The sequence below is a fragment of the Rhodococcus sp. OAS809 genome, from assembly GCF_040546695.1.
GTDB classification, from domain to species: domain Bacteria; phylum Actinomycetota; class Actinomycetes; order Mycobacteriales; family Mycobacteriaceae; genus Rhodococcus_F; species Rhodococcus_F qingshengii.
The window spans coordinates 2,243,264-2,299,378 of record NZ_JBEPOI010000002.1; the positions used below are offsets into that span (position 1 = coordinate 2,243,264).

A 56,115-nucleotide genomic window follows, 5' to 3' on the forward strand; every position below is an offset into this window, starting at 1 on the left:
GCGTCATCCTGGAAGCATTCGTCGCCGGCATCGACTCGTGTGAGGACGAGACCGCAAAGGAACTCTTCGGCGAGGTGTGCGATCTCTACGCACTGTCCGTGATCGAAGAGGACAAGGCCTGGTTCATGGAGCACCGGCATCTGTCGGTGGAGCGTTCGAAGGCCGTGACGCGCGGAATCAACGAGCGTTGCCGCACCCTGCGCCCCCACGTCGAGACACTGATCGACGGGTTCGGCATTCCGGACATCCTGCTGGGGTCCGCGATGCTCGACGGACCGGGCACCGACGCGGTACGGCTGAAGTAAAGGGTTCGGGTGGGGTCGGCAATCGCCGGCCCCACCACACTCAGTGCGCTGCTGCCTTTTTCGACTGGCGAGAGGCGAGCAGTCCGGTCAGGCCGAGTGCCGCGACCAGCCAGATCCCCAGAACGAGCAGGTGCGGTCCGGCGCCGTTGCCACTGAAGTAGATGACGGAGCGGATGGGCTCCATGGCTGCCGATCCGAGCCAGAACGAATGGATGTGCTGCCAAAATCCCGGCAGGAACGACACCGGAATGGCACCACCCGAACTCGGGAAGTTGATGAAAACGAGCACCGTCAGCACCGCGAAGATCGCGGCTTGGCCGAGCAGTCGATTGAGCAGAATGCTCACCGCACCGACGGTGAACGTGTAAACCATCGAGATTCCCAGCAGTTGCAGGATCTGGCCGAATGACGCCCCGAAGGCGTGCATGAAGATGCTGGTGATGCCGAAGGCTATGAGCGGGGTGAGTATCGCCGCACCGGCCAGGATCGAATACTGCTCTCGCAACCGCATTCTCGGCGCAACCTGACTGAGCACCGTGATGGTCAGGTAGCCACCGAGGGTGCAGACGATCAGGAAGTAGAAGAGTCCGACGGTCGAGGAGTCTCGCGCCGTGACAGGCGCCGAGTCGATCACCGTGACCTGCTGCCCCGTCTGCTCCGCAACCGAATGCGCCAAGCTGCTCACCACGGAAACCGTCGAGGCGCCCGCGCCGGTGGCGATATGTGCGGTCACGGTGTCACCGATCTCGATGGCGCCGATCGCATCGCGGTTGTCGATCCGAGAGAGTGCGTCGGCGGCGTTGGCTGTGGCAACGATGTCGAACTTGTCACCCGACGAAGCCTGGATTCCGTCGATCAGCGGGGCCGTGACGGACGGCGACCCGACCACCACGATCGGTGCCTGATTCGGCGTCGGCGAATGGAAGGCGCTGACGTAGCACAGGCAGAACATGATGACGAAGAACAACGGAAATGCGAGTCCACTGCCCACCATCTTCCAATTGGTCGGCGGATCGACAACTTCTTCGCTGGGTACTCGGACGTCGGTATCTGTCATATTCCACGCTCTCTTCACTAACCGCATCTAGCTGTCAACACCGTTGACAGACTCAACAGTCAACACCGTTGACACGTTATAGTCAACGCCGTTGACAACGCGGTCGGCGAGCGAGCACAGAGGTCGATGTCGTGACACCCACGAGGCACACGCCAGAGCAGGAGCAACCCTCGACATCCGAGGCGATTCGCGCGGCGGCGTTCCAACTGTTCGGCGAGCACGGGTTCGGCGGCACGTCAGTTCGCGCCATCGCCAAAGTTGCCGGAATCGATCCGGCCCTGGTCATCCGGCATTTCGGGTCCAAAGAAGCACTGTTCCTGGAAACCACGCCGGTTGCGGACTACTTCGAAGGCCAGTTCGACGGCCCACTCGACACCCTCGGTGAGCGAATCGCCGCCTTCGTCCTGGGCAAGGCCGACGCCCGGATGCTGTCGGTGTACACAGCGCTCATGCGAGCGTCGGACAGTCCACGCATCCGGGAGCGACTCCGAGACATGACCGGAGTATTCGCCACCAATCTCGCCGCTCGTCTAGACGGCGAAGACGCGTACACCCGCGCACTCCTGGTCTCCGCCCAGGTGTCCGGGCTGTTGAGCGTCCTCAGCGACGAGAGTATCCCCCAGTCCGCAGATCGCGACGAGTTGGCAAAACTCTACGGCCGGGCGATGCAGACGCTGATCGATCAGTACTGAGCGATGACCTCCTCGGCAAACCGCCGAACGGAGTCGAGTCGTCCCTGACGATCACCGGAGTCAACTCCGTAGTGATACCAGGGCAAAACTCTGATTTCCGTGACTCCGAGAGTCTCGAGTTCGCGATATCCGTCCAGATCACGAACATCCGTCGGCGAGACGTTGACGCCGAAAGGAACATCGGCACGACCGTACTCGACCCGCAATTCCGTGAGACGATCGATGGCGCAGGCTAATTCGGCTTTGGTCGTGTTCACCGACATCCAACCGTCAGCCAGCCTGGCTGCACGACGCAACCCCGGTTCGCTGTGCCCACCGATGTAGATCGGAACCGGAATCTCCGGAGCAGGACTGATCATCAGAGCGTCGAAATCGTAGTGCTTGCCGTGGTATTCGACCCATTCCGGCCCACGTCCCGCACACACCGCCTTGATGATCTCGATGGCTTCGTCGGTACGCGCGCCGCGGGTGCGCATCTCGGTACCGGTGAAGGTGAATTCCTCGGGAATCCAGGACAAACCGACGCCGAGAGCGACGCGGTTCCTCGACATCACGGCCATGGTCGCGACCTGCTTGGCCGTCAACAGCGGATCGCGCAGTGGAAGTTTGAACACGTTGGTGTAGAACTGAATTCGCGATGTGACGGCCGCCATCGCCGCCATGGCAATGAACGGATCAGGCATCGGCGTCTCGGGCGCCCACATCCGCTTCCCGTCAGCAGTGTACGGGTACGGCGCCGACACCTGCTCCGGATAGAACACGGAATCCGGCATCGCGATTCCGTCGAACCCCACCTCTTCGGCGACCTGCGCCAACTCGCACAGTTCCAGGGCGTCGATCATCGCACCCGCCAAGGACCACTTCATCGTTCCACCGTTTCGCCGTTGGGCGAGATCCAAGCGCCGCCCAAGAACATGATGTCGGTGATGTTGCGTACGACGCCGTGGACGTTGCCGTCCCATGCGGTCAACACCGACGCCGGCCCCCAGATCACGTAAGGCACAGTCGCGTTGGCGTACTCCTGCACCTTGCTGATCGCCTCACGGACAGCATTGTCCGTCGATGCCGTCTGCACAGCTGTGATCATCGCGTCCATCTCCGGGTCCGCGAAGCCGGACGGGTTGTTCTTCGAATCACTGGCCATACTGTTGTACAAATTGAGGTACGGCGCTTCTTCTCCGACCGGAGCGCCACCTCTGGTCATGTCGAAATCGTGGTCCTTGTATACCCGTCGAACCAGATCGGTCACATCGGTCGCGTAGTCGATGGTGACGTCGAAACCGATCGCGTTCAGCGAAGCCTGAACCGTCAGTGCCGTCGCCTGTTGGCTCGGCTCCGAGGTGGTGAGGTAGCGGAGTTTCCCGTCGTACCCGTCGGACTTCGCTTGATCGAGCAGCGCCTTTGCCTTCACCTGATCGAACGGAATGCCTGCTGTGTTGTTGTACCAACGTGACGTCTGCGGGACCAGTTCGGAACTGGCGGTGCCCAATCCGTTGTTCGCCCGGGTATTGACCGCCGCCGGATCCACCCCGTAGGCGATCGCCTGACGGACGCGAACATCGGCCCCGGGCTTGCCCTCACGGTTGTTGATCGTGCCGATCCCGTTCTGTCCGGTCGGACTGAGGTAACCCGAGTATCCGTCGTCGAGAGCTTGTTCGATCACGGCCTCGTCGCGGAGGATGTACGTCATGTCGATCTGGCCGCTCTTCAACGATTCGTACTGAGACTGCGCACCCGACGTGGGAACAAACCGCACTGTGTCCAGTGGAGGTTTACCGCCCTGATAATCCGTGCGTGCGGCGAGTACCAGTTCTTCGTGCGGGGCGAACTTGGCCAAGGTGAACGGACCCGCCCCGATCGGTGTGAACGCTCTCTCCCCGGTTCCTGAAACCGACCCTGCCTCTCCCCCTGAACTTCGCGCAACGATCATTCCGGGCCCGAGCGACAACAGCGCCGGGAATTGACGCCAGGGCCGCGCGAGCACGAATTCGACTGTGGTGGCGTCGGGCGTCTCGATCCGATCCACGATGTTGAGCCACGTCTGCGATACATCACCCTTGCCTGCCACGAATCGATCGATACTCCACTTCACTGCTTCCGCGTCGAGCGGGCTTCCGTCGCTGAAGGTGAGGCCATCAGCCAAAGTGACGGTGTACGAGGTGAAGTCGCTGTTGTTCGACAGTGTCTTCGCGAGTTGTGGCACGAAGCTCCCGTTTGTGGAGTCGCTGCGTACCAGCGTGTCGTAAATCGCGGCCATTTCGGTTCCGCCGGTCGAACCGGCGGCTTGCGTTCTCGTGGGGTCCAACGAGGAAGGGAACGAATAGGACCCGAAGGTGAGAACACCGCCGTCGATCCGCTGCCCCACATCTGGGGCGCCCACAAAACCAGCTGCGCCACTACTGCTCGGTGAAGCCGATCCCGAGTTGTCCCCACTGCTCGACGCGCAGCCGGCCAACATCAATGCACCGGCAAGCCCGAGCGCGACAAAGCGAGGGCCGAACCTAATCTTCCTGGTGTACATACGTTCCCAATCTCCGTCAGCGTGTCAGATCTTGACTACCTTCGACGTCGGGATCGGGTGCGAGTCCGCCTTGATCCAGCGCAGCGCCCATGTCCCCTCGGCATGCGAATCGGTGTCGATCCAGTTGCCATAACCCGGATCCTTCGCCGCCACGACGATTGTCATGGTGCCGTCGTCGTTGAGCTTCGCGGTGTGATTGTTGATGTAGATGTTCGTGCGGTTGTAGTCGAGGGACTCGACCCAGAAGTTCTGCAGCACGAAGTTGAAGTACTCGCAGTTCGGAACCTCGGTCTCGATGACCCACGCCTCGTCCTCGGCGAGCTTCCAGTAACCGTGGAAGTAGAAGATCGTCGGATCGCCGCCGGCGTCCTGGAAGTAGTCCTGCCCCCAGTCGAAGATCTCGTTGGTGTGCGGCTGGAATTTGCGCGACCATTCCAGGAAGGTCTCCGCCATCCCCTTCACGATCCCGACGGACTTGGTGAGGCGCTCGCCGATCTCTTCCGGAGTCAACGGGACGAACTCCCCGTCCGGGTTCAGGCATTCGATGGTCAGATCACCGATGACCTCGTTGCGCCGATCCTGGTGAGTTTGCCGAACGGAGATGAGGTTGCTGTCGGGCGCCAAAGGCAGCCAAGCGCCCTCATCGGGCTTGTCGACGCTCGCGATGAACTCGAAACGGCCGTTCTCGTCGACCTCGAGGTCGTGGATATGCAGATCGCCGGTCTGCAGCATGGTGCCGTCGATGTGGTACCGATTTACGCGCGAGCCGAAGGTGATCAGCGGGACGGTGCCTCGGGTGCCGATGATCCGGTAGTTGTACTTACCGGAAATGTTGGCGCGCATGTAGACGTTGTCCGGGTTGTCGGCACCGATCTTCGTCATCATGTTCGGGTTCGGAGCCGACGAGAACTGCGGCCACCGCGGATCGGTGTACTCGACACAGTTGATCGTGCCGTACCGAAGCAACCGACTCAGGTAGCGGACGCCCTCGGCTTGAGTCAGCGGATCCTGAGGGACGATCTCGTCTTCCAGGACCTTTCCGACCTCGAGCAGATCTGCGCAGAACTTTTCCCAAACAGCATTCATGTGAATCTCCTTGTTTCGGTTGGGGCTTCGCCCTGTGCGCCTTTTTGGTAGTCGGCACTACCAAAAAGGCGCACAGGGCCGGAGGCCTTCAGGATGTGGTGGCGAACTTCGCTTCGACGTCGGCAGCGCTCACGCCGAAATCCTCGAGCGAATAGCGATGCGACGGACGACGGTGCTCGGCAAGGCTGGCCTGATGCGACGCCTCCACCGCGGCGCGGGCGTCGTCTGTGAAGGGCAGGGCGAACTGTGCATAGATCTTCTCGACGGTGCCGACCGCATCGGCGATGAAGTCCTTGTAGTCGACGTCGATGAACTGATCGGGGTTGTAACGGCTACGGGCATTGTTGAAGTTCGCATTCCCTCGCGCCCACAACTCCAGTTGCGTGCGCCCGATGGCCGGACGATCGAAGGCCCTCGACATGTCGTGTCCGCCCTGCTCGACGAGGCTGAAGGTGGACGCCATCGATGTCAACGGGTCCCGGAAGGTCCGAACGAACAGTGCATCCGGATAGACCGACATGATCTCGTCGATCGCGAAGACATGGCTCGGGCTTTTGAGCACCCACCGTCTGTCCTGGTCGTGCAGCCCGATCAACTGCAGGTTCTTCTTGTGCCGCGCATATGTTTCGGTCCAGTCCTGCTCCGCCAGCCACCGGGTGTAACTCGGCACGTACGCCACCGTCTCGAACGCGGTCGAGAGCATCGTCTGCTGCAGCAGCCGCCAGCATTCCTCGACCTCCTCCGCCCCCATGAAATGAACCTTCATCAGGTCTGCCTCGTTACGCTGGCGAGCACGGTAGAAGGCGTCGGAGCGAACGTAATCTTCGTTCTCCGACCACGTGTCGCGCTCGGGGCGCGGCTGCGGCGTCTCGGCGAGCCACATCTCGGCGCCCTGATGCGCTGGGTCGGCACCGAGCAAGCGGTGCAGCGCGGTGCTGCCGGTGCGGGTCAACCCGACCACGAAGATCGGGCGTTCGATCGGAACGTCTACGTGCTCTGGATATTTCGCGAATCCGGCCTCACTGGTCAGGCGACCCGCGAGCGCTCCGACGATCATCTTGCGAGCGATCACCTTGCCGTGAGGAGTGAGGTCGGCCTCGTTCTGGAACGACTCGAGGAGAACTCGAAGTCCTTCGAGATAGCCTTCGCTGCCGAAGTTTTCGTACCCGGCCGCCTCGCACGCAGCCTGGTGCAGGTGATCGATGGAACCGATGCCGTCGTAATCCTGTGTCATGGCTAGTCCTTGTATGAGTTGATCAGTGGTGCGTGTGACCGCAGTTGACGTCGAGACATTGCCCTGTGATGGCCCTGGCTGAATCGGACAGGAGGAAGACGACAGCGTTTGCGATGTCATCTGGCTCCGGCAATCGGCGCAGATCGGCGCCCGCTGCGATCTCGTCGTAGATCACCTTGGGGTCGACTCCTGCCTCCGCCGCCTTCTTCTCGAACATGTTCTTGACCGAGTCCGCCCAGATATAGCCGGGAGCAACCGAATTGACTCGAACGCCCTTGGGACCGAGATCGATCGACAAACTGCGTGCCATTGCCAGGAGCCCGGATTTCATGATGCGGTAGGCCCCGAACCCGGGAAGCTGGTTGCGCAACACCATGGACGTGACCATCACGACGGACCCGTGCGACTCGATCAATGCCGGAGCAAATTCTCTGGTGACGTTCAACGCCGCGAGCAAGTTGATGTCGATGCCCGACTGGATGGACGCCACGTCGGCGTCCAGGAGCGGGACCTGCGCGGGTTGAACAAATGCGTTGTTCACCAAGCAATGCGCCGCACCGAACTCAGCGACAGTTGTCTCCGCCAACGAAGCGATCGAATCGACGTCGGTGAGGTTCGTCGGGACGGCCAACGCGATTCCGCCGCGGTCTCGAATCTCCCTTGCCACCGATTCCAAGCGCTCGGGTGTGCGGGCAGCCAGAACAACCTTCGCTCCGGCCGCCGCACTCTGCAGCGCAATCGAACGACCCAGCGCCGGGCCCACTCCCGAGACGACGACAACCTTGCCTGCCAGCAGGCCCTGATGGGTCAGCACAGCGCCTGCGGATCGAGAACAACACTCAGGGAGATGATCTTGCCGTTCTCGTCGAACTCGAACACGTCGGTGGCAGCGAAGTCAGGGATACCGGCGCGCTGCACCCGAAGCTGCATCGCTGCGTACTTTCCCGTCACCGAAATCGGACCGAGCAGGCTGACTGTGAAATCGACCTGCGCGTTCGCGGTATCGAATTCGCGAATCTCGTCGATGCCGCGGTAGGTCTGGACCCCCAGCGGTTCGTGTTGAACTGCGTCGGGCGCAAACAGCGCAACCAGTCCGTCGACGTCGTGACTTCCGAGATACTTGACGTAATCTTCTACGGCAGAAACTATTTCAGCCCTGTCAGGCATGGATGCTCCTCGTGTTCAGGCGGATCAAGAAATGGTTCCGCGGGCGCGGAGATGGTCGACGATCGCGATCGCAGCGTCCTCGGTCGTCGTGACACTGGTGTCGATGTGAATGTCAGGGTTCTGCGGCGGTTCGTACGGCGAATCGATGCCGGTGAAGTTCACCAGCTCGCCCCGTCGAGCCTTCTTGTACAGACCCTTGGGATCTCGCTCCTCTGCGACGGCAAGAGCGGTGTCGACGAAGATTTCGACGAACTGTTCGTCGCCGATCAATTCGCGGGCGGCATGACGCTCGGCCTCGAACGGTGAAATGAAGGACGCGAGCACGATCAGACCGGCGTCCGCCATCAGTCGGGTGACCTCGGTGACGCGACGGATGTTCTCGACGCGGTCGGCTTCGGTGAATCCGAGGTCTCGATTCAGCCCGTGACGGACGTTGTCTCCGTCGAGGAGGTAGGTGTGCGCGCCGAGTGCGTGTAGTTGACGCTCGACATCGTTCGCGATGGTCGACTTTCCCGAACCGGAGAGACCGGTGAACCACAGAACTGCGGGTTGGTGTCCCTTGAGCCTGGTGTGCGCGGCCTCGTCGACGTCGACGGATTGCCAGTGAATGTTGTCCGATCGACGCAACGAGTGGGTGATCATGCCCGCACCGACAGTGCCGTTGGTGAGGCGGTCGATGAGGATGAAACTACCGGTGTCACGGTTGCCGACGTACGGGTCGAACGGGACCGGTCGATCGAAACTGAGGTTGCACACACCGATTTCGTTGAGCGCGAGAGTAGTCGTTGCGGTCTTCTCGAGAGTGTTGACGTTGATCTTGTGTTTCGGTTTGGTGATGCGCGCAGTGACTGTGACGGTACCGATCTGGCACAGGAACGGCCGTTCGGGCAGCATGGGAGCCTCACCCATCCAGACGATGCAGGCCTCGAACTGATCGGCTACGGCCGGCGGATTGTCGCCGATGGACAGCACATCACCGCGACTGATGTCGATCTGGTCGGCGAGCGTGATGGTGACCGAGCGGCCCGCACCGGCAACGTCGAGGTCGCCACCCATGGTCACGATGCGCTCGACTGTGGACGTCTTTCCACTGGGGAGCACGCGGATGGGATCTCCGGGAGATACGGTGCCTGAAACGATCTGGCCGGAGAATCCGCGGAAGTCGAGGTCCGGCCGGTTGACCCACTGCACCGGCATCCGGAACGGAGCCGCGGCGGCAGCATCGTCGATGTCCACGGTTTCGAGATGCTCGATCAGGCTTGGTCCGGAGTACCACGGGGTATTCGCACTGCGCTCGGTGAGATTGTCACCCATGTATGCCGACATCGGGATGGCGACGAACCCGTCCAGACCGATCTCGTGAGCGAACTCTGCATAATCCGCGGTAATGGCATCGAAGACCTCTTGCGAGTAGTCGACGAGGTCGAGTTTGTTCACGGCAAGCACCACGTGCTTGATCCCCAGCAACGACACCAGATACGAGTGCCGGCGGGTCTGAGTCAGTATCCCCTTGCGGGAATCGACAAGGATCACAGCAAGATCGGCGGTCGACGCGCCCGTCACCATGTTTCGGGTGTACTGCTCGTGCCCCGGAGTATCGGCGACGACGAACTTGCGTCGCTCGGTCGTGAAGTAGCGGTAGGCGACGTCGATCGTGATGCCCTGCTCACGTTCGGCGGCGAGGCCGTCGACCAGGAGCGCGAAATCGAGCCCCTCCCCCTGGGTTCCGCTCTTGCGCGAATCGGCTTCGAGCGCCGTCAACTGGTCGTCGAAGACGAGTTTCGATTCGTAGAGCAGACGGCCGATCAAGGTGCTCTTGCCGTCGTCGACGCTGCCGCAGGTGATGAATCGCAGCATGCTCTTGTTCGCATGACGTTCGAGGTACGCCTCGATGTCGTCAGCGATCAGATCCGAGGAAACAGTCATCAGAAGTACCCCTCTTGCTTCTTCTTCTCCATCGACGCGCTGGAGTCGTGGTCGATGACCCGTCCCTGGCGTTCGGAAGTGGTGGTGAGCAACATTTCCGAGATGATCTCGGTCAGGCTCGTTGCGGTCGATTCGACGGCTCCGGTCAGCGGGTAGCAGCCGAGGGTGCGGAAACGAACGCTCTTGAGTTCCGGGGTCTCTCCCGGCAGTAACGGCATCCGGTCGTCGTCGACCATGATCAGCGCACCGTCCCGCTCTACGACGGGCCGCTTGTCGGAAAAATACAGCGGAACGATCGGAATCTCTTCCTGGCGTATGTATTCCCACACATCCAGCTCGGTCCAGTTCGAGAGAGGGAAGACGCGCAGACTCTCGCCCGGCGCTTTGCGGACGTTGTACATCCGCCACAGTTCCGGTCGCTGCTGCTTGGGATCCCACCGGTGCGCAGCTGATCGGATCGAGAAGATGCGTTCCTTGGCGCGGGATTTTTCTTCGTCACGGCGGGCGCCGCCGAATGCAGCGTCGAACTTGTAGTGATCGAGGGCTTGTTTGAGGCCTTCGGTTTTCCACATGTCGGTATGGACAGCGCTGCCGTGAGTGAACGGGTTGATCCCCTGCTTCACGCAGTCCGGGTTGGTGTGGACGATCAGATCGAGATCGCCTGCAGCAGCGGTACTGTCACGAAGTTTGTACATTTCACGGAACTTCCACGTGGTATCGACGTGCAGAAGCGGAAACGGCAGCTTCGACGGATAGAAGGCCTTGCGCGCCAGATGCAGCATCACGGCGGAGTCCTTGCCCACCGAGTACAACATCACCGGGTTCTCGCTCTGGGCAACAGCTTCACGCATGATGTGAATGCTCTCGGCTTCGAGTCGTTCGAGGTGCGTCAGTGTCGCGGTCATCGGCCCAGTTCCTCCAGTGCTTTCGGGGCGAGTTCTGGTCGGCAGATCAGCAGATCCGGCAACCACGGGTTTTCCTGGTTGTAGCGCAGTTCGCTGCCATCGATACGCGAAACATGCAGTCCCGCAGCACGTGCGACAGCAACGGGCGCCGCCGAATCCCATTCGTACTGTCCGCCCGCATGTGCGTAGATGTCTGCCTCACCCGAGACGACCGCCATTGCTTTGGCTCCGGCGGATCCCATTTCGATCAACTCCGCGCCCATCGAGTCGGCCATGCGCATGACCGGTTCCGGACGACGCGTCCGCGATACGACGACTCGAACCGGCGTCGCGGCATCCCGTTCGGTTCGATCATCGCTGCTCGAATAGGTGACGCCAAGGGCAGGCATTGCGACCGCACCTGTTGTGAGGACACCGTTTTCGGTCAGTGCAACATGAACGGCCCAGTCCGATCGTCCGGCCTCGCCGTACTCACGGGTGCCGTCGAGAGGGTCGACGATCCACACCCGATCCGCAGCCAGCCTCGCGAGGTCGTCAGCCCCTTCCTCCGACAGCACTGCATCCGCAGGAAAGCGTCGGGCGAGTTCGGCGACGATGAATTCGTGACTGAGCCGATCGGCCGCGTTCTTGAAAGTCGCGACATCACCGTCGTTTTCGCCGAGGGATTTCCGATGGTCGAGCAGAAGTTCTCCAGCCGCAGCGGCGATGTCGATCGCCGCGCGTTCATCGTTAGTGCGTGTCATAGGTACTCCACAACTGTGTAGACCTCCCGATCGATACGGGAAGAAAGGTCAGGCCGACCGCAGAGCGTCCAGCACTTTGCACTGGCCTCGATGTGGTCTGCGCCATACCGTAACACCAGAATGAACGATGTTCATTCTATTTCGAACAATGTTCATTCTATGATCTGAGTCACATTGGTTTCTGGGTGGCGTTCGACAACGAACAGTGTTCGATGTGAATTGAGGATGCCGACCACCGCGACTACGGTGATCAAATGAGCAGTACCAGCAGCAAGTCGATCTACGGCGACGCCGAAGTGCGTCGACGCCGAACTCTCGACGCGGCGATCTCGCTTCTGGACGAAGGAGGCTACTCCGCGCTCACGATCCGCGCTGTCGCCAAACGAGCCGGCACCAGCACTGGCCTGATCTACCAGTACTTCGTCGACAAGCAGGACATCTTCGCCGCCCTCCTCAGCGAAAGTCAGCTGGAAATGGCGGACTTCGTGAACTCGCTCCCCCGCGAGCAGGGACTGAGCGCCTTACTCGAGTCCATGATTTCCGAGTTTGCTCGGCACTGGGCACGGGTGGGTCGACTCACCACCACTTGGCGCGACATCGAAGGCATGGCCGGGTCCGACCGAGAAAGCATGCGGGAACTTCACGCATCCGTAGCGGTCTACAACTCGGCATTGATTCGAGCGCTCACCGAATCTGCTGCAGCCGAAGGGAGCCGGTTGATCGACGACCCCGCGTTGATCCATCTCGTGCTCTCCGGACTCAAAGGCCTGTCGGACACCATCGTCATCAACATCGCCAAAGAAGTCACACCCGAGTACTTCGTGAGCTTCTCCGCCCGGGCGCTCGCGCGGTCCATCACGGAGTGACGGACCGACACCTTACGAACGAACGAGGCGAGCGATGGCCGCCTGAGCTTCCTTGATCTTGACGTCCGCTTCCGGACCACCCTGCTTGGCAGCTTCGACGACGCAACCCGCAAGGTGGGCGTCGAGAAGCTTCAGGGACACGGACTGCAACGCGCTCGTCGCGGCGGATACCTGGGTGAGCACGTCGATGCAGTACCGGTCGTCTGCGACCATGCGTGAAATTCCGGCTACCTGACCTTCGATACGACGAAGGCGCTTGAGCAGATCGTCCTGCTCGGGGCTGTAACTACTCATACCGCAACTATACCCCCTACCCGTATGAGGGCTACTGCGATGCGACGAAGCCCACCCGGACGCGGCGCACGACATCGATGGCCATCAGCCCCGCAACCAGAATCGACAACCCGGCGCCCGAGATCCAGAGACCGTCGTAGTGCGTGCTCTCGAACGGTGGAGCGCCCTCCAGTATCGGTCCGAAGTCGGACGTCGTCGTACCCGCTCGCCAGCACACGACCGCCAGAATCGTTGCGGCGACGATACCGAGTACACCGATCCACGTCTTCACGTCGACACGCGGGGATGGCTGTGGCTCAGTCATCGGCTGACCCGTCCGGTTCGACACCAACCACAACGACCTGACTCAACGCCTCGCGCAGTGCCTTATCGTCCTTTGCCCACGCCCGCACCAATCCCCCGGTGGTCAAACGTAAGCCGATACCGTGCCGACGCCTGGGCACTCCGGACAGCTCACCGAGCGCGCGTGCCGTTTCCCACGGTTCCATTTCGTCCTCGTAGGCAGCGTCGTCGGACTCCGGGAACACCTCGGCGATCTCGGTGATCGGCACCTCTTCGGTTCCCTGACGCAACGTGGTCGCGGTCAGAAGTACGCTCGCGTGCCGCCGTGCTGCGATCACCTGCACGTAGACCAATCCGGTGAGGATCACGGCGAACATCGCCAGACCGAACCAATGCACCACCGGGCCGGTGAACAGTTCGATGACCAAGGCGATCAGGCAGAAGATCGGACCGAACGCGATGGCCCACCACCGAGAACCCGGTTCGTAGTACAGAACGTCCGGGCCGATTTCCGGCGCGCGATCAGCCACGGGCAAACCAACTTCGGGTGGTGTCGCGGTAGATCGCGACGCAGGCACAGATCAGCATGACGGGAACAACCAGCGCGAGCACGGTACTGATCCCGGCGACGACCAGCGCGATCTGCAGCACCGCGAACACTCCGGACACGATCACCAGGATCCGTCGGCACAGCGCCCTTCCGGCGCGAGTGGGACCGGCGAGGCCGCCGATCGCGAGGCCGGTCAACAGCAGAACCAGCCCTGACACCCGCACGAAGGTGACGTAGATGTCGATGTTTCCGGCCGAAACGCCTTGATCGGTGAACTGCTCACGCAACGAATACGAAGCGCTGGTGACATTGATCAGGCCGAAGAGTATGAGCAGGAACGCGCTGGCGATCCACAGCCAGAATGCTGCCTCGACAGCCGTCGGGCGCCTGACCTTCGTAGAGATACTCACGGGTTCAAGTGTGCGCTATCCGCTGACGATGCCCGGAATCATGAGCATCAGGAGTGTCACCAGAACAGAGGCTCCGAGGATCGCGAACAAGATCACTTCGGTGCGTGAACCACGTTGGCGCAGTGGCGCGTCGTGGGTGCTTTCCGTACGCAGGGCTTCCTGAGAACTCATCGCGTCCGACCTCTCCCCTACTACTTCAGTGACCCGTTTCACAGTACCCCGAGCTACCTACCGGTTCCCCGCCGGGGGGAAACGAAGAAAGTACGGATTGGACTCTTTTCGGTGCATCATCACGATCGCCCCGACAGCAGCAACTGCCTGCAGGATTTCCGCTCCGCCGAACAGCAGAGTGGCCGCGCCGCCGTCTCCGCCGAGCCCGAAGATCACCGGGATCGCGGAGACCAGCATGAAGACGCCACAGAACGTCAGCAACATTCGAGCCCAGTTCTTGCCGCGACTCATCGCGCGCACGAACAGAAGGAACACGGCGGTGACGATCACGACCAAAACCGCAGAGAATACGATGACCAGTGGGAACATGCCCTCCACGTCGGAACGCGTCAGACCGGCGTCGACAGCTGCCTGATTTCTGAGCATCTCGTCGACGAACATCGACTTCTGCCCGAGCAGCATCCAGATCATCGCGCCGCCCTGGACCAACCCCAGCGCCGTCACAGCCCACCACAACTGAATCGCAGTCACGACGTCCGTCGGCGGCTCGGGTTTCGGCGCAGGTCCCGGGTATCCGTTGTAACCGGGGCCGTATCCCGGGATCTGACCCGTCGGCATCGGTCCGAGTTCGCGGTACGGCTGATTCTCGAACGGCTGGTTCTCGTAGGGAGGTTCCCGGCGGGGCGGTTCCTGGCGCGACGGCGGCCACTGCTCGGTCATGACACCAGCGTATCGGTCGATACCGGCGCAGCCACCATGCGTGACTCCGTCACAGCCATCCGGCAACTTCCGACGCCCAGTAGGTGAGGACCACGTCGGCACCGGCGCGGCGAATGCTGATGAGCGATTCGAGAATCGCCGCGTCCCGATCGATCCACCCGTTCTGCGCGGCCGCGGTGATCATCGAGTACTCCCCCGAGATCTGGTACGCAGCGACCGGAACCGGGGACCGGTCGGCGGTCTCACGCAGAATGTCCAGGTAGGACATTGCAGGCTTGACCATCACCATGTCGGCGCCCTCGGCGACGTCGAGGTCTACCTCGCGCATCGACTCGCGGCGATTGGCGCCGTCCTGCTGATACGTACGACGGTCGCCTTGCAGTGAGGATCCGACGGCTTCACGGAACGGCCCGTAGAACGCTGACGCATATTTCGCGGCATAGGCGAGCTGACCGACATCGACATACCCCGAAGCATCGAGTGCACCACGGATCGCAGCCACCTGACCATCCATCATGCCGCTGGGTCCGAGCAGGTGCGCACCCGATTCAGCTTGCGCGAGAGCCATTTCGACGTATCGGATCAAGGTCGCGTCGTTGTCGACAGCGCCGCCGGCAGTCAACACGCCGCAGTGGCCGTGATCGGTGAACTCGTCGAGGCAGGTATCTGCCATGATGACCGTCGAATCGCCGAGTTCGTCTGCCAGAGCGCGCAATCCGACGTTGAGGATTCCGTCGGGATCGGAGGCACCGGACCCCTGGGGATCCTTGTCCTCCGCCTTCGGGACACCGAACAGCATCAGGCCACCGACGCCGGCTTCCACCGCTTCCACCGCTGCGGACCGCAGCGAATCGAGAGTGTGCTGGAAAACGCCTGGCATGGAACTGATCTCACGCGGTGCGTCGATGCCGTCGGCGACGAACATCGGCAAAACGAGGTGCCGGGATTCGAGCGAGGTCTCTGCCACGAGTCGCCGGAGCGCAGGAGTGCGCCGGAGCCGGCGAGGGCGATGAGTGGGAAACACGAGAAGTAGCCCTCCTTCGTCGGAACCTGTGAGTGGTTGAGGAGTCCACAGACTCCTCAACCACTCACGGGTGCGCTAGCGCCTTCGAGACTTCTTGCGCGGGGGCGGCAAAGCACCTTCGGCGCGCAGACGAGCAGCATGCTCGGCGAGAGCCTCCACCAGCGGTCCCACCTGCGAAGTCTCGGGCTGCACGTCGACGCGCAGACCGAACTCGATAGCGGTTTCGGCCGTCTTCGGGCCGATGCACGCGACCAACGTGCGGGCGTGCGGCTTGCCGGCGATGCCGACGAGGTTGCGCACGGTCGAGGACGAGGTGAAGCAGACGGCGTCGAATCCACCGGTCTTGATCATCTCGCGGGTCTCGGCCGGCGGCGGCGCTGCCCGGACGGTGCGGTAGGCGGTGACGTCGTCGATCTCCCAACCGCGTTCGCGCAGGCCCTCTGCGAGGGTTTCGGTCGCAATGTCCGCCCGCGGCAACAGAACCCGGTTGACCGGATCGAAAACGTCGTCGTACGGGGCGAATTCGGCCAACAGGCCTTCGCTGGACTGCTCACCGGTCGGGATCAGCTCGGGGTTGATGCCGAACGAGCGCACCTTGGCTGCGGTTGCTTCACCGATGCAGGCGATCTTCACACCGGAGAAGGCGCGAGCGTCGAGGCCGAACTCTTCGAACTTCTCCCACACTGCGCGAACAGCATTGGTGGAAGTGAAGACGACCCACTGGTAGCGACCGTCGACGAGTCCCTTGACCGAACGCTCCATCTGAGCCGGGCTGCGAGGCGGCTCGACGGCGATGGTCGGAACCTCGATCGGGATCGCTCCGTGAGTGACCAGACGGTCGCTCATCTCGCCGGCCTGATCCTTGGTGCGCGGCACGAGGACGGTCCAGCCGTACAGAGCGCGCGATTCCCACCACGACATCTTGTTGCGCTGCGCGACAACCTTGCCGACGGTGACGATGAGCGAGCCCACCAGTTCGGATCCGGCTTCGTTGAGCGTCGCGAGAGTTGCCTCGACGGTTCGCTGCTGACGAGTGGTACCGCGGACGGTGATCGCAGCAGGCGTCTGCGGGGCCAAGCCGTTCTCGACCAGCGCGCTGGCGGTCTCGGCGAGATGTCCGGACGTCGCGTGCAGGACAAGCGGTCCCGGTGCAGCGGCCAGAGCAGCCCAGTCGACTTCACCGCGAACGTCGGCCTCGGTGTGACCCGAGCCGAGCGCCATGCCGGCGTAGCTCGGCACAGCCGAACCGGAAGGCAGACCCGGGAGAACCTCGAACTGAACCTGCGTACGGGCGACTGCGGTGACCTCTGCGATCACGGAATCCGTGGTCAGCGGGTCGCCGGAGACCAGACGCACGACGTCGTGGCCGTTCTTGGCCTCGTGCACCAATGTCTTTGCAACCTCGGCAGGCTCGCCGAGTGCCGGACGCACGTCCGCGATCAGCTCGCCGGTCTCCTCGTCGCGGCCCATGTCGATGCCGACGAGTGCGACGACGCCCTTGTCGACATCCGGATCGGTGAATGCCATTGCGGCGCCGGTGAGGACGTCACGTGCGCGAACGGTGAGCAGGGCGGGGTCGCCCGGTCCCGATCCCACGAACAGGATCCGTCCGGGAGTGTTCTTTCGGACTCGGGTCATCGGTGATTCTCCAGTGCGCTGTATCGAAATGGGAACTTGGTGCAAGTGCAAAGTGGGGCGTCAAACATCGGCTGCCTCGCCTGTAGTCACGTTCATCAACTCGCGGGCGCCGAGTTCGAGTAACTCGCGCGCTACCGCTCGGCCGAGTTCCTCGGCCTTGTCCGGCGCACCCACGGCGCCGGTACGGATGACGTCCGAACCGTCGATGGCGGCTGCGCAGCCGCGTACCGACAGTTCGTCGAAGATTCTGCCGTCGTCGTCGAGGGATTCGACGATCTCCGCGATCGCTCCCACCGGAGCGGTGCAGCCGGCTTCCAACTCGGCGAGCAGGGCGCGCTCGGCAGTAACTGCCGCCCGGGTACCCGCGTCGTCGTGCTCGGCGAGGATCGCCGCCAATTCCACATTGGCAGAAAGGCATTCGACGGCCAAAGCACCCTGCGCCGGAGCAGGGAGCATCTGCACGGGCTCGATATTCTCGGTGATGAGATCGAGCAGACCGATACGAGACAGGCCGGCGCGAGCGAGGATCACGGCGTCGAGTTCACCGGATTCGACTTTGCCGAGACGGCGCTGCAGGTTGCCCCGCAACGGCACGATGTCGAGGCCGAGACCGAGTGCCTTCAGCTGCGAAACACGGCGCGGCGCCGAGGTTCCCACCTTGGAACCGGCCGGGAGCTCCCCGAGGACCAGACCGTCACGGGCGACGAGCGCGTCACGCGGATCTTCGCGTGGCGGAATCGCCGCGATGACGAAACGCGGGTCCTGCGCGGTCGGTAAGTCCTTGTAGGAATGCACCGCAACGTCGACGCGGTTGTCCAGCAAGGCTTCTCGAAGCTCTGCCGTGAACACTCCGACGCCGATCTTCTGGACGGGATCGGTGGACTGGTCGCCCTTGGTCTTGATGATGACCAACTCGGCGGGATGTCCGGCCGCAATGAGGGCATCGCGCACGGTACCGGCTTGCGTGGTCGCGAGAAGACTTCCGCGAGTGCCGATCCGCAGCGGGCTCCCCGATCGAGGGGTGGTGACGCTCATGCCTGCAGGTCCCTTCCAGTGCGGTCGCCGTCCACCAGATCGGTGGGTGTGGCCACGGCCGCGGGAGATCCGGGGCTGAGTTCGAAGAGTTCGCGCAGCGCTGCTGCGTAGGAGTCGCCGCCGGGGGCCGACGCCAGTTGCTTGACGCGCACGGTCGGGGCGTGGAGAAGCTTGTCCACGACGCGGCGCACGGTGCGCGCAACCTCGTCGCGCTGCGGATCGTCCAGGCCGGGCAGACGCGAATCGAGCCGCATCAGTTCGGCTTCGACGACGTCGGCGGCGCGCTGACGCAAAGCCGTGACGGTCGGAGTGACCTCGGCGAGACGCTGTCCCGCGAGGTACGTCGCAAGCTCACCGGCAACGATGGTGCGTGCGGCATCTGCGTCGGAAGCGGCGGCGCCTGCCGCTGGATCACGCTGCAGCGTCTCCATGTCGAGAACGGTCACACCCGGCAGGCCGGCGACGGCGGGATCGATGTCGCGCGGCAGCCCGAGGTCGCAGATGACGAGGTGCTTGGTGTTGTCGCGATCGGGCTCGGCGAGTGCGCGGTGCACATCCGCCAGGGTGACCACTGCCCCGACCGCGCCGGTACAGGTCACCATGACATCTGCCTGCGCCATCGCGGCCGAAAGCTGATCGAAGGCAACACCGTCGGCGTCGACGCCGTTGGAGCGTGCCGTCTCTGCCAGGTGCTCGGCGCGTTCCTGTGTCCGGTTGACGACGACGATGCGTGCGATTCCGGCGCGGGTGAGATGCGCAACCGACAGACCGCCCATCGAGCCTGCACCGACAACCACGGCAGTGCGGCCGACCAGGCCGCCCTCACCGATGATGCCCGCTGCACGATCGAGAGCCACGGACACGACTGATGCTCCGGCGGAGTCGATTCCGGTTTCGGAATGCACTCGCTTGCCGACGCGCAGTGCCTGCTGAGCCAGTTCGTGGACGACGCGTCCGGCGGCCTGCTGCGCATCCGAAGATGCGTAGGCCGAACGGATCTGGCCGAGGATCTGCTGTTCGCCGATCACCATGGAATCGAGGCCGCTGGCCACCGCGAAGAGGTGCTCGACGGCTGCTTCGCTGTAGCGGACGTACGCGTGAGCGTGCAGCGCTGTCAGGTCGAGACCCGAATGGTCGGCCAGGATTTCACCGACCTCGGTGAGTGCACCGTGGAACGCGTCCACCACCGCGTAGACCTCCACCCGGTTACAGGTGGAGACGATCATCGCTTCGGAGATGTGCGAAGACGCCAGAAGCTTGTCGATCAGCTTCGGACGATCGGTGTCGGTGACAGCTACTCGCTCGAGCACCGGGACGGGCGCGGTTCGATGCGAGACCCCGACAAGCAGAACACTCACGGCGCGATCACTGATCCGTTTCTTGTCGAACCTGCTCCGACCGGAGCGGGTGAACTGGTGGATGGGACTGACGAAGCGGATGCGGCGTGAGCCACTCGTACTCGCGGCGCGCTGGATGCCTGATCGGCATTGCGCGCACTGTTGAAGGAGAGAACCTGCATCTCGACGGCTAGATCTACACGTCGCAGTTCCACGTGATCGGGAACGTCGAGGGCGATCGGCGAAAAACTCATGATGCAGCGCAGCCCGGCGCTGACGAACTGGTCGCACACGCCCTGAGCTGCCTCGTCCGGTGTGGAGATGACGCCGATGGTCGCATTCAGTTCACGGCAGGCGACGGTCAGTTCCTCGGTACTGCGCACGACGAGATCCCCGACTCTGCTTCCGATTCGATCTGCATCACTGTCGAAGAGTCCGACCATCTCGAAACCGCGGCGGCTGAATCCGCCGTAGCCGACCAGCGCCTTGCCGAGGTTTCCGACTCCGACGAGAACGACCTTGTGCCCACGATCGAGTCCGAGTGCACGCTCGATGCGGATGCGGAGCCTGTTGACGTCGTACCCGACGCCGCGGACACCGTTGGGTCCGAGGAACGACAGATCCTTACGCAACTTCGCTGATCCGACACCTGACGCCTGCGCGAGTTCCTCGCTCGAGACGATGGAGGTACCCCGGTCGGACATCACTCCGAGGACCCGCAGGTATGCGGCCAAGCGCGTCACCGTAGCCTGGGGGATGACGCGATCCTGAGCGATCGGGTCGGTAACCGAGGCGCTGGAAGCGTCGGTGACGGAAGAGCCCGCAGCGCCGGTGACGCGCTGAGCCACAGGCTCATGCGTCTGGTGCGGTTCGGTCACGTCGCTGGCTCCTCGTCCGGTCGACGCGACTGTCGACCTCCACGATGCTCCGGGGGAATGTTCACACCACGGTAACCGCTTGTGAACCCATGCACAAAGTTGCTCGAGACGGGTTCGATGTGCCGTTCACCTGCAAAGCGGCTCCGCGGACAACTTTGAGGGTTGCCTTACTTGCGTAAATCGTCACGAAGGCGCTCCTCGTCGACTTCCCAGTAACCGTGCTCGCGTCCGTCGAGAAGAATGACGGGCAATCTGTCTCCGTACTCCGCTCTCAGCTCTGGATCCGTCGCGGCAGCTTCGTCCACGTCGATGCACGTCAATTCCAGCTCGAACTCGGAACAGACCCGTCGCAGGACCTCCGCCGCGCCGACGCAGGACGCGCATCCTGCGCGTGTCAACAGGGTCACTTCATGCGTAGCTGCAGTCATCGACGCATACCTTTCTTCTACGGGGAAGCCATCTACTTGATCGGTCGAGTGTGCCTCCGGAGCCCCACTCGGTGCCAAATCGGCGGAGAGGAACGTCACACACCACAGGGAAGGTCACCATCCAACCCATCGGGCCTCATCGCGGAGGATAGGCTGACTCGAAGAGTTCTCTGCTCGAGAATGCAACACGGGAGGTGCGGGTGCCTGCGCGATCACTACCGAACGGCTCCGGATTCGGATCAGGGCTTGCCGGGGTCATTCTCCCCGGACGTCGCCATGTGAAGAATCCGCTGGGCCCGAGTGAGTCGGAAGTTCGAGCCAATCTCGCCGGCGAGGCGAGCGCTGACGCAGCTCTGGCATTGCACGAAGCTGCCAACCCCACAGAACCGGAAACCGGCGAAGAGCCCCCGGCCGTTCCGCGCGACCTCACGGCCGCCGCATTCTTCGACGTCGACAACACCATGGTGCAGGGTGCGTCGATCATCCACTTCGCCCGTGGTCTCGCTGCACGAAAGTATCTCAAGACCTCGGATCTGGTGGATTTCGCGTGGAAGCAGATCAAGTTCCGAGTCACCGGCCGAGAAAGTAGTGACGACGTCGCCGAAGGCCGCGAGAAAGCACTGTCCTTCGTGGCCGGTCGATCCACCGCCGAACTCGCCCGCCTCGGCGAGGAGATCTACGACGAGGTCATCGCCGACAAGATCTGGCCAGGCACGAGGGCGTTGGCCCAGATGCACCTCGACGCCGGACAACAGGTGTGGTTGGTGACGGCAACTCCGGTCGAACTGGCTCAGGTCATCGCCGAGAAACTGGGATTGACCGGCGCCTTGGGCACTGTCGCCGAGAGTGAGGACGGCGTCTTCACCGGCCGACTCGTCGGCGACATCCTGCACGGCATGGGCAAGGCGCACGCCGTACGGACGTTGGCGGTGCGTGAAGGACTCAATCTCAAGCGCTGTTCCGCCTACTCCGACAGCCACAACGACGTTCCGATGCTCTCGTTGGTGGGGACACCGGTGGCGATCAATCCCGACGCAGATCTTCGTGAACTCGCGAAGAACCGCGGGTGGGAAGTTCGCGATTTCCGCACCGGACGAAAGGCCGCCAAGATCGGCGTACCGACGGCGCTGGTGCTCGGAGCGGTCGGCGGGGCGCTCGCGGCAATTCTCGCCAGGCGCAAAGAACAGAACGCCTGAGCGGGTTCGGTCCGGATCGAGCAGCGATCCGGACCGAACTCAGCCGAGAAAGACGTTGCGACGCTTGGCCAACAGTCGATACAGCGTCTGCTGAATCGTTTCTCGGACGTGGTCCGTGACCTCGAACAGGACCATCGGATCGTCGGCGGCACCGCTCTCGAAGGTATCGGTGACGATGGGCTTTCCGAACTCGATGTACCACTTCGACGGCAACGGAACCAGGCCGAGCGGCCCGAAGTGTGGAAACAGCGGTGTCACCGGGAAATACGGAAGACCGAGAACGCGTGCGAGTGTGGTGAGATCACCGATTTTGGGATAGATCTCCTCCGAACCCACGATCGAGCACGGAATGATCGGAACACCGGTTCGCATTGCGGCCGACACGAAGCCACCGCGCCCGAACCGCTGCAACTTGTACCGCTCACTGAACGGTTTCCCGATGCCCTTGAATCCTTCCGGGAACACGGCCGCGACTTCACCGTCGTTGAGCAGACGCTCGGCGTCGGGGTTGCAGGCCAACGTATGACCGGCTTTGCGCGCCAGTCCACCCACCACTGGCATCTCGAATGCCATGTCCGCAGCCAACATTCGCAGTGGACGATGCGCTGGATGGTGATCGTGCACGGCAACCGACGTCATCAGTCCGTCGATCGGGATCACACCGGCGTGGTTGGCGACCACAAGCGCTCCCCCGGTGAGGGGAATGTTCTCGATCCCACTGACCTCGACGCGAAACCACTTCTCGAACAACGGGCGCAACATCGGCATGACGACGTTGTCCGCGAAATGCGGGTCGAACCCGAACTCGTCGACCTCGTAGTCGCCGGACACCCGACGTCGGAAGAATTCTGCTGCCGAGGCGATCTGGTCGACGATCGCCGACCTGGCCGAATCGACGAACGTGCTCTCACCGCCGTGGTCGGCCGCCGAGGACACTCCGGACGGATGCCGGCGCTCACTTTGTTCACGGATGTCACGCTCTGCACCGGTGACGGACTCACGCGAACGGGAAGTTGCCGACTTTCCGGTGTGAGTTGCGCTGGGCCGCAGGGGAATTACCTTCGCCACGTCAGTCACCCCTTCACCGCACTTCGTCCCGACAGCGGCATGTGCATCACGTCTGCACTTGTTGCCGCCGCGGCGGTGTCACCGCCGAGGATGGTGGTCAACGCATTCTCCGCCCGATCGATCCACTCGGACTTGATGATCCGGCGCGTCTGCATCGCACGCATGAAATCGTCGAGTGCTTGCATGGTGGTCCATCGCGGCTCGAACCCCAGCTCGCTGCGCATGCGAGTGGTGTCGAGTCCGCAGCCGAACCGGAAGTACTCGAGTTGCTCGTCGGTGTACAGCCTCATGGACGACCCCACCAACGCGCTCCCGACGCTGCGGAACAGAGCGAGCGGCATGGGAACTTCCACCCTGCCTGCCCGGCGGATCGCCTGCGACATCATGACCACTCCGTCGCCGGCGATGTTGTACGTACCCGAAGCGTGTCCGATGGTCGCCTTCTCCAGCGCCGCGAGGGCATCCTCGACGTGGAGCAATTGCAGGCGCGCGTTGCGCCCGACGATGGTGGGCACGAGTGGGGCGGTGACGTAGTGCCCGACGGTTGCAGTCAGCTGAGGTCCGATCAACGGCGCCAACCGCAGAATCCCGACCGAGATGTCCGGGCGCCGACGCCCCATCCCGCGGAGGTATCCCTCGATCTCGAGGCTGTCGCGGGCATATCCGCCCGGCGGCCGGCGGCGCGCACTCATTTCTTCGGTGAACTGAGCGGGATCCTTGGCACTGCACCCGTAGACGACCGAAGCCGAGCGCAGGACCACCTTGCGAACCGTCGGAGCTTTCTGGCAGACCGCGAACAGTTGCATGGCGCCGATGACGTTCATGTCCTTCATCGCGGCGCGGCTGCCGGCTTTGGGGGCTTTCTGAAGCGTCGACGCGTGCACGACGGTGTCGACCTCGGCGTTTCGGATCACTTTGCCGATCAGCGGATTGCGGATGTCTGCTCGCACGAATTCCGCGCGGCCCATTCTGCGCATCATGTCCTTGCTCGGACTGACGGCGTCGACGGCGATGACACGCTCGATCGACGGATTCTGCGCAAGCCTGGTCACCAGGTAGCCGCCGAGAAATCTGCTCGCCCCGGTCACCAGTACGACGCGAGGCGTCGTGCCCCCTGAAGTGTTGTCACCTTCAACCACCAAGTACCCCCATATCCAGTAGAAACGCGCTCTGCCGAAGCGTCCCTCCCGCGATTTTCCCCCACTTTACGGGCAGAGGGGGTCCCGCGCTGACTACCCAAATTTCGGCCATTCAAGACAAACCGCCCAGCCAATGAGACGTGGCACACATCGCTTTCCCCCGAATATGCTGATGCCCGCCACCCCGGAAGGGGTGGCGGGCATCAACAGGTACTGCTTATTTACCGAGTTTCCTGCGCTGTACTCGGGTACGACGAAGCAGCTTGCGGTGCTTCTTCTTCGACATGCGCTTGCGACGCTTCTTGATCACTGAACCCATAGCGGGTGTCCCTCACGTTCTTCTCTAGCGTTCCTGCGCACGCCGGTCACGTACGCCTGCGCCAAGCAATTGGCGCCTGGCCCTCGTTTTAACTAGCTCAGCGCCTTACGACACCAGCTTGCTGGTACGACAGTGACTCATCGTACCGGTGTGGAGTCACTCGGCATAAACCGAGCCTCCGGCACAGCAACCGCTGTGCCCGCGACTCGGCTCACGCCGAGGTCATCCTCTTCGAACCGGCTGGTCAGCCGGCATCGAAGTACGAGGTTTCGAGGTAATCGTGTACTGCCTTCGCATGTACACGGAACGAACGGCCCACTCGTACAGCAGGCAATTCGCCACTGTGTACCAACCGGTACACAGTCATTTTCGACACCCTCATCAAAGTTGCTACCTCAGCAACAGTGAGGAATTGCGTGCCGGCCACTGCCGGCTTTCCGTCGTGGGACGAACCCATGGACGGCTTGTTTGCAGACACCATTAATCCACATACCTCCAGCACGACTCGCGCCGCCGGCTTCCCCTCCGGCGGAACAGACACGTACGTACTAAGTCGAGCTTAGCTGTACTGGTGGGGTTAAAGCGACGGGTGTGGCTAAACGGACGACTAATCCGCAGCTGCACCCATCGCGGCCGAGCGCGACTTGGCGGCATCCAAGGCATCGAAGAACGCCGTCCGCAGGCCGCCCGCTTCGAGCTGACGCAGTGCCGCAGCCGTCGTTCCGCCCGGTGACGTCACCGCGGCGCGAAGATCCGTCGCGCTGTCGCCGGTGCGATCGAGCATCGCTGCGGAACCGACCATCGTCTGCACCACCAATTCGGTAGCGACAGGGCGCGTCAGGCCGAGACCGACTCCCGCGTCGATCATCGCTTCGGCGACCAGAAAGAAGTAGGCCGGGCCGGAACCGGAGACAGCCGTGACCGCGTCGATCTGCGATTCGGGAACCGTGACCACCTTGCCGACGCTGCCGAGGATGCCGCGTACGAGCTCGAGATGCTCGGCCTTGACGTGCCGTCCGGGCGAGAGCACGCTCACGCCCTCCCCGACCAACATGGGGGTGTTCGGCATGACGCGGATGACCGGGAACCCTGCGGGCAGACGCGTTTCGAAGAATCCCGTGGGGATTCCCGCCGCAAGGGAAACGATCAATTGTTCGAGGTCGCCGTCCAGATCGACCTTCGTCAACGCCGTGAGCGCTGACTCGACGTCGTTCGGCTTCACCGCGATGACGATGACGTCCGCACCCTCGGCGGCATCGGCGACCGTGCTGACGCGGATGGAGTATTCGGCGATCAATTCGTCTGCGCGAGGCTGATATTGCTCGGCGACGACCAGATCCTTGATGGCGTGGCCGGCCTGCAACAGCCCGGAGATCAGCGCCTCGCCGATCTTGCCGCCACCGATAATCGCAATTCTTGTCATGGCGAACAGCCTGCCACGACCGCAGCGATCGACCCTAGCGGGGCATCATCGCCAATTGACGACTCTGGACGACGACTGCGCCCGTCGAATCGAGAACAGCATGATCCTCTTCGAACCACGTGCTGCCCAGAACATCCGAGCTCGCCCGCACGCGAAGCCATCCCGGCGTCGGCAGTCGGCGCAGGTACGTCGTCAACTGCACGGTCGGCGCCCACCCGAACAGGCCGCGGTTCATCGTCACCGGCGCGCTGATGTCACCCGCCATGATCGCGAACAGCACAGCGGTGTCGAGGTCGTTTTCGTCCTCGGGTCGAGGACGGACCCACATCCTGACCTCGGCCTCGCCTTGGCTGCCGGTCAGGAAGTGCGCCGAGGTGGTGTCGATTCGCATGTCGCAACCCTGACCGACATGCACGACCTGCGCCATCGGGTGATCGCCGATGACTGCCACCGCACTCTCCGGCGGTTCCGGTGACATGTCGTCGATCGACGAGGCCGTGACGAAGGTGGGGTCGCCGTCATCGGGGAATCCGAGCGTGACCGCCGCGCGAACAGCGCTGCGGCCCGCCTGGCTCAACTCGACGTCGAACAACGCGACCTGGCGTCCCTGCTTTCGGACGATCACCTCCAGTTCGACTTCACCCGGATCTGGGGCCGACAGATAGTTGGCGCTCACCGCGAGTGGCTGCATCTTCAGAAGCGAGTCGTTCTCACCTGCGCCGTCTCGCAGACATCGACGCGCGGCAGCGGCGCACACAGCCATCATGGAGCCGCCGTGCACTTTCGGCCCGATGGTCCAGATCGAATCGATCGTTGCGGTGTATCGCCCGTCGCCGAGCGAGGTGAGGCGATTGAGATCTTGAAAGGGACTGGTGCTCATCGATTTTCCTGTTCGGTGCTTTCTCGGTGTTGCGGGAAATGTCGTGCGGCCAAATCTTGGTGCGCCAGGCGTCGCAATGCTGTCAGGACGGGTTCGTACATGGCGGTTCCGAGGACCGCATAGCGAATGCCGTCCTCGGTCGAACTGGTAGGCATCAGCTCGATTTCCACTTCGGCAATCCCTCGGATGTGGTCGCCGTAGGCGCGCAGGCGCTCGTCCGAGAGACTCAGTCCTGCATCCTCGAGGCCGATCAGTGCCCGCTCGAGGTGCGCGACCGCCACGTACCTCGGCTCGAAAACCTGACCGAGAAACTCCAGAACCTTGCGAGCTCTGGGGAACTCTGGATCCGGTTCAGGTTCGACGTACGGGGGTAGTTGCGCGATTGCGCGGCCGAAAGTCTCGAATTCGGATCGCTCGTCAGTGTCCACCAGTTCGAGCACCGCGCGAATCCGTGGAATCGCGAGTCCCGCCCCGGCCAGGGCCCTGATCAACGCGAGTCGCCGGACGTGCTGTTCGCCGTACCTCGCTCCCGTTGCGCTGGTCGGCTCACCCGGCATCAGCAGACCTTCACGGAGGTAGTACTTGATAGTGGCCAGTGCAACGCCGGACTGTGCGGCCAGTTCGGAAACCTTCACCGCTCCTCCGTCCAACTCGCTCGACCCATTACTGGATAGTGATGCTATCCAATGGGGGCCGAGCATCGGTAAGGAGGACACGCCTTGCGCTAGGGTTGAACCTTCTTTGCGCACACCACCAGAAATTTCCGAACGGAGCGAACAGGCGGAATGACGGATTTGCAGTCGGAGGCTCAGCCCGACGAACAGTGGCGCATCGTGGAACCACTGACGCTGACTCCCCTGCTCACCGCCGCACTCGAGGTGTTCCACGAACTCGGTTACCACGGAGCGTCGGTTCGTGACATCGCAAAACGTGCCGGTGTCACCGTGCCGACGCTGTATTACCACCACGGCAACAAACAGGGCATCCTCGTCGCGCTGATGGAACCGGGCATCGAGAACGTCACCGCACGCGCGAGCGCTGCGGTCGACGCTGCCGGACCGTCGCCGACGGCACAGTTCGGCAATCTCGTCGAGGCGTGTGTTCTGCACATGACCAGTCGCTCCGACATAGCCTTCCTCGATTCCGAACTGCGGTACCTCGAGGACGCGGAACGAAAGAGCTACGCCGCCAAGCGAAAGAAGCTCGAGAACCTACTCGTCGACGTACTGACGGCAGGCGTCGAGAGCGGTGAGTTCACGGTCCCGGACATCACCGGAACGGGCCGTGCACTACTGGGAATGTGTCAGTCCGTCGTCCTCTGGTATCGACTCGACGGGCCGCAGACTCCGCGCGAAGTCAGTGTTCTCTACCGCGAGATAGCCCTGAAAGCCGTCGGCGTCACTTCTTGAGCACTGAACTTCCCGGCATGTCCGATTAGCCCTTAACTGACGAACGTCACACCTGTCGGCTGACACCGAAACCGGGACGCGCCCACGGTCGCGGGTCCACACTTAGAAGCAGAGATGCGCGGGGTGGATCCGCAGACCGAGGGAGTTCTTGACGTATGGCCAACAGCAATCCATTTGTTCCTCCTAGCGCGGTCGACGTCGACCTTTCCGCGGTCGCCTGGGGGGCGAACCGCACGATGTCCGACTTCGAGACTGGAATGTGGCGGATGGAAGAGGCGCAGCCGCAACTGCGCTCACCGATCGTTGCGGTGGAGGTTCTCGATCGTGCCCCGGACTGGGATCGACTTCTCGACGCAGTCGAGTGGGCATCGCACGTGGTTCCGCGTATTCGTATGCGAGCAGTGGAACCGGCAATGCAGCTGGGCAATCCGGTGTGGTCCGTCGATCCCGAGTTCGACATCGGCTACCACCTACGACGCGTCCGCTTACCTGCACCGGCGGACTTCGATCACGCACTGCGCATGTGTCGTCACCTTGCGACGGAACCTTTCGACAAGGCTCGACCGCCGTGGAGCGCGCTGCTCATCGAAGGTCTCGACGACGGTCGCGCCGTGTTCGTGGTCAAGACTCACCACTCCATCACCGACGGCATGGGCGGCATCCAGATGATGACGCTCCTGCACAGCAGACGCCCGGACCCCACTCCGAACAAGCCCGACCGCACACCGCCTGCTCCTGAGCATCTGTCATCGGTGGGCGCCTTCGGCGAGGAGGTCGTCAGCGAGATCCGGCGTGCGCCCTCGCGTATCGCCAAGCTGGTCCGCGGTGCCACCAATGTTGCGACCACGGCGATCTCGAGTCCGATCACGACAGCTTCCGAGGTCCTCGGTTACGCCAATTCACTCCGCAAGATCGTCACTCCCCCAGCTCGTTCCGGTTCCCCTCTGCTCCACGATCGTGGTCTCGGACGATGGTTCGGAACTCTCGAGGTGGGTGTCCCCGAGCTCAAGGCCGGGGCGAAAGCTGCCGGTGGCTCACTCAACGACGCGTACGTCGCCGCTTTGCTCGGCGGCTTCCGTCGCTACCACGAAGCCTTCGGACAGTCCGTCGACAGCATTCCGATGGGTATGCCGATCAGCATGCGTACGGGCGCAGACGCCAACGGCGGCAACAGGTTTGCAGCCGTTCGCTTCAACGGCCCGGTCTCCGAAACCGATCCGGCCAAACGCATCAGGCAGGTGCGAGAGATCGTACTGGGTCTCCGGGAGGAGCCCGCGTTGGACGCTCTCGACGTCGCCGCCCCGATCCTCGCCCGCCTGCCGAATTATCTACTCGCGAACTGGTATCTGTCACAGTCGACGGGTCTGGACCTGCAGGCCAGCAACGTCGCCGGCGTACCGGTACCGGTCTATCTCGCCGGAGCGAAGATCGAGCGGATGTTCCCGTTCGGCCCGGCGCCCGGTTGCGCGGCAATGGCGACACTGGTCTCCCACGTCGGGGTGTGCTGTATCGGAATCAATCTCGACACCGCCGCGATCACAAAACCCGCGCTGCTGATGCAGTGCTTGCAGGAGAGCCTGGACGAGATCGTCGCTCTCGGAGTCACAACGGAAGGTGCGTGAGTCATGAGCGAGAACACGACCAACCCGCGCGTGTACCTCACCGAAACCATGACAGAGGCCGAAGCCGGCGTGCTGCGAAAGTGGCTTGCCGACAAGGCAAGCTCATCCGAAACTCGGCCGGTCACCGTCAACATCACCGACAAGACCCTGGCAGAACTGGCGGAACGGACCGACGACCCGATGCTCGCACCGCTTCGCGTGGTGTGGATTCCGGACACCCACACCAAGCACAACGTCGCGGTGCGACTACGTGATGCGCTGGCACCACGCGATCCTCTCCACCCCGGACGCGGTGCACAACGCAGAACCCTGCGCACCGACCCCTCACGGTGCCAGGTCATCGAAGGTGAACCCGCACCACTGAGCGATCTCGAGCGTCGCCTCGAAAAGAGCGGTGGCGGTTCGCTACCGGAGTTCATCCGACGGCAGGCCGCTCTGGCACTCGAACGCGCCGAATTGGGCCTTCTGGGTGGCCAGTACAAGGTGTCACGGTTCGTCGTCGACGAGATCACCGACACCCGCCGATTCGCCACCGAGGTCATGGCTTTGGCCGACCGGTTGAACATCGCCGTCGCCGAAGTCGATCGCCGCGCACGTGAAGCTCTCGAAGAAATGGTTGCCACCCAGAGTCGCCAAGCCATCGCGGTGTGGGATCGCCTGGGCCGCTACTTCGCTCGCGCCTACAAGCTGGACGTGGACACGAGCCGCTTCGAGGAACTCCGTGAGCTGAACAAGGAACACTCACTGGTCTTCCTCCCGAGTCACCGTTCGTACCTCGATCCCCTCGTCCTGCGTCCGGCGTTGATCGCGAACGGCTTGCCGCTCAATCACGTCATGGGCGGCCTCAACATCAGCTTCTGGCCCATGGGCTCGATCCTCAAGCGCAGCGGCACCGTCTTCATTCGTCGAAGCATCGGCAACGACGAGGTCTACAAGTGGTCGATGCACGAGTACATGCGCTACCTGCTCACCAAACGCTTCAATCTGGAGTGGTACATCGAAGGTGGACGCGGGCGTACCGGGAAACTACGCCCACCGCGCTTCGGTCTCCTGACCTACCTGACCAAGGCCTTTCAGGTCAGCGGCGCATCCGACGTGTACCTCGTCCCCGTCGCGCTGAGCTACGACCAGCTCTACGAGGTCGGGGCAATGGCTGCCGAGGCACTCGGCGCCGAGAAGACACCGGAAGGCCTGCGCTGGATGGTGGGTTACGTACGCGCCCAGGGAAAACGCAACGGTGTCGCGCACGTGACCATCGGCCGGCCGCTCTCACTCGCGGACGCACTCAGCCAGGAAACCGATCAGCGCCTCGCCATTCAGAAGGCCGGCATCGAGGTGTGTCACCGCATCAACGAGGTCACCCCGGTGACCGTGTCTTCACTGGCGATGTTGGCGTTCCTCGGAATCGAAGACCGGGCGTTGACCGTTCGTGAACTCACCGCGATTCTCACGCCGCTGTTCGGCTACATCACCGCGCGAAATCTTCCGATCGCCGGCGACGTCGAACTGTCCGATCCGCGTGTCATCGAGAAGGCATTGCAGACACACGTCGATTCCGGGGTGCTCGAGCGCTTCGATCGGGGCGGCGAGCAGGTCTTCTACCTCGGCAAGGACCAGCATCTTGTCGCTGCCTTCTACCGCAACAACACGATTCACTTTCTCGTCGTGCGTGCCATCACCGAACTCGTACTTCAGGCAGCCGTCGAAGAGCGGTTCGAGGACCCCATCGGGGACGGGTGGGCAGAGGCCAAGCGCATCCGAGATTTGTTGAAATTCGAGTTCTTCTTCAGTGACCGGGACACGTTCGAGCAGGAGATGCGGACCGAGCTGACGCTGATCGACCCCGAGTGGGAAACCGTCATGGCCGACGACAAACGAACCGAGCACATGATCGAGACGGTTCGCCCGTACCTCGCGCACCGCGTGCTCCAACCGTTCCTCGAGGCGTACCAGGTTGTCGCCGATCAGCTTGTGCTCGCGCCGATTTCGACATCGTTCGACGAAAAGTCGTTCATCAGCAACTGCATCGACGTCGCACATCAGCGTCGACTGCGGCAGCAGATCGCCAGCAACGAATCCGTCTCCGGCGAATTATTCGCCACCGCACTGAATTTGGCGCGCAACCGTAACTTGATCGAAGTCGACGACGACGGAGTCCGGGCCAGGCGCCTGGCATTCGCTGCCGAGATCAAGGTTCAGGTCGAGCGCCTGCGTCACCTTCGCGCACTCGCGCATGCACGACTCGATCAGGTGGCGATGCCGGTACCGGACGCCGCTGCGGTAGTGACCATTCCAGAAGCAAACCGAGCGCCCGCCGCGAACGAGGAAGTAGGACTGTGACCGGACTCGAGCGTCTGCACTCCGCCATCGAAGCCGCCCCGCCCGGGCCCGGAACGATCGCCGCCTTCGACCTCGACGGCACCTTGATCAGCGGGTACTCGGCCAGCGTTGTGTACCGAGACCGCCTGCGACGCTTGGATATCAGCGTCGGCGAACTCTTGCGCACCACCGGTGCCGCGATCGACACCCAATTCCGCGGTGCTGACGTCGGAGCACTCATGGACATCGGCGTTCGAGCCTTGGGCGGCCGTACCGTCGAGGAACTGAACGACTGGGGGCGACGGCTGTTCAAGCAGGAAATCGCCGCGATGATCTACCCGGAAGCCCGCGGGCTACTGGCGGCACACCGGCGAGCCGGCCACACGATCGTGATGGCTACGTCGGCGACTCCGTTCCAGGCCAAGTACGTCGCCGAAGATCTCGACATCGAAGACGTGCTGTGCACCGAACCCGAAGTCGTCGACGGCATGCTAACCGGCGAACTGTCTTCGCCCGCACTGTGGGGGCCGGCCAAGGCCAATGCCCTTGCAGGCTATGCCGAGAAGATGGGCGCCGATCTGAAGAACGCGTTTGCGTACTCCAACGGTGTCGAAGACGTCTTCATGCTCGAGGCCGTCGGGCGACCTGTCGCGTTGAATCCCGATCGTGGTCTGGCCAAGATCGCGTTGCGCAATCACTGGCCTTCGGTCAGCCTGCGTAAACCGCAACGAGGCGCAACACCGATCTCCACGATCCGAACGGCGACGGCCATGGGCGCGCTTGCTGCCACCGCCGCCCTCGGTGCGTCGGCAGGCATTGTCACCGGGAACCGTCAACTGGGTGCGAACCTGGTCGGCACGTACGGCCCCGACATCTCGCTCTCACTGCTGGGCATCGACGTCGAGATCGACGGCGAGCACAACGTGTGGGATCACCGCCCGGCGGTGTTCATGTTCAACCATCAGAGTTCCCTGGACATGTTGGTCCTGGGCACCGTGATCAAGCGTGACGTGACCGGCGTCGCGAAGAAGGAAGCGGCAAGCGATCCGCGGTTCATGCCCGTCGGTGCACTGCTCGACGTCGCCTACATCGACCGCACCGACACCACGAAGGCGAAGGCTGCACTGCAACCGGCAGTCGACAAGCTGAAGAATGGTGTCTCGATAGTCATAGCTCCGGAGGGCACCCGTTCTCCGACGCCACGTCTGGGCCCTTTCAAGAAGGGTGGATTCCACTTGGCGATCCAAGCCGGTGTGCCGATCGTGCCCGTGGTGATTCACAACGCGGGTGAACGGATGTGGCGCAATTCGCTTGTCGCCCATCCAGGCCCGGTCTATGTCTCGGTGCTCGATCCCATCTCGACCGAAGGCTGGGAGACCAAAGACCTCGACGCACACGTCGAGAAGGTGCGCGCGCAGTTCGAAGCTGCGCTACTTGCCGGCCACCGCTGAGCGTGCCAGGTGCTCGCGTGCAAACGCGAGCGCCTGCGCCAGCATCGACGACCGCTCCCGCCGGGTGCGCGCGTTCTGCGTATTGATCTCGATGACTGCCTGGCCGCTGAATTCGCTCGCAGCCAATTGCTGACACAACTCCGCGCACGGCTGTGAGCCATGCCCCGGAATCAGGTGCTCGTCCATCGACGCCCCGCGACCGTCGGCCAGGTGCAGGTGCTCGAGCCCCTTGCCCATACGGGAGGCCAACTCCAGGGCATCCATGCCCGCCGTCGCGGTGTGCGACAGGTCGAGTGTGTAGTGAGCGTGATCGGAATCGGTCGGGTCGTACGACGGACTGAACGCGGACAACGCTGCCCCTGGACCGCCACGTTTACGCAGACGCTCCGCGGACTTGTCCTTGCCGCCGAAGAAGCTGTCGGCGCGCATGGGGAACATGTTCTCCACCGCCACCACGACGCTGCTCTTCGATTCGAGTTCGACAACCTGTTCCGCGAAGCCTTCGGCGTACTTGCGCTGCCACCGGAACGGCGGGTGGACGACCACCGTCGTCGCTCCCAAGGTTTCGGCGGTGCGCACCGAACGCTCGAGCTTCTCGACCGGATCGGAACCCCACACGCGCTGCGAAATCAGCAGACACGGCGCATGCACCGCCTGCACCGGAATGGCGTACTTGCGAACGAGGGCGGCAACAGCACCGATGTCCTGACTCACGGATTCGGCCCACACCATCAGTTCGACACCGTCGTATCCGAGATCAGCGGCGTAGCGAAATGCTGCTTCCGTGTTCTCCGGATATACCGAAGCCGTCGACAGGCCGACGGCTATCGGCCGACGAACCATGCGCTGCGATCCCCCGATCATCGTCCGATCAACCCGAGGTCAACAAGAACGCCAGTGGACCGAGCGTCACGATCATGCCGACGACCACCGCGATCACGAAACTCGTGATGTCGTCCGTCTTCCGCAGAACCCGCACGACAGCAACCAGGCCGACGATCACGATCAGCGCGAGCACCAACGCCACCCACGGCAGCATGTCCCACAGCTTCTCGAAGCCCTTGAACATCGCGCCGCCGACGATCAGTGCAACAACCACCTGACCGGCAAGCACTGCCCATTCACGGATCGAGTTACGCTCGCCTGTCTCTTCCGCTGCCGATTCGGCTTCGACATCGGACTCCGCGACGGCACTGGACTTTTTTGCACCGTCATCGACTGCCGGAGCCTTGACCAGATCGACAACAGCGGTGGATTCGGCCTCGCCGACATCCGCGTCTGCGATCTTGTCGATCAGTTCGGTGCTCTCTTCCGGCGCGGCCGGAGCGGGAGCGGTCTGTGCAGGTGCCTTGGCGACGGGAGTGGGGACACGCGGCGGCAGGATCGGCGGACGCAACGACGGCGACTGCGTTGCGGCGCGCTCCTGACGCATCAGGTCGCCCGCCAGGGTCTGACCCGACAGCAGGGCTGGTTCCTGCGTTACCTGCGTCGGTGACGAGGAGTTGAGCGGTGCCCGGCTCACCCACTGCCCGGGCGAGGACTTCGAGGTCTGTCCCGGCGAAGGCGTGGAAGTCGGCTTCGGAGTGGTGACCGGCGGCGCAGCAACCGGCTTCGACTCGCCCTTGGGTGCCTGCGGCTCGTCATCGTCGTCGTCGAACGAGACGGCGAAGGCTGCGGTGCGATCGGCGGGAACCTTCGGTGCCGGTTCGACTGACTTGGCGGTTTCCGCGACGGCCTCGGCCGGCGCTGAAGGTGCAGAGTTCTCCGGCGCAGCGGCTTCAGGCTGGGCTGCTGGTTCGTCGGACTCGGGCTCGGCGGCCGCGCGCGATCCCGACTGGCGAACGATCGGGATCTCACCCGTCAGTTCGGCGACGGAGATGCCACCGGCTACGCCGCGCCGTCGTCGTCCACCTCGGGATTCGACGCTCTGACCGTTCCGCTTGAGCAGTTCCGCTACGGAAATCTGCTGACTGTCCTCGGTCATCAAGCACTCACCACCAATTCACCGCCCATTTCTGTGTCGAGCTTTCGCAGAATCAGACCCTCACGCAGTGCCCAGGGACAAATTTCCAGTTCGTCCACTCCGAGCGCCCGCATGGTTGCCTCTGCGATGAGCGCGCCGGCCACAATCTGCTGTGACCGATCCGAGCTCACTCCTTCCAATTCTGCACGGTCCGCTGCCGTCATCCTGGATATGAAGGCTATGAGTTGCCTGAGTCCGCTGGAAGTCAGGGTCCGTTTTGCCCGGGGGCCTGCGGCAGAAGGGGCCGCGCCGGTGAGCCGAGCCAACGATCGGAAGGTCTTCGAAGTCCCGACCGTGCGGTCCCAGTCGCCGGCGGCGCGCAGTTCCTTGGCTGGTCCGACCAACTCCGCGTCCAGCCAGTCGCGCAATACAGCGACCCGGCGCTTGCCCGGCGGATCGGCCTGTAGCCAGTCGCGCGTCAACCGTCCGGCACCGAGTTGCAGTGAGAAGGCGACGTCCGGATCCTCGTCACCACCTGCTGTGAGTTCGAGCGAGCCGCCGCCGATGTCCAGGTTCAGGATGCGTCCGGCGCTCCAGCCGTACCAGCGGCGCACGGCCAGAAAGGTCAAGCGGGCTTCGTCGACCCCGGACAGAACCTCGAGGTTGACTCCGGTCTCGGCGCGGACGCGGGCGAGTACGGCTTCGGAATTGTTGGCGTCACGGACCGCGGAAGTGGCAAAAGCCATCATTTCCTCGCACCCGGACGTCTTGGCGATACCGGCGAATTCGGAAACCGTCGACACCAACCGATCGGCTCCTGACGTGGTGATATCGCCGCGGTCGTCAGTGTTTTCTGCCAGCCTCAACGTGGACTTGGTCGAGCTCATGGGTGTTGGGTGGCCGCCCCGATGGGCGTCCACAACCAATAGATGGACGGTATTGCTTCCGACGTCGAGTACCCCTAGTCGCACATCGCCACGTTACTGGGTCTACGGTCGGCCCTTGTGACAGCAGGTAACCCAGACCGGTCCCACAAGATGACTCCGAGCCCCGAGGTCGATCTCGATTTCCCGCGCGAATGGGTCGAATTTGTCGATCCGGATAACTCCGAACACCTCATTTCCGCTGATATGACGTGGTTGCTCTCGCATTGGACCTGCGTGTTCGGCACGCCGGCGTGTCAGGGCATCATCGGAGACCGCCCGGACGACGGTTGCTGCTCGCACGGCGCTTTCCTCTCCGATCAGGAAGATCAGGACAAGCTCGATGCGTCAGTGAAAATGCTCACAGCCGAAGACTGGCAGTTCATGGAAAAGGGTCTCGGCAAGAAGGGCTACGTCGAAGAAGACGACCTCGAGGACGAGCCCGCGCTGCGCACCCGCCGCTACAAAGGAGCGTGCATCTTCCTCAACCGGCCGGGTTTTGCCGGAGGCGAGGGCTGCGCTCTGCATTCCATGGCGCTCAAGAAGGGCATCGAGCCGCTCGAGGTGAAACCGGACGTGTGCTGGCAGCTACCGATCCGCCGCACCCAGGACTGGGTCGACCGGCCGGACGGCGTCCAGATCCTCAAGACCACGATCACCGAGTACGACCGCCGCGGCTGGGGTGAGGGCGGCGACGACCTCGCCTGGTACTGCTCCGGCTCCCCCGACGCTCATGTCGGGGAGCGGCAGGTCTGGCAGTCCTACGGGCCCGAGTTGACGGAACTTCTCGGAAAGCGCGCGTACGACGAGCTGGCTCGCCTCTGCAGGCGTCGCGCGGGCCTCGGCCTCATCGCAGTCCATCCGGCGACCACGATCGCTCAGAACAAAGCTCAGGGCTGACTCCGCCTGAACAAAAAGAATTCAGCCGCTCACACCATCGTGTGAGCGGCTGAATTCTTCTCGACATTTCCTCCTCGACATTTCTTCTCGACGAGGTTCGATCACGCTTCGAGCTTGTAACCCAATCCACGGACCGTGACCAGATGTTCCGGCTTGGCCGGATCCGATTCGATCTTCGAACGCAACCGCTTCACGTGTACGTCAAGGGTTTTGGTGTCACCGACGTAGTCGGCGCCCCAGACGCGGTCGATCAACTGTCCGCGGGTCAGCACCCGACCGGAGTTGCGGAGCAGGTACTCGAGGAGATCGAACTCCTTGAGCGGCAACGTCACCGGGTTACCCGCGACCTGCACGACGTGGCGCTCGACGTCCATCCGTACCGGTCCGGCCTCGAGCACCCCGTTGTCGGAGGCGAGGTCCGCCTCGTTCTCCACCCCGCGGCGCAGCACCGCACGGATGCGAGCGATCAGCTCACGCGCCGAATACGGTTTGGTCACATAGTCGTCCGCACCGAGTTCCAGGCCGACGACCTTGTCGATCTCACTGTCACGCGCCGTCACCATGATGACGGGGACGCCGGAGCGCGACCGCAGCGCCTTGCAGACGTCCGTGCCACTCATGCCGGGCAGCATGAGGTCGAGCAGGACGATGTCCGCTCCGGAGCGATCGAATTCCGCCAACGCCGACGGTCCGTCGTTGACGATGGTGGTCTCGAAGCCTTCCTTGCGGAGCAGGAACGCCAGCGGGTCCGCCAAGGACTCCTCGTCCTCCACGATCAGCACACTCGTCATCGTTTGGCCTCCATGCCGTTTTCTCTACTGCCTTGTTCTCGTCTGCCGATCCGCGTGGAACCGGCGGTTCCCGCGTCGTCAGAGTCGATGTCGTCGTCCGACTCCACGTGTGCCGGTATCTGCAACGTGAAGGTAGACCCTGTACCCGGTTTGCTCCACAGTTCGATGGAGCCGTTGTGATTGGCCGCGACGTGTTTGACGATCGCCAGCCCCAGACCGGTTCCACCGGTCTGCCGTGACCGCGCCTTGTCCACGCGGAAGAATCTCTCGAACACTCGCTCCTGGTCCGCTTTCGCGATGCCTTCTCCTCGGTCGGTGACTGCGATCGCGACATTGTCGCCGCGTACCGACCGACTGACGGAAACCGGAGAACCCTTGGGCGAGTATGCAATAGCGTTCTCGATGAGGTTGGACAATGCCGTGACGAGGAGAGTCTGATCCCCGAGTACTTCCAGCCCACTCGGATGGTCGGTGGTGACCGTGATCCCGGCGGCCTCGGCCGACAGATTCGACCTCGACAGTGCTTCGGACACCACGGTGTCGACGTCGACCACGTCGAGATCCGGCAGCTTCTCGGCACCTTGCAGACGCGAGAGTGCGATCAACTCGGTGACCATCTTGCCCAGACGAATCGACTCACCGAGCACCCGTTCGCCGAAGTGGCGCACCGATTCCGGGTCGTCAGCGGACTCGAGCAGCGCCTCCGCGAGCAGGCTCATCGCACCGACCGGCGTCTTGAGTTCGTGGCTGACGTTCGCGACGAAATCGCGTCGGGTCGCCTCCATGCGGACCTGCTCGGAATCGTCGTCGGCGAACAGGACCACGAAGTTGCGATCGTCCTTGCTGAGCAACCGGGCCGTGCCACGTACCGCGATCTTGTCGCGGCCCCGCTGAGCGGTCTGCGCCGTCAGATCGACCTCGACAGGTTGACCGGTCCGCAGAACTTCCTGAGCAGCCCGCCAAGCTCGCTCGTCGACCAGACGATTCTTGACGAGACCGAGTTCCTCGGCGCGAGGATTGAAGAGCACGACGTCGTGAAAACCGTCGACGACGGCGATACCGCTTTCCGAAGCCAACACGATGAGGTCGAGAACCTGGGACATCGTGAGCCCGGTCTGTTCGTCCGAGCGCTGACTCTGGCGCGACGACAGCCTGGGGACCAGCACCCCGCCGACGAGGTAGCCGACCAAGCCGGCGACCACGACCAGCAGCACTGCAATCACGACACTCACGGCGCAATCGTACGTTCGCGCGAAGAGTCGGTTACGGCGGGTTCGGACGTTCCCACCCGCGTAATCCGCCAGGTGGACGGCGTTGGTTCGTCGTTCATCTGTTGTTGGCCGAGGCCCCCCGAAATCACCGTTCGGGGGGCCTCGACGCACATCATCGGGTTGCTACTTTCCGCCCTGATTCGCCACCGCGGCGGCGCCGGCAGCTGCGGCCTCCGGATCCAGGTAGGTGCCGCCGGGATTGAGCGGCTTCAGGTTCTCGTCGAGGTCGTAACGCAGCGGGATTCCGGTCGGGATGTTCAGGCCCGCGATGTCCTCGTCCGAGATGCCGTCGAGGTGCTTGACCAACGCACGCAGCGAGTTGCCGTGCGCGGTGACCAGCACGTTCCGACCGGCGAGCAGCTCCTGGGAGATGGTGTCCTCCCAGTACGGGATCAGACGCTTGACGACGTCGAGCAGGCACTCGGTCAAGGGAACCTCGTCGAGGTTCGCGTACCGGGGATCGGTGTCCTGGCTGTACTCGCTGCCGGCTTCGATGGCGGGCGGCGGGGTGTCGTAGCTACGACGCCAGAGCATGAACTGCTCGTTTCCGTACTCTTCCTTGGTCTGCGCCTTGTTCTTGCCCTGCAGAGCGCCGTAATGGCGCTCGTTGAGACGCCAGTCGCGCACTACCGGGATCCAGTGGCGATCGGCGGCGTCGAGCGCGAGGTTGGCTGTGCTGATCGCGCGGCGCAGCAGAGACGTGTAGAGAACGTCGGGCAACAGGTTGTGCTCGGCGAGCAGTTCGCCGGCGCGCTTGCCCTCGGCCATGCCCTTGTCTGTCAGGTGTACGTCCACCCAGCCGGTGAACAGATTGAGTGCATTCCATTCGCTCTCGCCGTGGCGGAGCAGGACCAGGGTTCCGATACTCATGGCGTTCATCCTGGCACGAGTACCGGAACCCTTCTTGATCAACCCTGTCCGGAAATCAGCTCGGGGCTACTTCCGCAGTTCGCAGATCCTTGCGGAGGATCTTTCCGGCCGCGGATTTCGGCACGGTGCTGATGAACGAAACCTGGCGAACCTTCTTGTGCGGCGAGACGCGCTCGGCGACGAACGAGATCACGTCGGCTTCGGTCAACTCGGCGCCGTCCTGGAGCACCACGAATGCCTTCGGAACCTCTTCGCCCTCGGCGTCGAGCACGCCGATCACTGCGGCGTCGGCGATCTGCGGGTGGGTCAGCAGCAAGGCCTCGAGTTCCGCCGGGGGAACCTGGTAGCCCTTGTACTTGATCAGTTCCTTGAGGCGGTCGACGATCTTGACGACGCCGTCGCCGTCGACGGTCGCAATGTCACCGGTGTGCAGGTAACCGTCGTCGTCGAGGGTGTCCTTGGTGGCCTGGTCGTTGCCGAGGTAGCCGAGCATGATGTTCGGGCCCTTGCACCACAGTTCGCCGGGCTCGCTGACGCCGTCCGAGCCGAGAGCCGGGTACGCGACCTCTTCGCCCGTTCCGGGGTCGACGAGCTTGCATTCCATGTTGGCGATGGTCGGACCGCACGTGTCGAGGGCGATGTCGTCACGATCGAAAGGGATCGCGTGCGAGACCGGGCTCATCTCGGACATGCCGTAGCCCTGGCGGACGTGGCAGTTCAACCGGTCGGCGACAGCCTTGCCGAGCGCCGCGTCGAGCGGGGCCGCACCGGAGAAGATGGTGTGCACGCTCGAGAGGTCGTACTGATCGACGAGCGGATGCTTGGCCAGCGCGACGGCAACGGGCGGTGCGACGAAGATGTACGTCGACTTCTGCTCGGCGACGATCCGCAGGAACTCGACGAGATCGAACTTCGGCATCGTGATGAGGCTCGCGCGGCGGTAGAGCGCAGCGTTGAGCAGGACCGTCATGCCGTAGATGTGGAAGAACGGCAGGACCGCGAGAATCTTGTCGTCGGTCTCGATGCCCATCCGCGGAATGATCTGGCAGACGTTGGCCACGAGGTTGCGATGAGTGAGCATGACCCCCTTGGGTCGGCCGGTGGTGCCAGACGAGTACGGCAGCACCGCGAGTTGGGTGGCCGGATCGAAGGAGACCTCGGGCGCCGCTGCACCCTCGCCGAGCAGATCACGCAGCGAGAGGTGGCCTTCGGCCCCGTCGAGCACGAAGACGTTCTCAGCCGGGATACCGACCAGGTCAGCAGCGGCCTTTGCCTGCGGCAGGAGCGGCGAGACGGTGAAGAGGAACTTTGCCTTGGAATCGGTGAGCTGCTTGGCGATGTCCTCGGCGGTGTAGAGCGCGTTGATCGTGGTCGCGACGCCACCGGCACGAAGGATGCCGTGGAAGACGGAACCGAAGGCCGGGACGTTGGGCGAATGCAGCCCGACCACGTCGCCGACGGCGAGTCCGCGCGCTGCGAGAGCGCCTGCAACGCCGTTGATCTGTGCGATCAGCGAAGCGTATGTGGTGACTGCGCCCGAACTGCCCTCGACGAAGGCCGTCTTGTCGAGGTCTGCGGGGTCGGTGTTTCCGAACAGGAAGTCGTAGACGCTGAGGTTGGGGATTTCAACGTCGGGGAACGGACTCTTGAAGCTCACTGTGCTCCTCGAAAAGTTGCGCGGCGGGGTGGTGTGACCAACTTACTGTGACTCACGGGAACAGTATTATTCCGTGACGACAGTCACAAGTAAAGGCCACTTTACGTGACACATCCGCGATGTGTCTCACCCCGCTCGATCAGCTCTGCGCGGGCTCTTCCTCGATGAGGTGCTTGAACGGTTCGAGATTCGCCAGCGACTCACCTCGCGACACCCGCCACGCCCACTCACGCTTGATGGACGAGGAGAAGCCGAGTTCGAGGATGACGTTGAAATCGCCGTCGGCGGCTTCGAGAACCTGACCGAGCACTCGGTCGAGTTCATCGCCGGTCACGGCATGCTCTGCGATCTTGCCGACGAGGTAGATGTCCCCGACCTTGTCGAGTGTGTACGCCACCCCGTACAGACGACGGTTGCGCTTGAGCAGGAATTTGTAGACGCCTTCGAAGTTCTCGTCCACCTTGCGGCACACGAAGGCCTCGACCCGCACACCGTGATTGCCGACGGTGAGCAGAGTCGACGTCTTGAGTTTGTGTTCACCGGGAAGTTCGACGATGAAATGCGCGTCGTCTTTTCTGGTGAAGTCGAGTTCGCGCTCGGTGAGGGCCTGCTCGATGGTGTCCGAAATGCTGCTCATGTACGCACTCCCCCGGTCCGGCGCAGACGCCACAGACCCCGCGCACGGCGGGGCGAGAAGTCGCTGGGACCGGTTCCGTTGTTGTAGTTGACTGCGGCTTTGCGATAGCTCTCGAGCAAACCGTCCGCGGTGTGTTCCCACGAGAAATTTTCGGCGTGGCGCGGTGCCTGCGCGGCGAGTTCGGCCAAGCGCGTCGGTGCTGTCACCAAAGATTCGAGGGCGCCGGCCCAATCTTCGGTGCGGTGTCCTTGAACCAGCAGGCCGGTCTCACCGTTGCGTACGGCTACTCCCAGTCCGCCGACGTCGGCGGCGATCACGGGAGTTCCGCAGGCTTGAGCTTCGATGGCGACCAATCCGAAGGACTCCGAATAGCTCGGCACCGCAACCAGATCCGAGGCACGGTAGACATCGGCGAGACGCTCCGGTGCCTGCGGCGGCAAGAATGTCACCTGCGCGCTGATGCCGAGTGATCGTGCAAGTTCGATCAGCACGTCCGGCCGCGCGAGGCCAGTTCCCGACGGCCCGCCGACGACGAGGATGCGCAACGGCAACTCGGGGCGACGGCTGATCACTTCGGCGGCAGCACGCAGCAGAACGTCCGGTGCTTTCAGAGGTTGGATCCGGCCGACGAAAGTCACGACGATCTCGCCCGGGTCCAACCCCAACGACGCGCGGGCGGAATCGCGATCGCCCGGTCGGTAGCGGGTGAGATCGGCGCCGGGAGCCACGACGTCGATACGCGTGGGGTCTGCGCCGTACAACTCGTGCAGCGCCTTGGCTTCGTCGGTGGTGTTGGCGACCAGGCGATCGGACTCGGCGACTACTTGCTGCTCGCCGATCTGACGTGCTGCCGGCTCCGGGGTGTCTCCCTCGGCAAGCGAAAGATTCTTCACCGCCGCGAGGGTGTGGGCGGTGTGTACGAGGGGCACGCCCCAGCGGTCGCGGGCCAGCCAGCCGACCTGACCGGACAACCAGTAGTGCGAGTGAATCAGGCTGTAGTACCCGGGCTCGTGGCGCGCTTCCTCCCGTAGAACTCCTGCGACGAAGGCACACAGTTGAGTCGGCAGATCCGCCTTGTCCAGCCCTTCGAAGGGACCAGCAGCAATGTTCCGAACCCGCACTCCGGGAGCGGCGTCCACCACAGGTGCGTCGGCCGAGGACGTCGCGCGGGTGAATATCTCCACCTCGACGCCACGTTTGGCGAGCTGAATGGCGGATTGCAGAACGTAGACGTTCATCCCACCCGCGTCACCGGTGCCGGGTTGCGCCAATGGCGAGGTGTGGACCGAGAGAACGGCCACCCGGCGAGGGCGCGAAATGTGCATGGGCGTCACGACTCCATACTGCCCCCTCACCGGGCGCGAACTCTAACCGAGGCTCGAGATGAACGTTCGCACTTCGGACACGAATCGTGTCGGATCCTCCACGAACGGGCCGTGATTGCAGCCTTCCCAGTACGACGCCTGGGACTTGGGAATCAGTTCCTCGGCGTGCTTACCTGCGCTCACGTCGACGACGGAGTCGTCGGTTCCGTGCAGAACGAGGACCGGGATGTCCAGATTGCGAAGCAACTCGTCGTGACCGACAGCACGGTTGAACAATGCTGCGCGCACCCGCGGACGCGTCGAGAGGCTGTACCCGAACAAGGCCTGCGACGCTGCACCCTTGCCCTCGGGTGGGCCGGTGAGAGCATTGCCGAAAGCGCCGAGTGCACGGATCGCCTCGCGGGGATCTTCGGACATCGCGCCGGGAACTGCGCTACGCATCGCCGAGCCGACCTTGCCACCTTTTTCGCCGCGCCCGATGCTGGTGATCGCCCCGACCAGAACCGCGCCCGCCACCGCGCCGGTGCCGTGCGCTGCCAGGTAATCGCAGATCACCAGACCGCCGTACGACCAGCCGAGCAGGATCGCGTTCTCGGTGACGCCTTCGGCCGCAAGAACAGCCGCGACGTCGCCGGCCCAGTTCGCGGAATCGTCGTATCCGGATTCGGGCGCATCGGAGTAACCGTGGCCGCGCAGATCGACGGCGATCAGCCGATAGTCCGCGGCCAGGTCCGCGAGGACCTGCTCGCCCCAGCACTGCGAGGACTGAGCCCAGCCGTGCAGCAACACCAGCGGGGTCCCCGCCGAATTTCCGGTTACTCGATAGACGATGGACGTGCCGTCGACGCTGACGGCTTCACGAATAGACATGCCGTCACGATAGAGGCTGCGACTGCGGCGCCGACGGCGAGCATGTAGGCCGACGGGACGCCGTAGCGATCGATCAGCTGTCCGGCCAGCGCAGACCCGAGCGCCACGCCGACGCCGAGGCCGGTAACCGTCAGGGTCATTCCCTCGGTGAGCTTTTCCGGCGGGACGATCTGTTCGACCAGGGCTGTCGCGATGATGAGCGTCGGTGCGATGGTCGCGCCCGCCAGCACGTAGGCACCCGCAAGTGCGGCCACGTTTCCGACCAACAGAAGCGGGACGCTGAGAACGGCGACCGCCGAGGACGCGATCATCAACTGCCCGCGCAGCGATCGCGCCGGGTGCATCGACCCGAAGATCAGTCCCGCGATTCCCGAACCGCCGGCGAACAGCGCGAGGACCAGCGTCGCGGATCCCGGCGAATTCTGTTCCTTGGTGAACGCGATGGCGCCGACGTCGATGACGCCGAAGATCGTTCCGAGCATCACCATGATGACGATGACGATCCACATCACGTGGTTACCGAGAACCGATCGTCCGCGGCCGGGTCGACGCGGATGCACCTTCGGTTCGGTTCCGCGCTGTATGACCAGCAGCAGGGTTCCGGTGACCAGCAGGATCAACCCTGCCAGTGGTCCAGCCTCGGGGAAGAGCCCGATGCTCAGACCTACCGATATGACCGGGCCCGCCACGAAGCAGAGCTCGTCCACCACCGATTCGAAGGCGAAGGCGGTGCGCAGCTGAGGTTTTCCGACATAGATCGCCACCCACCTGGCGCGAATCATCGCGCCGATCGTCGGAGTGGCGCCGCCGGGGACGACCAGAACGAACAGCAGCCAGTCGGGAGCTTCCATCCGGACTGCGAGCAGGAGCGCCCCGATCGCGGTGACGCTCACGGCTGCGGCAATCGGCAGGACCGCTCGCTGTCCGAAGCGGTCGACCGCACGCGAGACCGCGGGCGCGATGATCGCCGACGAGAGCGCAAAAACCGCGGCGAGCGCGCCGGCGAGCGCGTAGTCACCACGAAGTTGCGAGATCATCGTCACGATTCCGATACCGATCATGGCGATCGGCAGCCTTGCGACAAATCCGGCGGCCGAGAAGGCGACCGATCCGGGGGCGGCAAAGATCTCGCGGTAGGCGCTCAGCAGGCCTTTGTTGGTGGATTCGCTCATGTCAGCTTCTCGTGCACTGAACAAGGTTCACAGAGCCGAGGCCGACTCGACAAATCGTTTTCACTGTGCGCTCGGGTTGACCTGTCGGTAACTTGCCTTACGATTGCGCGAATGAGTGTCCTGGTGTGTTTCCACGCCCATCCCGATGACGAAGTTTTCACTACGGGCGGCGTGATGAGAATGGCCGCCGACGCAGGTCACCGCGTCGTAGTCGTCACCGCTACCGACGGTGCTCTCGGTGAATTCCCCGACGGACTGTTGGACGAATACGAGACGTTGGCTCAGCGCCGCAGCCGTGAGCTCGAGGCGTCCACCGACGCGTTGGGTGCCAGTCGCGTCGTGTCCCTGCACTACCCGGATTCGGGGATGGTGGGTACGCCCGAGAACGAGAATCCGGAAGCGTTCTGCAACGTCGACGTCGAGAAGGCCGCCGAGCGTCTGGCCGAGGTTCTTCGTGAAGAGAACGCCGATGTCCTGACCATCTACGACCCCAACGGCGGATACGGCCACCCGGATCACATCCAGGTCCACCACGTCGGCGTTCGTGCTGCAGAACTCGCGGGCACGCCGTTCGTCTACGAGGCGTCCACCAACCGCGATCACATGAAGATGCTGATGCAGGCCAACCCCGAGTGGACCGAGGAGGCGCAGCCGCCGGACATCGAATCGTTCGGGCTTCCGGCTGACCAACTCACCACCGCGGTCGATGTCAGTTCGGTGATCTCGTCCAAGCGCGCGGCCATGTACGCGCACGCAACGCAGGTCGGCGATTTCGGCCCGTTCCTCGAAATGCCGACGGAGCAGCTCGCCGCGGCATTCGGCACCGAGTGGTTCCGTCGTCGCAACGCGCCGGAAGGGCTGTCGGAAACCGCCCTGCCCCTGTGAGTCACCGCCCTCGATAAACCGAAGTCCCGACGGAGGTTTCGGCGGCTCGTTAACATCGGTAGGCATGGACCTCGAACAACTTGTCGCGAGCATGCCTTTTGCAGTTCACACCGGAATTCAGTTGGACAGCGCGGCACCCGAACAGGTTGTCGGCCATCTGGATTGGGACAGCCACCGCACCACCGCCGGCAACGGAATGCACGGCGGCGCCTTGATGACGCTGGCAGACAGCGTCGGCGCCGTCTGTGCATTCCTCAATCTGCCGCCCGGCGCAAGTACGTCCACCACCAGTTCGTCGACCGTGTTCACCCGCGGGGTTCGTAAAGGCACGGTCACCGCAACTGCCCGTCCATTGCACGCGGGACGCAGCACCATCGCGGTCGTGACCGAGATTCGTGACGACGAGGGCCGCCTCGTCGCTCAGGTCACCGCATCACAGGCAGTATTGGGACCGTGAAGCGTCCCGCGTACCGCGCCTCGGGTGGCACCCTGCCGTACGGCAATCTGCTTGCCTCCCATGACGTTGCGATGGAGGGTTACTTCTGGCGATTCACGATGCCAGAGAGCGGGCGGGTGGTGATTGCGCTCGCCGGAATCAACAAGTCCGACGGCGGCAACTGGTCGACGCTCGGTCTCGCGGCACATCCAGGCGGATTCCTCCGTACTGCTGAGCACCCGAGCGGATCGGCCGATCCCCGCATCCTGGGGGCCTACGCCGACAACGCTTTCCGCGGCAATGCCGATCGACTGCAGGTCGATTTCGGCGACAGCCATCTCGACGTGCGGATCAGCAATCAGCGATTCTGGCCGCACCGCCGCTTCGGGGGATCGAGCTACTTCCAATCAGTTCCCGCACTCAATCAATACTGGCATCCGTGGCTGCTCGGCGGCCGGGTCGAGGGAAGCGCCGTCATCGACGGGCAGAACTGGGATCTCACCGGGGCACAGGTGTACGGCGAGAAGAACTGGGGAAAGGGAGGATTCCCGGAATCCTGGTGGTGGGGACAGGCACAGGGGTTCACCGATCCTCGAGCCTGCGTGGCGTTTGCCGGCGGACAGGTCAGCGCCGGACCTCTGCGCACCGAAGTCACCGCCGTCGTTGCCGCGCTACCGGACGGAACGGTGTTGCGGCTGGGTAATCCTCTGACGTCACAGGTGGAGACGACGGTGTCCGACGATCGCTGGACGCTTCGGGGTTACAGCCGGAAGTGGAGCGTCGACATCGACGGGACCGCGCCCATCGCCGACGCACATATTCTTCCTGTTCCGATACCTGCCGAGCGTCGAAACGTGCCAGGAGCGCTCGAGCATCTCGGTGGAACCATGTCGGTCATCGTCCGCCGGCGCGGCACCATAGTCTGGAAGGACAGGTCACGGTTGGCCGCTCTCGAGCACGGCGGATTGGATCGGGCGCAGGCCGAACTCACTCGGCGGGAACAGCTCTCGCAAGATCGATGAGAGCAGAGGCCGCCGGATTCTTGCCGCCCGACGAACGCCAGACCAATTCCAGCCGAGATCGTGCTTCCGGTTCGAGATCGATCCGATGCAACTCCCCCACTGTCGACTCCGGAAGCACGGCCATTCCCAGCCCCTGCGCTGCCAATGAAACGATGATGCCGAGGTTGCTTGCCTCGAGCGCAACCGTCGGCTTGGTGCCGGCTGCGGCGCACGCGAAGTCCAGACACGTTCTGATGCCGGTTCCCTCCGGCAGACAGATGACCGATTGCGTCGCGAGTTCGGCAAACGGCAGAGACGACACCTCGGCCAGCGGATGATCCGCCGCCACTCCGGCCACCAGTCGTTCGTCGGTGATCACCCTCGATTCGAGCCCTTCCGGCAGCTTGCCCGCCACCCCGATGACGGCTATGTCGAAGGTTCCGTCCGACACTCCGGCAAGCAAACTGCGCGAATCGTCCTCGGCCAGCGAAATGTCCAGTCCGGGGTGTTTGTTGTGCAACCGACTGAGCAGATCTGTGAGGTCGGCGGAAGCGCAGGCGGTAACCATCCCGACCGAAACGGAACCCCGAACCAGTCCGTTCAAGGCATCGACAGCGTCGCGGGTGCTCTGAACGGAAGCGAGTGCAGCGTAGGCGTGCGGGAGGACAGCTCGCCCGGCGTCGGTCAGACAAACGGTTCGACCACTACGATCGAGCAATTCCTGCCCCAACTCACGTTCCAGCCGTTTGACCTGCGCACTCACACCCGGTTGGGCTACATGAAGCCGCTCGGCGGCGCGAGTGAAGTTGGCTTCCTCCACTACCGTGACAAAGTATTCGAGCTGCCGAAGTTCCATAACTGTTGATTCTAGCTGCGAGACAAACTAGATCTTGGACTTATCACCGGTGCGGTAGAACGATGGAAGCATGACAACAACAGATGACGTTCAGAAGGCCGGAACCCCGGAAGACATCGCGAAGCTTTTTGTGCAGTTCGCCAACGCTGGTGACGCAGACGCCGTCGCCGCACTCTACGAGGAGGATGCGGTGATGGCCTTCCCGCCCGGATCACTCACCGTGGGCCGCCAAGCCATCCGCGAGGTGATCTCTCAGATGCTGGCAGCTGCACCGAGATTCACCGTCGAGGAAGCCCTACCAACGGTGATCAGCGACGACCTCGCCATGACCTCGACCAAACCTTCCGACGGAACCGGCGGACGCACACAGGTGGCGCGCCGCCAGCCCGACGGTTCGTGGTTGCGGGTGCTCGATCGACCGGAACTCTGACTGCCCTCTTCGCAGTCAGACGGCCGACGCACGCCGCATGGCCGCCGCCGGATCGGCGAACAGCGAGCTCAGTGACACGACCGTGGAAGCGTATTCCTGAACCCGATTGCCGAAACCGGTAATTCGAATGTCCTTACGCTCCAAGGAGGATGCCGTCGAGAAGGCCTCGGCGACATGGGGCACCCCGGCCGGATAGTCGGTGAATGCCTGACCACCCAGAATCACCCGATCCGGGTTGAACAGGTCACGCAGCATCGCCACTGTCCGGCCGAGGACGCGTGCTCGATCAACCAGAAGCTCGTGTGCCGGAATGGAACCCGACGACGCGGCCCGGTAGACGTCCGCGATCGTGACACGCTCGCTGCCCTGGATCACGGCGCCCGAAGACAAAGCCCGCGCGACTACGGCGCGGTCACTGATCGTCGCTTCAAGGCAACCCACGGCTCCGCAGGTGCACCGTGCGGACGAACCGGTGGGGAGGTGCGCGATCGAACCGGGTCCGCTGGACGGCGTGTGTACTCGCCCTTCGAAAGTGATTGCGATACCGGCAGTTTCACGAGCATAGAAGTACAGGCCGGTAGTGCCCGGCGTCGGGGCTTCGGCACGGTCGGTGCTGAGCAGAAGTTCCGACGCGGCCATCGCCTCGACGTGGGCGGCTACCGATACAGGGAGATCCAAGCCGGCTCCGATGATGGACCCGACCTTGGCGCCCTTCCATCCCAGACGCGGGTGATCGACGACTCCGGTCGCTGAATCGACGCGACCGCCGATGGCCACGCCGACGGCGAGCGGACGACGCTTGTGCCACCGCGAGGCAAAGGATTTGGCCGAGCGCGCAATGGTGGCAAGCGCGACAGCAGAATTGGTGGCAGGCGTCGGAATCTCGACGGCGCCGAGCACCTTTCCACGAATGTCGCTGGCAATGATGCTGGTGACGACGGCACCGATGTGGATGCCGACTGTCAGATAAGGCTCGTGGTTGACCTCGAACGGAACTCGCGGACGCCCGATTGCTCCGGAGGCCGTCAGGTCCGCGCGTTCGCGCAGGATCCCGAGGTCCAGCAGGCTCGTGACCTGCCGGTTCACGGTGGCGATGCTCAGTCCTGATGCCTTTGCCGCAGTGTCACGTGAGAGCGGCCCACGGGATCGAGCAATGCGCAACACAGTCGCGGACGGGCCGTCGGCGATGCGTAGTTCGGGCGCAACTATCTGGGTACGGGTCCGGGTTCCCGAGAGCGCGGTTCGCGATCGGATATTCGGAATGGCGGAGATTGTGGGTGTCGACATGGCTGTCCCTTGCAGAAGGAGGAGAAGGCGCATATCTCTGTCGACCGAGAAATCAGCGTTTCCACTGGTCACACGAAGAAATAGACAGAAAAGGCGCAGAAATTAGCTGCAGAAAGAACGGCGGCGACAACACAGCTCTCGCGCCAGAGGCAGACGCGAACCAAGCGCAGCGGTCACATAGGTGACCCGCAAAGCGGCAGGCTGGTCGGTCGACATGGCTCCAAAAGTAGCAGCTTCACCGAGATTCACAAATCAGGTGCGGTAACGATCACACTGAACGCAACCCTGTCGGGGCGAAATCTCGCGTGTTTGGGTGGGCACACTCCCCACGAAAGGTGCACCATGTCTACAGCTTTCGCCAAGCCGACCCTCACGAATTCGGCATCAACGAACGGAGCGGCCGTTGACGCCGCTCGCGGCACTGTCACCACCCTCGGCGCGCATATCGGCGCCCGAATCGACGGAATCACTCTCGGCGGGCATCTCGACCCGGCGACGATTTCCCTCATCCGGCAAGCACTTCTCGAACACAAGGTGATCTTCTTTCGCGGGCAAGACCACCTCGACAACGATTCGCAGTACGAGTTCGCCCATCTGCTGGGTACCCCGACCACTGCCCACCCCACCGTGAAGTCGCACGGCGCAAAAGTTCTGCCCATCGACTCGGACCTGGGCAAGGCCAACAGCTGGCACACCGACGTCACCTTCGTCGACCGCATCCCCAAGGCTTCGATCCTGCGCGCGGTGCAGCTACCCGAATACGGCGGTTCCACGACGTGGGCGTCAGGGGTAGCCGCCTACAACGGACTGCCGGATCCGCTCAAGGCGCTCGCGGAGAACCTCTGGGCTCGCCACACGAACGTCTACGACTATGCGGCAACCAGCGCCGAGCGGCTCACCGAAGATCGCACGGCCGCCTACCGCGAGGAGTTCCAGTCCACGTACTTCGAGACGGAACACCCGGTGGTGCGGGTCCACCCCGAAACCGGAGAACGCACGCTCGTCCTCGGACATTTTGTCAAGAACTTCGTCGGGTTGAGCACCGAACAGTCGAACGGTGTATTCAAGCTCTTGCAGGATCACGCCATCAAGCTCGAGTACACGACGCGGTGGAACTGGGAAGCGGGTGACGTCGCGATCTGGGACAACCGCGCCACCCAGCACTACGCGATCGCCGACTACGACGATCAGTACCGGCGGCTGGAGCGCATCACCCTTGCCGGCGACATCCCGGTCAACATCCACGGGGAACGAAGCCGCAGCATCGCCGGCGACGCTTCCGAATACTCGATCATCGAAGGCGCCTCGACTCTCCCATGACTTCACCGGATTCCGCCCCTCCTCCGCACGCCCGCGGATACGAAGGCTTCGAGGGTCGAATCGGCCGCACCGCAGCCGATTCGACCCCGTCGTGGCCCACCTCCACGACCCCGATTCCCGGATCACCCAACATCGTCGTGGTTCTGATCGACGACATGGGGTACAGCGACATCGGGCCGTTCGGCTCCGAGATCGAGACTCCCACCCTCGACCGCCTTGCCGCGCAGGGCATTCGGATGACCAACTATCACACGACGCCCCTCTGCTCTCCGTCGCGCGCAGCTCTTCTCACCGGCCTGAATCCGCACCGCGCCGGGTACGGTTTTGTCGCCAACGCCGATCCGGGCTACCCCGGACTGCGTCTGGAATTGGCCGACGACGTCCAGACACTCCCCGAAATCCTCCGCGGCGCGGGCTATGCGACCTATGCCGTCGGCAAGTGGCACCTCGTACGCGACGCCAACCTGGCCCCGGGACGAAGTCGTGACTCCTGGCCGACGCAGCGCGGTTTCGATCGCTACTACGGCTCACTCGAAGGCCTCAACTCCTTCTACTATCCCAATCAACTGATCTCCGACAATTCTGTGGTCGACGTGGACGAGTACCCCGAGGGGTACTACCTCACCGACGATCTGACCGACAAAGCGGTCGGGTACATCAAGGACCTCCGCGCCCACGATCAGGACAAGCCGTTCTTCCTCTACTTCGCACACGTCGCCATGCACGGACCGTTGCAGGCCAAGCCTGCCGACCAGGAAAAGTACCGCGGCCGCTACGACGAAGGGTGGGATCGAATCCGCGAGTCGCGGTTCGCCTCTCAGCTCGTGCAAGGCCTCTTTCCGGAAGGTACGCAACAAGCACCGCGAAACTCCGAACCCGGCTTCGACGTCCCCGAATGGGAATCACTCACGCCGGAAGTGCAGTCCAGGTTCGCCCGCTACATGGAGGTGTACGCGGCGATGGTCGACTCGATCGATCAGAGCGTCGGACGCATCGTCGACACCCTGGACGAACTCGGCGAGCTCGACAACACGATCATCGTCTTCACCTCCGACAACGGCGGCACCGCCGAGGGCGGTTCGGACGGGACCCGAAGCTACTTCGCACAGTTCGCGCATATTCAGGATCCGGACTGGGTGGGCGATGTCCCCCACGACGAATCCCTCATCGGCGGACCTGAATTGGGCGTCCACTATCCACGTGGATGGGGACAGACGTCCAACACCCCGTTCCGGTTCTACAAAGGGCAATCCTTTGCCGGCGGGATCCGTGTTCCTTTTCTCCTGTCCTGGCCCGCTGGACTGAAACCCGGAGCAGACGACAACGGGATTCGCGACCAGTTCGCGTACGTCACCGACCTGACCCCTACGCTGCTCGAACTGGCCGGAATCGACGCACCCAGTGTGCGAAACGGGCTCCCGGTGAAAGAGTTCGACGGGGTGTCTTCCGCGTCCGTTCTGCGTTCGTCTGCCGCTCCGAGCACTCACACCGAGCAGTACACCGAGATGACCGGCAACCGTGGCTACTACAAGGACGGCTGGAAACTGCTGGCTCTCACCCCGGCGGACATCGACAAACCGCACTGGCAGTTGTTCGACGTCCGCACCGACCCGACCGAGCTCGACGACCTGGCATCACGGTTTCCCGACAAGGTTCGCGAACTCGCCGAGGCCTGGGACCACTCGGCGTGGGCGAACACCGTGTTTCCTCTACTCGGCAATACCGTCGGCGCGGTTCGCCGTCCGGAGGAAGGAGCACTCTCACGCCCGGTGCGACTACTTGCCGGAACGCCCCCGCTGGAGCGCTACCGCTCATCCAAGCTGATCGGGTTCCGCGACTTCGACATCACGGTCGAACTCGACGGTTACCGCGAAAGTGACGCCGGTGTCCTTGTCGCCCATGGCGATCCGCAGGGTGGGTACCTTCTCTACGTCGAGGACGGGCACCTGCATCTCGGGTACAACGCGTTCGGTTCCTACTCCGTTGTCGACGCCGGACCGCTGGCGCTCGGCACCGAACGCATCGAGCTGTCGGTGACGGTGGTACCGCGGTTGCGTTGGGATCTCCACGTCAGCGTCGACGGCATTCACGCGGGCCGGCTGCTCGGGCAAGTACAACTGGTGGGAATGGCGCCGTGGACCGGTATCTCGGTCGGTGTCGACGCCAGGGGACCTGTGTCGTGGGAGGTACGACGACGCCATGGTCCCTTCCGGTACAGCGGCGCGCTGCGCGCCGTCACCTACACACCCGGTCGGATACAAGTACCGCGTCGTCACATCGAATCCATCGAACGGGAAGCAGAGTATGCCGCCGACTAGCCCTACGATTGCATCATGACCATTTCTTCCGATGCCCGCATCGCCGTAGTCACCGGAGCCAGCTCCGGAATCGGTGAGGCCACCGCCCGCACCCTGGCAGCTCAGGGATTCCACGTCGTGATCGGTGCTCGCCGCGTCGATCGTCTCGAGAAGATCGCCGAGGAAATCGGTGGTACCGCTCTCGAACTCGACGTCACCGACGAGGATTCCGTCGACGCGTTTGCGGCCGTGGTCCCACGTGTCGACGTGTTGGTCAACAACGCGGGTGGTGCAAAGGGTCTGGCAACAGTCCTGGACGCCGATCTGGACGACTGGCGGTGGATGTGGGAGACCAATGTTCTGGGCACGTTGCGTGTGACGAAGGCACTGCTGCCCAAGCTGATCGATTCGGGTGACGGTCTGGTCGTGACCATCACCTCGGTGGCCGCGCTGGAGGCATACGACAACGGCTCGGGCTACACCACCGCCAAGCACGCTCAAGCCGTCCTTCATCGGACATTGCGTGGTGAACTGTTGGGCAAGCCCGTTCGACTGACCGAAATCGCGCCGGGAGCCGTCGAGACGGAGTTCTCACTCGTCCGGTTCGAGGGCGATCAGGACAAGGCCGACAAGGTGTACGAGGGAATCACACCGTTGGTGGCGCAGGACATCGCCGAGATCATCGGTTTTGTCGCGTCGCGGCCGTCACATGTGAACCTCGATCAGATCATCGTCAAGCCGAGGGATCAGGCAAGCCCCGGTCGGTTCCACCGCACCACCAGCTAGTTCGAATCGTTCTGACTAACCAGTGCGAATCACCCGGTGCAGGACGAGGCCGAGATTGCGTGCAATCTCGGCCTCCGTCATTTCCGTGGAAGCGCTACGGGCACTTACGGTTTCATCAGCGGTGACGATGTACCGACCATCTCCGGCATAGTCGTACCAGTGGAACGTTATTCCGTCGTCTGTCGGTCTGCTGTCCACCGCTCCTCCCGGGTATGTGGTGACTTCACCGATCGAGGTCCGCTCTCGGCCGAAGAATCTGCTCACTTCCTCGCTCCCGCGCGCACCGGCAGCACTGCTCAGAAAGCTCGCTCTACCGGAAGTTTTCGGCCTTTCGATGCTCACA

Annotated in this window: 59 protein-coding genes (2 of these 59 only partly in view); 16 read left to right on the forward strand and 43 right to left on the reverse strand. The window is 63.2% G+C overall.

Features of this window, described 5'->3' with window-relative positions; genetic code table 11:
* Positions 1 to 305 carry the end of an acyl-CoA dehydrogenase family protein gene (locus tag ABIE52_RS13390; protein WP_024487810.1) on the forward strand. Its footprint begins 1,627 nt before the window's first position, so 305 of the gene's 1,932 nt are visible here — the last part of the coding sequence; its start codon lies beyond the left edge, outside the window; its stop codon occupies positions 303 to 305.
* Between the two features lie 40 nt (positions 306 to 345).
* Here ABIE52_RS13390 and ABIE52_RS13395 read toward each other — a convergent pair whose 3' ends face one another.
* On the reverse strand, positions 346 to 1,362 hold the full coding sequence (locus ABIE52_RS13395) for an ABC transporter permease (protein ID WP_003941940.1): 1,017 nt from the start codon (positions 1,360 to 1,362) through the stop codon (positions 346 to 348).
* 131 nt (positions 1,363 to 1,493) lie between these two features.
* Here ABIE52_RS13395 and ABIE52_RS13400 point away from each other — a divergent pair, with 131 nt between their 5' ends.
* Complete coding sequence (locus ABIE52_RS13400; RefSeq protein WP_003941925.1) at positions 1,494 to 2,054, forward strand: TetR/AcrR family transcriptional regulator; 561 nt, start codon at positions 1,494 to 1,496, stop codon at positions 2,052 to 2,054.
* Here the strand turns inward: ABIE52_RS13400 and ABIE52_RS13405 are convergent.
* From ABIE52_RS13405 to ABIE52_RS13445, 9 genes are all read right to left on the reverse strand, one after another.
* The gene (locus tag ABIE52_RS13405; RefSeq protein WP_081557560.1) at positions 2,045 to 2,920 is read right to left on the reverse strand and encodes a TIGR03619 family F420-dependent LLM class oxidoreductase; all 876 of its coding nucleotides are present in this window, start codon (positions 2,918 to 2,920) and stop codon (positions 2,045 to 2,047) included. The two genes, ABIE52_RS13400 and ABIE52_RS13405, sit on opposite strands and share 10 nt — an antisense overlap.
* Positions 2,917 to 4,575, reverse strand: a complete 1,659-nt coding sequence (locus ABIE52_RS13410; RefSeq protein ID WP_192712106.1) for an ABC transporter substrate-binding protein — start codon at positions 4,573 to 4,575, stop codon at positions 2,917 to 2,919. The genes ABIE52_RS13405 and ABIE52_RS13410 overlap by 4 nt, the downstream gene beginning before the upstream one ends.
* Positions 4,576 to 4,599: 24 nt before the next feature.
* Complete coding sequence (locus tag ABIE52_RS13415; RefSeq protein WP_003941882.1) at positions 4,600 to 5,661, reverse strand: DUF1214 domain-containing protein; 1,062 nt, start codon at positions 5,659 to 5,661, stop codon at positions 4,600 to 4,602.
* Positions 5,662 to 5,749: 88 nt separating this feature from the next.
* Positions 5,750 to 6,895, reverse strand: coding sequence for a sulfotransferase family protein (locus tag ABIE52_RS13420; protein ID WP_192712105.1), 1,146 nt, complete (start codon positions 6,893 to 6,895; stop codon positions 5,750 to 5,752).
* 22 nt (positions 6,896 to 6,917) lie between these two features.
* Positions 6,918 to 7,709 (reverse strand): SDR family oxidoreductase, encoded by a 792-nt coding sequence (locus ABIE52_RS13425; protein WP_064113990.1) that lies wholly within the window; start codon positions 7,707 to 7,709, stop codon positions 6,918 to 6,920.
* Positions 7,703 to 8,062 (reverse strand): nuclear transport factor 2 family protein, encoded by a 360-nt coding sequence (locus tag ABIE52_RS13430; protein ID WP_192712104.1) that lies wholly within the window; start codon positions 8,060 to 8,062, stop codon positions 7,703 to 7,705. Before ABIE52_RS13430 ends, ABIE52_RS13425 begins: the two co-directional genes overlap by 7 nt.
* A gap of 24 nt (positions 8,063 to 8,086) precedes the next feature.
* Positions 8,087 to 9,988, reverse strand: a complete 1,902-nt coding sequence (cysN, locus tag ABIE52_RS13435; RefSeq protein WP_192712103.1) for a sulfate adenylyltransferase subunit CysN — start codon at positions 9,986 to 9,988, stop codon at positions 8,087 to 8,089.
* Positions 9,988 to 10,893: a sulfate adenylyltransferase subunit CysD gene (cysD, locus tag ABIE52_RS13440; protein ID WP_192712102.1), complete on the reverse strand. Its 906-nt coding sequence runs from the start codon at positions 10,891 to 10,893 to the stop codon at positions 9,988 to 9,990. The genes cysN and cysD overlap by 1 nt, the downstream gene beginning before the upstream one ends.
* Positions 10,890 to 11,636, reverse strand: a complete 747-nt coding sequence (locus ABIE52_RS13445; protein ID WP_003941936.1) for a 3'(2'),5'-bisphosphate nucleotidase CysQ — start codon at positions 11,634 to 11,636, stop codon at positions 10,890 to 10,892. The genes cysD and ABIE52_RS13445 overlap by 4 nt, the downstream gene beginning before the upstream one ends.
* Before the next feature lie 254 nt (positions 11,637 to 11,890).
* Between ABIE52_RS13445 and ABIE52_RS13450 the strand changes: the two genes are divergently transcribed.
* Positions 11,891 to 12,502 (forward strand): TetR/AcrR family transcriptional regulator, encoded by a 612-nt coding sequence (locus ABIE52_RS13450; RefSeq protein ID WP_003942004.1) that lies wholly within the window; start codon positions 11,891 to 11,893, stop codon positions 12,500 to 12,502.
* 12 nt (positions 12,503 to 12,514) lie between these two features.
* Here the strand turns inward: ABIE52_RS13450 and ABIE52_RS13455 are convergent, their stop codons facing one another.
* From ABIE52_RS13455 to ABIE52_RS13510, 12 genes are all read right to left on the reverse strand, one after another.
* Positions 12,515 to 12,796 (reverse strand): metal-sensitive transcriptional regulator, encoded by a 282-nt coding sequence (locus ABIE52_RS13455; RefSeq protein ID WP_003942012.1) that lies wholly within the window; start codon positions 12,794 to 12,796, stop codon positions 12,515 to 12,517.
* Between the two features lie 31 nt (positions 12,797 to 12,827).
* Entirely contained in the window at positions 12,828 to 13,100 is a 273-nt protein-coding gene (locus tag ABIE52_RS13460; RefSeq protein WP_007735305.1) for a hypothetical protein, read from the reverse strand.
* Entirely contained in the window at positions 13,093 to 13,608 is a 516-nt protein-coding gene (gene mce1N / locus ABIE52_RS13465) for a transport-regulating membrane protein Mce1N (RefSeq protein WP_192712101.1), read from the reverse strand. The genes ABIE52_RS13460 and mce1N overlap by 8 nt, the downstream gene beginning before the upstream one ends.
* A complete protein-coding gene (locus ABIE52_RS13470) occupies positions 13,601 to 14,038 on the reverse strand; it encodes a hypothetical protein (protein WP_003942066.1) in 438 nt (145 codons plus the stop codon). Before ABIE52_RS13470 ends, mce1N begins: the two co-directional genes overlap by 8 nt.
* Before the next feature lie 15 nt (positions 14,039 to 14,053).
* Entirely contained in the window at positions 14,054 to 14,209 is a 156-nt protein-coding gene (locus ABIE52_RS13475) for a hypothetical protein (RefSeq protein WP_003941930.1), read from the reverse strand.
* A 57-nt stretch (positions 14,210 to 14,266) separates the two neighbouring features.
* Positions 14,267 to 14,929, reverse strand: a complete 663-nt coding sequence (locus ABIE52_RS13480; protein WP_003942024.1) for a hypothetical protein — start codon at positions 14,927 to 14,929, stop codon at positions 14,267 to 14,269.
* Positions 14,930 to 14,978: 49 nt separating this feature from the next.
* Entirely contained in the window at positions 14,979 to 15,953 is a 975-nt protein-coding gene (gene hemB, locus ABIE52_RS13485) for a porphobilinogen synthase (protein ID WP_192712100.1), read from the reverse strand.
* Between the two features lie 75 nt (positions 15,954 to 16,028).
* Entirely contained in the window at positions 16,029 to 17,591 is a 1,563-nt protein-coding gene (locus ABIE52_RS13490; protein WP_003941969.1) for a bifunctional uroporphyrinogen-III C-methyltransferase/uroporphyrinogen-III synthase, read from the reverse strand.
* A gap of 60 nt (positions 17,592 to 17,651) precedes the next feature.
* Complete coding sequence (gene hemC / locus ABIE52_RS13495; protein WP_007735311.1) at positions 17,652 to 18,626, reverse strand: hydroxymethylbilane synthase; 975 nt, start codon at positions 18,624 to 18,626, stop codon at positions 17,652 to 17,654.
* The gene (locus ABIE52_RS13500) at positions 18,623 to 19,984 is read right to left on the reverse strand and encodes a glutamyl-tRNA reductase (protein WP_003941867.1); all 1,362 of its coding nucleotides are present in this window, start codon (positions 19,982 to 19,984) and stop codon (positions 18,623 to 18,625) included. The genes hemC and ABIE52_RS13500 overlap by 4 nt, the downstream gene beginning before the upstream one ends.
* Positions 19,981 to 20,841 carry a redox-sensing transcriptional repressor Rex gene (locus ABIE52_RS13505; protein WP_192712099.1) on the reverse strand — a complete coding sequence of 287 codons (861 nt, stop codon included), beginning with the start codon at positions 20,839 to 20,841 and terminating at the stop codon, positions 19,981 to 19,983. Before ABIE52_RS13505 ends, ABIE52_RS13500 begins: the two co-directional genes overlap by 4 nt.
* Before the next feature lie 167 nt (positions 20,842 to 21,008).
* The gene (locus tag ABIE52_RS13510; protein WP_003941953.1) at positions 21,009 to 21,269 is read right to left on the reverse strand and encodes a glutaredoxin family protein; all 261 of its coding nucleotides are present in this window, start codon (positions 21,267 to 21,269) and stop codon (positions 21,009 to 21,011) included.
* Between the two features lie 200 nt (positions 21,270 to 21,469).
* On the opposite strand from ABIE52_RS13510, the gene ABIE52_RS13515 reads away from it, so the two are divergent.
* On the forward strand, positions 21,470 to 22,465 hold the full coding sequence (locus ABIE52_RS13515; RefSeq protein WP_020968932.1) for an HAD family hydrolase: 996 nt from the start codon (positions 21,470 to 21,472) through the stop codon (positions 22,463 to 22,465).
* Between the two features lie 39 nt (positions 22,466 to 22,504).
* On the opposite strand, the gene ABIE52_RS13520 is transcribed toward ABIE52_RS13515, so the two are convergent.
* The 7 genes from ABIE52_RS13520 to ABIE52_RS13550 all read right to left on the reverse strand — a co-directional run bounded on the left by ABIE52_RS13520 (position 22,505) and on the right by ABIE52_RS13550 (position 27,929).
* Positions 22,505 to 23,542: a lysophospholipid acyltransferase family protein gene (locus tag ABIE52_RS13520; protein WP_042923247.1), complete on the reverse strand. Its 1,038-nt coding sequence runs from the start codon at positions 23,540 to 23,542 to the stop codon at positions 22,505 to 22,507.
* Positions 23,539 to 24,672 carry an NAD-dependent epimerase/dehydratase family protein gene (locus tag ABIE52_RS13525; protein WP_003941967.1) on the reverse strand — a complete coding sequence of 378 codons (1,134 nt, stop codon included), beginning with the start codon at positions 24,670 to 24,672 and terminating at the stop codon, positions 23,539 to 23,541. The genes ABIE52_RS13520 and ABIE52_RS13525 overlap by 4 nt, the downstream gene beginning before the upstream one ends.
* Before the next feature lie 217 nt (positions 24,673 to 24,889).
* Positions 24,890 to 24,991, reverse strand: a complete 102-nt coding sequence (locus tag ABIE52_RS13530) for a 30S ribosomal protein bS22 (RefSeq protein ID WP_003402602.1) — start codon at positions 24,989 to 24,991, stop codon at positions 24,890 to 24,892.
* A 244-nt stretch (positions 24,992 to 25,235) separates the two neighbouring features.
* Positions 25,236 to 25,472: a helix-turn-helix domain-containing protein gene (locus tag ABIE52_RS13535; protein ID WP_003941845.1), complete on the reverse strand. Its 237-nt coding sequence runs from the start codon at positions 25,470 to 25,472 to the stop codon at positions 25,236 to 25,238.
* Between the two features lie 126 nt (positions 25,473 to 25,598).
* Positions 25,599 to 26,414, reverse strand: coding sequence for a pyrroline-5-carboxylate reductase (gene proC / locus ABIE52_RS13540; RefSeq protein WP_003941923.1), 816 nt, complete (start codon positions 26,412 to 26,414; stop codon positions 25,599 to 25,601).
* Between the two features lie 34 nt (positions 26,415 to 26,448).
* Positions 26,449 to 27,294: a thioesterase family protein gene (locus tag ABIE52_RS13545; RefSeq protein ID WP_042923249.1), complete on the reverse strand. Its 846-nt coding sequence runs from the start codon at positions 27,292 to 27,294 to the stop codon at positions 26,449 to 26,451.
* Positions 27,291 to 27,929, reverse strand: a complete 639-nt coding sequence (locus tag ABIE52_RS13550) for a MerR family transcriptional regulator (protein ID WP_042453006.1) — start codon at positions 27,927 to 27,929, stop codon at positions 27,291 to 27,293. Before ABIE52_RS13550 ends, ABIE52_RS13545 begins: the two co-directional genes overlap by 4 nt.
* 150 nt (positions 27,930 to 28,079) lie before the next feature.
* Between ABIE52_RS13550 and ABIE52_RS13555 the strand changes: the two genes are divergently transcribed.
* The 4 genes from ABIE52_RS13555 to ABIE52_RS13570 all read left to right on the forward strand — a co-directional run bounded on the left by ABIE52_RS13555 (position 28,080) and on the right by ABIE52_RS13570 (position 34,095).
* Positions 28,080 to 28,703, forward strand: coding sequence for a TetR/AcrR family transcriptional regulator (locus ABIE52_RS13555; protein ID WP_003942051.1), 624 nt, complete (start codon positions 28,080 to 28,082; stop codon positions 28,701 to 28,703).
* Positions 28,704 to 28,858: 155 nt separating this feature from the next.
* Entirely contained in the window at positions 28,859 to 30,325 is a 1,467-nt protein-coding gene (locus ABIE52_RS13560) for a wax ester/triacylglycerol synthase domain-containing protein (protein ID WP_007735322.1), read from the forward strand.
* A 3-nt stretch (positions 30,326 to 30,328) separates the two neighbouring features.
* On the forward strand, positions 30,329 to 32,665 hold the full coding sequence (locus ABIE52_RS13565; protein WP_192712098.1) for a glycerol-3-phosphate 1-O-acyltransferase: 2,337 nt from the start codon (positions 30,329 to 30,331) through the stop codon (positions 32,663 to 32,665).
* Positions 32,662 to 34,095: an HAD-IB family hydrolase gene (locus tag ABIE52_RS13570; RefSeq protein WP_003941905.1), complete on the forward strand. Its 1,434-nt coding sequence runs from the start codon at positions 32,662 to 32,664 to the stop codon at positions 34,093 to 34,095. Before ABIE52_RS13565 ends, ABIE52_RS13570 begins: the two co-directional genes overlap by 4 nt.
* Here the strand turns inward: ABIE52_RS13570 and ABIE52_RS13575 are convergent.
* Genes ABIE52_RS13575 through ABIE52_RS13585 form a run of 3 tightly spaced genes read right to left on the reverse strand, consistent with a single transcriptional unit; the run spans position 34,075 to position 37,029 of the window.
* A complete protein-coding gene (locus ABIE52_RS13575) occupies positions 34,075 to 34,959 on the reverse strand; it encodes a sugar phosphate isomerase/epimerase family protein (protein WP_042923251.1) in 885 nt (294 codons plus the stop codon). The genes ABIE52_RS13570 and ABIE52_RS13575 overlap by 21 nt on opposite strands.
* A 7-nt stretch (positions 34,960 to 34,966) precedes the next feature.
* The gene (locus ABIE52_RS13580; RefSeq protein ID WP_192712097.1) at positions 34,967 to 36,079 is read right to left on the reverse strand and encodes an Rv0497 family membrane protein; all 1,113 of its coding nucleotides are present in this window, start codon (positions 36,077 to 36,079) and stop codon (positions 34,967 to 34,969) included.
* A complete protein-coding gene (locus ABIE52_RS13585; protein WP_003941975.1) occupies positions 36,079 to 37,029 on the reverse strand; it encodes a Ppx/GppA family phosphatase in 951 nt (316 codons plus the stop codon). Before ABIE52_RS13585 ends, ABIE52_RS13580 begins: the two co-directional genes overlap by 1 nt.
* Before the next feature lie 66 nt (positions 37,030 to 37,095).
* Between ABIE52_RS13585 and ABIE52_RS13590 the strand changes: the two genes are divergently transcribed.
* A complete protein-coding gene (locus ABIE52_RS13590) occupies positions 37,096 to 37,881 on the forward strand; it encodes a DUF3109 family protein (RefSeq protein WP_003941928.1) in 786 nt (261 codons plus the stop codon).
* A 101-nt stretch (positions 37,882 to 37,982) separates the two neighbouring features.
* Here the strand turns inward: ABIE52_RS13590 and ABIE52_RS13595 are convergent, their stop codons facing one another.
* The 8 genes from ABIE52_RS13595 to ABIE52_RS13630 form a co-directional block, all read right to left on the reverse strand.
* A complete protein-coding gene (locus ABIE52_RS13595; protein WP_003942020.1) occupies positions 37,983 to 38,672 on the reverse strand; it encodes a winged helix-turn-helix domain-containing protein in 690 nt (229 codons plus the stop codon).
* Positions 38,669 to 39,904 carry a sensor histidine kinase gene (locus ABIE52_RS13600; protein WP_003941938.1) on the reverse strand — a complete coding sequence of 412 codons (1,236 nt, stop codon included), beginning with the start codon at positions 39,902 to 39,904 and terminating at the stop codon, positions 38,669 to 38,671. Before ABIE52_RS13600 ends, ABIE52_RS13595 begins: the two co-directional genes overlap by 4 nt.
* 162 nt (positions 39,905 to 40,066) lie before the next feature.
* On the reverse strand, positions 40,067 to 40,822 hold the full coding sequence (locus ABIE52_RS13605) for a phosphoglyceromutase (protein ID WP_003941992.1): 756 nt from the start codon (positions 40,820 to 40,822) through the stop codon (positions 40,067 to 40,069).
* Between the two features lie 46 nt (positions 40,823 to 40,868).
* A complete protein-coding gene (locus tag ABIE52_RS13610) occupies positions 40,869 to 42,470 on the reverse strand; it encodes an AMP-binding protein (RefSeq protein ID WP_029254834.1) in 1,602 nt (533 codons plus the stop codon).
* 139 nt (positions 42,471 to 42,609) lie between these two features.
* Positions 42,610 to 43,107: a type III secretion system chaperone family protein gene (locus ABIE52_RS13615; RefSeq protein WP_047268888.1), complete on the reverse strand. Its 498-nt coding sequence runs from the start codon at positions 43,105 to 43,107 to the stop codon at positions 42,610 to 42,612.
* Complete coding sequence (gene mshA, locus ABIE52_RS13620) at positions 43,104 to 44,432, reverse strand: D-inositol-3-phosphate glycosyltransferase (protein ID WP_083059045.1); 1,329 nt, start codon at positions 44,430 to 44,432, stop codon at positions 43,104 to 43,106. The genes ABIE52_RS13615 and mshA overlap by 4 nt, the downstream gene beginning before the upstream one ends.
* Positions 44,433 to 44,474: 42 nt before the next feature.
* Entirely contained in the window at positions 44,475 to 45,302 is an 828-nt protein-coding gene (locus ABIE52_RS13625; protein ID WP_042452989.1) for an alpha/beta fold hydrolase, read from the reverse strand.
* Positions 45,248 to 46,474 carry an MFS transporter gene (locus ABIE52_RS13630; protein ID WP_003942019.1) on the reverse strand — a complete coding sequence of 409 codons (1,227 nt, stop codon included), beginning with the start codon at positions 46,472 to 46,474 and terminating at the stop codon, positions 45,248 to 45,250. The genes ABIE52_RS13625 and ABIE52_RS13630 overlap by 55 nt, the downstream gene beginning before the upstream one ends.
* Before the next feature lie 111 nt (positions 46,475 to 46,585).
* On the opposite strand from ABIE52_RS13630, the gene ABIE52_RS13635 reads away from it, so the two are divergent.
* The 3 genes from ABIE52_RS13635 to ABIE52_RS13645 all read left to right on the forward strand — a co-directional run bounded on the left by ABIE52_RS13635 (position 46,586) and on the right by ABIE52_RS13645 (position 48,817).
* A complete protein-coding gene (locus tag ABIE52_RS13635) occupies positions 46,586 to 47,359 on the forward strand; it encodes a PIG-L family deacetylase (RefSeq protein ID WP_003942001.1) in 774 nt (257 codons plus the stop codon).
* 64 nt (positions 47,360 to 47,423) lie between these two features.
* Positions 47,424 to 47,816: a PaaI family thioesterase gene (locus ABIE52_RS13640; protein WP_042452984.1), complete on the forward strand. Its 393-nt coding sequence runs from the start codon at positions 47,424 to 47,426 to the stop codon at positions 47,814 to 47,816.
* A complete protein-coding gene (locus ABIE52_RS13645; protein WP_158170616.1) occupies positions 47,813 to 48,817 on the forward strand; it encodes a tocopherol cyclase family protein in 1,005 nt (334 codons plus the stop codon). The genes ABIE52_RS13640 and ABIE52_RS13645 overlap by 4 nt, the downstream gene beginning before the upstream one ends.
* Here ABIE52_RS13645 and ABIE52_RS13650 read toward each other — a convergent pair.
* Positions 48,783 to 49,652: a LysR family transcriptional regulator gene (locus tag ABIE52_RS13650; RefSeq protein WP_065352117.1), complete on the reverse strand. Its 870-nt coding sequence runs from the start codon at positions 49,650 to 49,652 to the stop codon at positions 48,783 to 48,785. The two genes, ABIE52_RS13645 and ABIE52_RS13650, sit on opposite strands and share 35 nt — an antisense overlap.
* A gap of 70 nt (positions 49,653 to 49,722) precedes the next feature.
* Here ABIE52_RS13650 and ABIE52_RS13655 point away from each other — a divergent pair, with 70 nt between their 5' ends.
* Complete coding sequence (locus ABIE52_RS13655; RefSeq protein ID WP_054782316.1) at positions 49,723 to 50,082, forward strand: YybH family protein; 360 nt, start codon at positions 49,723 to 49,725, stop codon at positions 50,080 to 50,082.
* 15 nt (positions 50,083 to 50,097) lie between these two features.
* Here the strand turns inward: ABIE52_RS13655 and ABIE52_RS13660 are convergent, their stop codons facing one another.
* The gene (locus tag ABIE52_RS13660) at positions 50,098 to 51,369 is read right to left on the reverse strand and encodes an ROK family transcriptional regulator (protein ID WP_082845690.1); all 1,272 of its coding nucleotides are present in this window, start codon (positions 51,367 to 51,369) and stop codon (positions 50,098 to 50,100) included.
* A 342-nt stretch (positions 51,370 to 51,711) separates the two neighbouring features.
* Here ABIE52_RS13660 and ABIE52_RS13665 point away from each other — a divergent pair, with 342 nt between their 5' ends.
* From ABIE52_RS13665 to ABIE52_RS13675, 3 genes are read left to right on the forward strand one after another with little or no spacing between them, the layout of a single operon-like run.
* Positions 51,712 to 52,689 carry a TauD/TfdA dioxygenase family protein gene (locus ABIE52_RS13665; protein ID WP_007735342.1) on the forward strand — a complete coding sequence of 326 codons (978 nt, stop codon included), beginning with the start codon at positions 51,712 to 51,714 and terminating at the stop codon, positions 52,687 to 52,689.
* The gene (locus ABIE52_RS13670) at positions 52,686 to 55,007 is read left to right on the forward strand and encodes an arylsulfatase (protein WP_065455926.1); all 2,322 of its coding nucleotides are present in this window, start codon (positions 52,686 to 52,688) and stop codon (positions 55,005 to 55,007) included. The genes ABIE52_RS13665 and ABIE52_RS13670 overlap by 4 nt, the downstream gene beginning before the upstream one ends.
* A gap of 15 nt (positions 55,008 to 55,022) precedes the next feature.
* Positions 55,023 to 55,772, forward strand: coding sequence for an SDR family NAD(P)-dependent oxidoreductase (locus ABIE52_RS13675; RefSeq protein ID WP_003942076.1), 750 nt, complete (start codon positions 55,023 to 55,025; stop codon positions 55,770 to 55,772).
* 15 nt (positions 55,773 to 55,787) lie between these two features.
* On the opposite strand, the gene ABIE52_RS13680 is transcribed toward ABIE52_RS13675, so the two are convergent.
* Positions 55,788 to 56,115, reverse strand: partial view of an ESX secretion-associated protein EspG gene (locus ABIE52_RS13680; RefSeq protein WP_054187843.1) — the 3' end only. It continues 431 nt past the right edge of the window; only the last 328 of its 759 coding nucleotides appear in the window; its start codon lies beyond the right edge, outside the window; its stop codon occupies positions 55,788 to 55,790.

Excerpts from the sequence above, each read along its gene's own strand:
- ABIE52_RS13395 (WP_003941940.1), bottom strand. The coding sequence starts at position 1,362 with ATGACAGATACCGACGTCCGAGTACCCAGCGAAGAAGTTGTCGATCCG.
- ABIE52_RS13405 (WP_081557560.1), bottom strand. The coding sequence starts at position 2,920 with ATGAAGTGGTCCTTGGCGGGTGCGATGATCGACGCCCTGGAACTGTGC.
- ABIE52_RS13410 (WP_192712106.1), bottom strand. The coding sequence starts at position 4,575 with ATGTACACCAGGAAGATTAGGTTCGGCCCTCGCTTTGTCGCGCTCGGG.
- ABIE52_RS13415 (WP_003941882.1), bottom strand. The coding sequence starts at position 5,661 with ATGAATGCTGTTTGGGAAAAGTTCTGCGCAGATCTGCTCGAGGTCGGA.
- ABIE52_RS13420 (WP_192712105.1), bottom strand. The coding sequence starts at position 6,895 with ATGACACAGGATTACGACGGCATCGGTTCCATCGATCACCTGCACCAG.
- ABIE52_RS13430 (WP_192712104.1), bottom strand. The coding sequence starts at position 8,062 with ATGCCTGACAGGGCTGAAATAGTTTCTGCCGTAGAAGATTACGTCAAG.
- cysN (WP_192712103.1), bottom strand. The coding sequence starts at position 9,988 with ATGACTGTTTCCTCGGATCTGATCGCTGACGACATCGAGGCGTACCTC.
- cysD (WP_192712102.1), bottom strand. The coding sequence starts at position 10,893 with ATGACCGCGACACTGACGCACCTCGAACGACTCGAAGCCGAGAGCATT.
- ABIE52_RS13445 (WP_003941936.1), bottom strand. The coding sequence starts at position 11,636 with ATGACACGCACTAACGATGAACGCGCGGCGATCGACATCGCCGCTGCG.
- ABIE52_RS13450 (WP_003942004.1), top strand. The coding sequence starts at position 11,891 with ATGAGCAGTACCAGCAGCAAGTCGATCTACGGCGACGCCGAAGTGCGT.
- ABIE52_RS13455 (WP_003942012.1), bottom strand. The coding sequence starts at position 12,796 with ATGAGTAGTTACAGCCCCGAGCAGGACGATCTGCTCAAGCGCCTTCGT.
- ABIE52_RS13460 (WP_007735305.1), bottom strand. The coding sequence starts at position 13,100 with ATGACTGAGCCACAGCCATCCCCGCGTGTCGACGTGAAGACGTGGATC.
- ABIE52_RS13475 (WP_003941930.1), bottom strand. The coding sequence starts at position 14,209 with ATGAGTTCTCAGGAAGCCCTGCGTACGGAAAGCACCCACGACGCGCCA.
- ABIE52_RS13480 (WP_003942024.1), bottom strand. The coding sequence starts at position 14,929 with ATGACCGAGCAGTGGCCGCCGTCGCGCCAGGAACCGCCCCGCCGGGAA.
- ABIE52_RS13490 (WP_003941969.1), bottom strand. The coding sequence starts at position 17,591 with ATGACCCGAGTCCGAAAGAACACTCCCGGACGGATCCTGTTCGTGGGA.
- hemC (WP_007735311.1), bottom strand. The coding sequence starts at position 18,626 with ATGAGCGTCACCACCCCTCGATCGGGGAGCCCGCTGCGGATCGGCACT.
- ABIE52_RS13510 (WP_003941953.1), bottom strand. The coding sequence starts at position 21,269 with ATGACTGCAGCTACGCATGAAGTGACCCTGTTGACACGCGCAGGATGC.
- ABIE52_RS13530 (WP_003402602.1), bottom strand. The coding sequence starts at position 24,991 with ATGGGTTCAGTGATCAAGAAGCGTCGCAAGCGCATGTCGAAGAAGAAG.
- ABIE52_RS13535 (WP_003941845.1), bottom strand. The coding sequence starts at position 25,472 with ATGGTGTCTGCAAACAAGCCGTCCATGGGTTCGTCCCACGACGGAAAG.
- proC (WP_003941923.1), bottom strand. The coding sequence starts at position 26,414 with ATGACAAGAATTGCGATTATCGGTGGCGGCAAGATCGGCGAGGCGCTG.
- ABIE52_RS13545 (WP_042923249.1), bottom strand. The coding sequence starts at position 27,294 with ATGAGCACCAGTCCCTTTCAAGATCTCAATCGCCTCACCTCGCTCGGC.
- ABIE52_RS13555 (WP_003942051.1), top strand. The coding sequence starts at position 28,080 with ATGACGGATTTGCAGTCGGAGGCTCAGCCCGACGAACAGTGGCGCATC.
- ABIE52_RS13560 (WP_007735322.1), top strand. The coding sequence starts at position 28,859 with ATGGCCAACAGCAATCCATTTGTTCCTCCTAGCGCGGTCGACGTCGAC.
- ABIE52_RS13565 (WP_192712098.1), top strand. The coding sequence starts at position 30,329 with ATGAGCGAGAACACGACCAACCCGCGCGTGTACCTCACCGAAACCATG.
- ABIE52_RS13575 (WP_042923251.1), bottom strand. The coding sequence starts at position 34,959 with ATGATCGGGGGATCGCAGCGCATGGTTCGTCGGCCGATAGCCGTCGGC.
- ABIE52_RS13580 (WP_192712097.1), bottom strand. The coding sequence starts at position 36,079 with ATGACCGAGGACAGTCAGCAGATTTCCGTAGCGGAACTGCTCAAGCGG.
- ABIE52_RS13590 (WP_003941928.1), top strand. The coding sequence starts at position 37,096 with ATGACTCCGAGCCCCGAGGTCGATCTCGATTTCCCGCGCGAATGGGTC.
- ABIE52_RS13595 (WP_003942020.1), bottom strand. The coding sequence starts at position 38,672 with ATGACGAGTGTGCTGATCGTGGAGGACGAGGAGTCCTTGGCGGACCCG.
- ABIE52_RS13605 (WP_003941992.1), bottom strand. The coding sequence starts at position 40,822 with ATGAACGCCATGAGTATCGGAACCCTGGTCCTGCTCCGCCACGGCGAG.
- ABIE52_RS13615 (WP_047268888.1), bottom strand. The coding sequence starts at position 43,107 with ATGAGCAGCATTTCGGACACCATCGAGCAGGCCCTCACCGAGCGCGAA.
- mshA (WP_083059045.1), bottom strand. The coding sequence starts at position 44,432 with ATGCACATTTCGCGCCCTCGCCGGGTGGCCGTTCTCTCGGTCCACACC.
- ABIE52_RS13625 (WP_042452989.1), bottom strand. The coding sequence starts at position 45,302 with ATGTCTATTCGTGAAGCCGTCAGCGTCGACGGCACGTCCATCGTCTAT.
- ABIE52_RS13630 (WP_003942019.1), bottom strand. The coding sequence starts at position 46,474 with ATGAGCGAATCCACCAACAAAGGCCTGCTGAGCGCCTACCGCGAGATC.
- ABIE52_RS13635 (WP_003942001.1), top strand. The coding sequence starts at position 46,586 with ATGAGTGTCCTGGTGTGTTTCCACGCCCATCCCGATGACGAAGTTTTC.
- ABIE52_RS13640 (WP_042452984.1), top strand. The coding sequence starts at position 47,424 with ATGGACCTCGAACAACTTGTCGCGAGCATGCCTTTTGCAGTTCACACC.
- ABIE52_RS13650 (WP_065352117.1), bottom strand. The coding sequence starts at position 49,652 with ATGGAACTTCGGCAGCTCGAATACTTTGTCACGGTAGTGGAGGAAGCC.
- ABIE52_RS13655 (WP_054782316.1), top strand. The coding sequence starts at position 49,723 with ATGACAACAACAGATGACGTTCAGAAGGCCGGAACCCCGGAAGACATC.
- ABIE52_RS13660 (WP_082845690.1), bottom strand. The coding sequence starts at position 51,369 with ATGTCGACACCCACAATCTCCGCCATTCCGAATATCCGATCGCGAACC.
- ABIE52_RS13665 (WP_007735342.1), top strand. The coding sequence starts at position 51,712 with ATGTCTACAGCTTTCGCCAAGCCGACCCTCACGAATTCGGCATCAACG.
- ABIE52_RS13670 (WP_065455926.1), top strand. The coding sequence starts at position 52,686 with ATGACTTCACCGGATTCCGCCCCTCCTCCGCACGCCCGCGGATACGAA.
- ABIE52_RS13675 (WP_003942076.1), top strand. The coding sequence starts at position 55,023 with ATGACCATTTCTTCCGATGCCCGCATCGCCGTAGTCACCGGAGCCAGC.